The sequence below is a fragment of the Anabaena sp. FACHB-83 genome, from assembly GCF_014697485.1.
Lineage (GTDB): Bacteria > Cyanobacteriota > Cyanobacteriia > Cyanobacteriales > Nostocaceae > Nostoc_B.
Window position 1 is genome coordinate 1 of sequence record NZ_JACJRY010000014.1, and the last position, 57,671, is coordinate 57,671.

Sequence of the window (57,671 nt, forward strand, 5' to 3'; positions counted from 1 at the left end):
GGTAATAATGGTTCAATAATTAGCCACTCTTCATCTGTTAAACTGCTTAAATACATAAGTGACAAAACATACTGTTATTTTATCAGTATACTAGATCCCAAATGGGTTCTATATCTCTTTTTGATGTCCTTGGAAAGTTTGTAGTAGTTTACCGCTTAAATCCCAAAGTTTCACTGTTTTGTCATAACTAGCAGAAGCAATGGTTTTACCATCAGGACTAAATACTACGCTTATGACTAAACCGTCATGTCCTTTGAAGGTTCGTAGTTCCTTACCGCTTAAATCCCAAAGTTTTATATTACGATCCACACCTGATGAAGCAATCATTTTACCGTCGGGACTAAATGCAACACTTGTAACCTGGTCTTGATGTCCTTTAAAGGTTTGTAGTAGTTTACCGCTTAAATCCCAAAGTTTTATAGTGTTGTCCCAACTACCAGAAGCAATGGTTTTACCATCAGGGCTAAATGCAACACTAAAGACCGAATCTTGATGTCCTTTGAAGGTTTGCAGTAGTTTACCAGTTAAGTCCCAAAGTTTGATTGTTTTGTCCGAACTACCAGAAGCAATCGTTTTACCATCTGGACTAAACACCACTTTATTAATCCACACTTGGTGTGTCTGGAAGGTTTGCAGTAGCTTGCCGTTTAAATTCCAAAGTCTCACGGTACCGTCATAACTAGCAGCAGCAATGGTATTACCGTCTGGACTAAACGCTACGCTATAGACTGGATAGATATCTCCTTTGAAAGTTTGCAGTAGCTTGCCGTTTAAATCCCAAAGTTTCACGGTACTGTCATAACTAGCGGAAGCAATAGTTTTACCGTCGGGACTAAACACTACTCTATAGACATAATTTTCATGTCCTTTGAGGGTTTTTAATTCCTTAGTACTTAAATTCCACAGTGTCACATCATTGCCCCAATCAGCCGAAGCAATCGTTTTACCATCTGGACTAAAAGCTACACTTCTAAGTGCGGTGTTCTGTTTTTTAAAGGTTTGTAGTTCCTTACCGCTTAAATCCCAAAGTTTCACAGTATTGTCAAAACTACCAGAAGCAATAGTTTTACCATCTGGACTAAAGGCTACACTATTAATCTCAGCTTGGTGTCCTTTAAAGGTTCGTAGTTCTTTACCGTTTAAATCCCAAAGTTTGATTGTTTTGTCATCACTAGCAGAGGCAATGGTTTTACCATCTGGGCTAAAAGCAACACTGATAACAGAATCTTGATGTCCTATAAAAGTTTGCAGTAGCTTGCCTTTAAGATCCCAGATTTTAATTGTTTTGTCTCTACCAGCAGAAGCGAATGTCTTGCCATCGGGACTAAAAGCCATGCCATAGACTACACTGCCGTGTGTAAAATTATTGCGCTGCTTGATTCCATAAACTGCTTTTTGCAAAGCTACCATAGCTGGAATGTAGTTAATTTTTTGTTTTTTAAAGATTCTTCCAGCCTTAATTCCTTTTATCAGTGCTTCCAATTCTTGATGAGAATCAAACAGTACTAACGAAGATTGAGTAATAGCCTCCGCCTTAGCTATTTCGGCTTCTTGCTTTTGAGACCAAGCCACCAGTCCCAAACTAGCACTAATCATCACAGCCACAACTGCACCACCAGCCACCCCCCTGGCTGTTCTAATTTCTCGACGGCGATGGGCTTCTTTTTCCGCTTCTTGACGCTGGCGTAACTCTATACAAGCGTTAACATAGTTAGCCTCAAGTTGGTTGAGAAATCCGGTTTGTTTGGCTAAGACTTGAGCATCTTCTAATCTCCCGCCACGATGCACTAAATAATTATCATCTTTTTGTTGCTTGTCCCAATCTAACGCCGCTTGACGAATAGTTTCTCGTAGTTGCAAATTAGTGCGGTTTTCATCCAACCAATTCAGTAATCTTGGCCAGTAGCGAATTAATGCTTCGTGGGCTACTTCCACTTCTTCTTTACTTGTAGAACTATCAATACTAGTAACTACCAGTCTTGCACCTTCCCCAGCTAATCGATTAACTAGTTCTTTAATTGATGCTGCTGTACTACCCGTTGGAACTAACTCATCTAACCAAATCCTGCGTCTTGTATCGCGGCGGATGTCTCCTTGAATAACGCTGTCATCTAGACGGGTGAGGCGAATGAAAATATTTTTAACTTGTTCCTGTTCCGACAGTGATAGGGTATTGTAAACATCATCGGCAGTTTGAGCGATCGCCATTCTCACACCACCAATTGTTTCATACTCCCCCGACTGCAACCATCTACCATGTCGCCGCTTCCATAACTCTAGCAGCGCGTGTTGCAACAATGGCATTGCCCCCGGTTCACCTTGAACATCATCCAGAATGGTGTTACTCAACCCTGGTTCAAACCGCAAACCTACCTGTGCAGCTTGCATTTCCATCGCTTTTCGTAATTCCGCCCCATCCATTGGCGCAATCAATTTTTGTCGGGCTTCCATGAGTTCTTTCAACTCCCGGTAAGGGGCGCATTCTCCCCAAAAATCTGCCCGCATCGTAATTACAACTTTTTGCTGTTGAGTTAAGTTTAAAACTTGTGCGATAAATTCCCGACGTTCGGTTTCATCAGGACATAGGGTAAATAGTTCCTCAAACTGGTCAACGATTAAAATAGAAGTCTGCTTCAAAGTCGTCTCAGTGCTGACAGCAACACCACCCTTGGCTAATTCAATGGCGGTTTCTGGTTTTGTCACCCATTCATTTTCAATATCCAACAAACACAACGACTTACTTAAAGGTGCAGGTTGTTGATTTTCCCCGCCAGCCAATGTTGCTTGCAATTGCGCCATTGGGTTATTACTGGGTGTCATATATGACACAACTAAATTCGGCTGTTTTTCTTGTAATGCGGGAATCAGCCCTGCTAATACTACTGATGATTTCCCACTCCCAGAAGCACCTAACACCGCTAAAAAGTTATGTTCTGTCAGTTTTTCATTGAGTTGAATAATTAATTGTTCTCGCCCAAAGAAAAACTCGCGGTTTTCTTCGCGGAAAGGATACAAGCCCAAGAAAGGACAACAAGAATTATACGTGGGTGGTTGTTGACCTAAAGCCAAGGCGTTAAAACTCAGGTCAATGATTTCTTCGCAAAGGGTATTAACTGCTGTTAAAGCTTGTTCGCGTTCTTCACGGGCTGATTTGCTTAAGGCGTTGCTATCTGCACCTAAACTATTACCTAATTTCTGGGCTAGTTCTGCAAATCTTTGCCGTAGTGCTGGGGCGCGTTCTGACAATAATTGCTCAAACTGCTCTAAACCATACCCAATTTCGGTGTTAGTCAAGTCTCTATCTAGTTGGTCACTAAATAAGGGTCGTCCACCCAAGCGACTAAATAAGGCGGGGACAGTGACATCACCCCGTTCGGCGAGTCCAGCTAAGGCTTCGTGCAATGCTGAATCTACTTCCCCAGATTGGCGCAATTGTTCATAAAATTTTATACCTAATGCGAGGGCGGTTTTGACGGTGACTTTTTCTGTCATGGCGACAACTGCCGGCATTCCCAAATCTCGCACGAGTCTTTGTCCTAAACCGCCAAGCCCGACTTCAGCTTCTGCACTGGCGCTTTCGCAGGTAGAGAGACAAGTAAAGTGTGGTAATCCTTTGGCTCCTTTTAATGACCGTAATCTTTCAATTAAACGTGTTCCTGTGACTGGTTCTACTTGATTATTTTCCTTCGTCCAGTACAGGACTGTTTCGCCGTTCTCGATGACTCGACTATGACTGATGATGTGCAGTAAAGTATACTGCTTGGTTCTGTCGGTTAAGTGTTTACACAGTTCATCTAAGGTTGGTTCCCCAATTGCATCTGGGACTGTAGCTAAAACATCTGATGGTATTTCACCCAAAGCTTGACGCACGTATGAAACGGCGGCTTCAACATCAAAGGGTTCTAAACTAAACCGCCCAATTTGTTCGGGACTGGCGACTAAGATTAAGGCGCGTAAGTCTCTGCGACCAATGGGAGGAAAACGGCGGTCTGTAATTGCTGGAATATAAAAGGAAAATGGGGTGCGCTGTTCTAATGTTAGTAGCCGCCAACTGTCATCAATTTTGCCGCAGAGTCTTTCCCAACGTAAGGTTCTGAGTTCTGGGTCTGTGGCTTCGATAAATAATAATACTCGTAAGGCTGCGTCACAGTTGTGTAACGCCCGGATAAAGGCATCTCGAATTTCTTCTTTAAACAGTGCCTTTCCGAGAAATGTGCCGTATTCTAGGGGCTGTCCCAGTAAGCTGGTGAGTTTTTGTAAGTCTTCTGCTGTGAGTTCGAGGGTTCCTTCCGAACGCGATGATAGTAGTTCTCCCGGTCGGCTATGTTCTACTACTATCGGCCAGTGTTTGCCTAATTTGCGCTGGATATTAATCTCGAATGTGTTCATCTTTGATTGTGAGTAGATGCGGGTGATAGGCGACAGGTGATAGCGAACCCAACATTATCAAAACCTTCGTTGAGTGCTGCTATGGCTATATCCAACCTACGAATTTAACGTGGTGTGCAACTTTCTCTCAAACCTAACCCCTAACCCCTTCCCTCGTAGGGAAGGGGGGCAAGATTCAAAGCCTCTATCCTTGCAGGGGAGAGGTTTGGAGAGGGGTTTCAAGAATAAGTTGCACATCGCGTAATTTATTGTTAATCAACAATATTCTGTATTTGCCACATAATAACGGTATAAAAGCTAGATAAAGCTCAGTATTTCACCGTAAAAATCTGAGGATTGTGGCACGGATTTTTATCAACCTATAACCTGTAACCTATAACCTCTACCCTATTCCTCATCTCCTGTTGTATCAGTCGGTGATTTTTCGTTATCGCTAAGTTTCACCAAACTTTCTAAGCCATACCACAACAGCAAATACAAAGTGGTTGTTTTCCATCGCGCCAAGGGTGGTAGCACTCTTTTGAGAGCGATCGCCACAACAGTAAAAGGTATAATAACTCGTAAATCTACACTTTCTTTAGTAACTTTTTTAACTTGCTCATTTATTCCCAATAAGCTGGTAGCAAAACTTGGCGACTGGGGTTTTGCCTTGGGAATCTCAATAATAACAATGCCTTGAGCCTGTAATTTATCGATAATTTCTGCAAAATCAGTGTTTGCATCGGCAGCATAAAAAGTCACACTGCCTGTTTGAGAATTTACCTTTAACTGTTCAACCTGTGGGAAAAAGGTTTTGAGGTAATTAGCAGTCAACTGAATTTCTGCTTGTTCTAGATTTTGAGGAGAAATTCGCAGTCTTAGCCGTCCCGGAGTTTGACTAATAATTTGAATATATATAGGACTCATATTTGATTTGTGAAAAAAGCGACATACAGCGTTTTTCGGTTGAGTGCAGTATAAGTTGATAGGGAATAGAGACTAGAGGAATGTACCTCATGGAGATGAAAAACACTGTAATTAAAACATTATCTTTTCTGCTCCCTACTCCTACCCCAAGGTTACTATAGCAATCCTAAATGATCAGGACTTACGTAAGTGTCACAATTGGTGGTTGGTGCGTGACGCTATAAATCTGATGACTACGTTCAAATCTTCCCGTTGCGTCACACACCCTACAGAAAAAATATGCCAGTTGCGTAAGTCCTAATGATATACAAACATCTCTCTACCTTGTCTACCTTGTCCTCCTTGTCTCTTTTGTTCATTTCTCAAATAGGACTCCTATATCTTTGACTGTAACTTGTTACTAGTTTCTATTTTCCAGTTTTTACCGTACGACGATCGCGCAATTTTGGAGTTTGGTGAATATCAATCTGAGAGTCTGGAGAATTTAATTTTAAAACATGATCAACGGTTGATTGCTGTTTAGCGATCGCATCGATAAATAATTCTTCATATCTGGCAATTGCTTGTTCACAAGCATAATATTCAACCGCAAATTGTCTACCTTGCTGCCCTAAATGTTCTCTTAGCTGTGGTTGATGGTACAACTCTAAAATTTTATCGGCTAAGGCTTCTGGGGATTCTGGTTCGACAATGACACCGCCGCCGCTGTCTCGAATTGCTTGCGCCGCCGTACCTGTGGCTGGTACTGAACCCACAATTGGACGACCACTCGCCAACAACAAGGGAATTTTAGAAGGCATATTAAAGGAGATGACGTTGCGTTTTTGGACAATTAAGCCAATATCAGCCGCCGCTAACATTTGCGGGAGTTGTTCGCGCGGCTGTAGGGGTAAGAGTAAAACATTATCTGCGCCACAGGCTAAACAATATTGTTGTAATCTTCCCAGAGCGATCGCTTCTCCCGCAATCACAAAGGTAATTTCAGGAAGATGACGCAACCTAGCCGCCGCCGCCACTACTGTTTCTAAACCTTGAGTTAAAGCAATGTTCCCAGAATACATCACCACAAATTTTCCCTCTAATTGATGGGTGATTCTCCAGGGATTCTGATTTTGTGGTAAAGGATGAATAAAATTAACATTGACCCAGTTGGGAATACAAGTAATTTTTTGGGGAGATACGCCTTTATTTACTAAATTTTCTAAAAAACCATCAGCAATAACGCTGATGGTTTGAGCATTTTTGTAAGCAAATTTCTCTAAGAACTCACAAAATTTAATCATCCTTTTATTTGTCATTAACCCGACACGCACCGCCGCTTCTGGGAGAATATCTTGGACATTTAATACTACCGGGCAATTGTATATTTTTCCTAATAAAGCCGCAGGTAATGTCACTAATAAAGGCGGAATTGTCAGCAAAATTACATCCGGTCGTTTACCTCTCAAAGCTTGCGGTAAACTCGTCAAAATAAAACTTAATTCTAATAGTAATCTATCCAGCAAATTAGGTTTAGACTTGATTCGCAAGTAACTGCGTTGAACAGTGACACCATTAATTTTTTCTGTGATGTACCACTTACCCTGATAACCTGGATAAATTTCGCGTTGTGGATAATTTGGCATTCCTGTAATTACCCGCACCTCATGACCTTTTTTTACCAGTCCCTCTGCTAGTTCTGTCATTAAAGGTGCAATTCCAATTGGTTCTGGATGATAGTTATAGGAATAAATCAAAATCTGCATGAGTTATTGATAAGATTTTTGTAGTAATTAAGCTCAATTTAGGATAGGTTTCTAGCTGGTTTAAGAGTCAAATTAATAGGGAATTTAAATATTGCAGAATTGTAAAAATATATGTATAATCTGCACTCGATTCTATTGGGTATGGAAAATTATATCAATTTATACGAAATTAAAATACACTGATATACACATTAACTGAGGCAGGGGGCAGGGGGGACAAGGGAGACAAGGGAGATACGGACGCAATCTTTCTACCTTGTCTCCCCCCTCTACCTTGTCTACTCCTCACCCCTCTCAGCACTCAGCACTTTCAAGTCAGAAGGCAGTGCCGATAAAACTTAAACCTGGACGCTGTTTCTGATTTGCTGCAAAATCGCAGCTAAATCTTGAGAGATATCAATATAAACGGCTTCTTGAGGTGTGGGTGCTTCTAAGGTATCAAACTGGCTTTGTAAAAGATTGGCGTTCATAAAATGATTGTGGCGATCGCGCAATCTTTGGGCAATTAACTCATAACTGCCTGTGAGATACACTAGCTTTACCCGTGGATCATGATCCCCAAGAACATTACGATAACTGGCTTTGAGTGCCGAACAAGCCAAAATCACATTTTTCTCTGCTTGTAACCATTGAGCGATCGCAGTTTGTAATGATTGTAACCAAGGTTGGCGATCGGCATCTGTTAACGCTTCTCCTCGACTCATTTTGGTTTTCGCAGCAATTGAATGAAACCAGTCAGCATCGCAAAATTCCCATCCTGTTCCTGCTGCTAATGCTTGACCAATGGTGGTTTTACCAGCACCAGTCACTCCCATGATTAAAATTATCATTTGTAATTAGTAGGGTGTTGATTTTGAGTAATGAGTAAGGAGTAATGAGTGATGAGTAAATAGGACTTACGCGAAATTATGAAAAAACCTAGATGCGCTCTTCGGCTACTCTTACGATAACGCCTAACGGTAAACCCACAGAGTAAGATACAAAGTTATCAGAGCTTGAGAGATTTCTTACATACGTCTTAACTCATCACTCACTACTCATTACTCAATCTTCCATCCCTAAAAAGGTACAAAATCAACAGCCTATATTTACAGCGCAAGGGTGTAAGGGTATATATCCAAAACCCTTACACCCTATTTTCATCACCGTAACTCAGTTACAATCACCCAACTAGCTTTTCACTCAAATCCCACAGGCGTTCAGCTTTAGCATCATCCCGCGCTTGGGGAGAAACTGTCTGCACAAAAGATTTACCCTCTTTTTTCTGGCGATTTCCCCAACTCCAATAAGCACCAGATTGCTTATATTCTGGTTCAATCACCACGGCTGCAACCCGTTCTCCTGCCGTATCTTGAGAGACATATCCCCCGGTAATATATTTCTGGAACAAGGGGAAGAGTTTTTGGAACAAAGGATAGTGGTTACGGAATAGTGGTGTTTCAGCCACACATCCCGGATAGAGAGAGGTGAAGGTAATACCAGTTGATTCGTGATAGCGTCGATGCAGTTCGCGCATGGTTAACACGTTGCAAACTTTACTATCTTTGTAAGCTTTAACGGGTTCAAATTTCTTACCGTCAATCATCGAAATCGGTGCTTTAAAACCTGCGGCGAAGCCTTCTAAATCACCCAAGTCTGGACGTGGCGGAATTTTACCACCTAGTTCGTCTGGGTTGTGGGTAACAGTTCCCAAAATCACCATTCGCTTATCCGCAGCCGGAGATTTTTTCATATCTTCCAGCAAGAGTTTGCACAACAGAAAATGACCAAGGTGATTGGTGGTCATGGTTAATTCGTAGCCTTCGGGACTGCGTAATGGCTCTTTGATTAATGGCATATAAATCGCCGCATTCGCCACCACCGCATCTAAATATTTGCCACTGGCTCTAAAGTTGTTGACAAATTGGCGCACACTATCCAAAGAACCCAGGTCAATGTGCATAAGGGTATAGCTGTCCTTGGGTATGCCTACTTCTTGAGCAGCGTTTTCAGCCTTTGCCAAATCTCGGCAGGCCATGACAACGTGCCATCCTCTGCGAGCAAATGCTTTTGCAGCGTACAAACCTACCCCAGAGGACGCACCTGTGATTACAACCGTTGACTTACGATCCTGTGCCATTGCTATTCAGACTCTGTTATCGCCTTTTACTATCTTCTGGATTTTACATCACTCGGTTATACAGATTATCTATCAATTTTTGCTTAATAATTGTTAACAATTACAGAATTCAGAAGTCAGAATTCAGGAGTCAGAATTGACACTTCGACTAAGCTCGGTGCTGAATCAGTGAGGGAAAAAGACCACTATAGAACTGCTAGAAATAACCTCTAATAAAAAAATAATGGTGGGCAGAACCCACCACAAATCTCTATTTAATTTTTATTTTATAATAAACATTCTCTAGTTTGATGATGATTGATAAACATTTCCATGTCATATTCAATATTGTCTAAGACAATTGAAAAATTTGTTCTATCATATTCACCCTCACAAAAGGTTTCCATATATAAATTACTGCCTGAATTATCAATATATGCTTTCATAAACATAAATAATAAATTCAGTTCATTTACGTATTCTAAAAGATTATATCTATCTACATTCAGATTGCAAGAATAAAGAATTCTAATTAATACACCTCGATTTGGTACATTCTTAACTATTAAACCATGCTTTCTTGGGTGGCGACATAACAGTAATTCATCTTCTTCATCAACGTGATAACCATTGAATTCTAAATGATTGCGATATCTCACCAAGGGGTGAGCTAAATAATCACCGATGTTAATTTCTGACATGGGTATAAACCTCACAATGTGCTTAACCAATGATGTTGGTTAAAGTTAGTATTCCCACTTAGGGATAATTTATTAACTCTATCTTGAGATATATAGGAATCTGGTTTGATGGCTGAATCTGTTGCTGTAGAAAGGGAGTAGGAAAGAAGGCGTATATCAATGTAATGAACAGAGGCTAGAAAAAGAAAGTGATTAATCTCGCTTATACAGGACGTTACTAAAATCCGTCTAATTTTAAATAAGCAGTATGCTCAAAGTCAGAGCATACTGCCATAACAGAAGGTTAAAGGTAAAAATTCACAATGGATCAGAGTTGGAGAATCAGTACTATAAGAATATCTATCTAGTAGAGTACTGATTCATCAATGATTCGGAATGTTGACTATCACCATTACCTTCTGTGGTCAGAATCGCACCCGAAATCACCAATTTTTAGCCGGTATACCAAGCCGCACCAAGTCTACTTTGAGTAGCGACAGTAGATTCTGTAGCTTGTGTGCCATTCACTGTCCAAATCTTATCTGCACCAGAAGCTTGATCACGCCAGTAGACATCGGTTTTACCATCGCCATTGAAATCGCCAAAGGATGGTGTCAAGGATGCGCTGTTGCTGGGGAGGAAGGCTTCAGACTTAACGGCTGTACCATTCATTAACCAAGCTGTATTCTCACCAGTTGTTTTATTGCGCCAGAAGATATCGGTTTTGCCGTCACCGTCAAAATCAACAATGTTAGCTTGCCAAGAAGAATCGAGTGTCTTAGCTGCGGCTTCGGTGACGACGATACCGTTCATAGTCCAAATTTTGTTTTGACCACTGGAAGAGTTACGCCACAGAATATCAGTCTTTAAGTCGCCGTTGAAATCGCCGAGGATGGGAGTTAAAGCCGAAGATTGAGATTGTAGGTTAAACTTGCTGACTTGTGTGCCATTCATAAACCAAGCACTGTTAGCGCCAGTATTGGCATTGCGCCAGAAGATATCGCTTCTACCGTTACCGTCAAAATCAACAACGGTTGGAGTTAAACCAACTGCTGTGGTTTCTAGAACATTGGCACTGGAAACTCTTGTACCATCCATTGTCCAAAGGGCATTTTGGCCAGTTTGAGCATTATTCCAGAAGATATCTGTTTTGCGATCGCCATTGAAATCACCAATTAAGGGATTCAAGTTGGGATCTACTCTTTCTAAGGCGGCGGTACTAGCGACTCTTGTACCATCTATGAGGGCAACTCTGTTCTCCCCTGTCTTCATATTCCGCAACAGAAAGTCAGTTTTGCCATCATTATTAAAATCGGCAATTCTGTAAGTCCAAGAGTTAATGTCAAACTTACCCATAGAACCTTGGGAGAGAATTTGTCCACCATCCATGAGGCGTAGGACAATCTCACCTGTTTGAGCATTCACCCAGAGTTTATCAACTTTACCATCACCGTTAAAATCAGGTGCGATCGCTGCACTCTTTAGGTAAGGGTTGGGGTTAGGATTGGCGCTGGCTGTAACTTTTGATGTTGTATTTTGCTGTGTTGATAAAGAGCTTGTATCTAATGTTGACGCGGAACTACTGCCTAAAAAAGTTTTGCCAATTCCTTGATTGTTGTCGAGAACGTCTAACAAATCACTGGATTTTTTCAAAGAGTCAGAAAATGCTGTTACTTGTAATGCTGATGATTTTGAAGTTAAAGACATAGTGCGTTCTGATCACTGGTTGTCTTCAAAGTTTTAACTTAAAGCTCTTAGTCATTTCTGTATTTTAATAACAGTTATTATCTTTTTATGGTTTCACAGCTAAACATTTTGCTATTTAAAATATCAAGGTTTCTATACAAGTTATTTTATATAAGTTATTTTATTTATTTTTGCAAGTCGTAGATAATCAATCATCCAATTTGTCAGCGTATTTTATTTATGTCAGGCTTTAAATATATAAAATAAGTTTGTCATCTAATTATCAGCAGACAAAACTTAAAATGACCAAACAATACAAAAAACAAATGCTCCAAAAGTTCTGAATACAATAACTCACTACTCATTACTCATTACTTATTACTCATGCTGTACCTCACTTACTTCAAAAGTGCTGTATAAAGAGTGCTGAGGATGGGCTTTTGACTCAGCCTTCAATACTAGGTAAGGTAAAATAACACAGTATTTAACTGACAAATTGAAAAACTATGCAATTAGAATATCGGCAGCGTCGGGAGCAATTAATGGCAAAAATTGGCAATGGTACGGCGATTTTTCGCAGTGCGCCAATGGCAGTCATGCACAACGATGTCGAATATGCTTATCGTCAAGACAGTGATTTTTTCTACTTAACAGGCTTTAATGAAGCGCAAGCCGTGGCAGTGTTAACACCAAATCACCCCGAACATCGTTTTGTGTTGTTTGTCCAGCCAAAAGACCGAGAAAAAGAAGTTTGGTCTGGTTATCGCTGCGGGGTGGATGCAGCCAAAGAAATTTATGGCGCTGATGCAGCTTATCCTATCAATGAATTAGATGAGAAATTGCCCCAATATCTCGAAAAATCCGATCGCATTTATTATCACTTGGGGCGCGATCGCAAATTTAATGAAAAAGTTTTAGCACATTATCAAAGTTTACTGCGGACTTATCCCAAACGAGGTACAGGGCCAATTGCCATTGAAGATACCTGTACGGTGCTTCACAGTATGCGCCTAATTAAAACAGAAACCGAATTAGAAATGATGCGCCAAGCAGCTGCGATCGCTATTGAAGCACATAATCAAGCAATGGCGATTACCAAACCCGGACGTTATGAATACGAAATCCAAGCCGAAATCGAATGGCTGTTTCGCCACCGGGGTGCAATGGGGCCTGCTTATCCTTCAATTGTGGCTTCAGGGGTGAATGCTTGCGTCCTCCACTACATTGAAAATAATCGTCAGATGCAGGATGGCGAACTGCTATTAATTGATGCTGGCTGTGCCTACAATTATTACAACTCCGATATTACCCGGACATTTCCCGTGGGTGGTAAGTTTACGCCAGAACAAAAGACATTGTATGAAATTGTACTAGAAGCACAAAAACAAGCGATCGCCCAAGTCAAACCGGGTAACACCTTTAAAGCGGTTCACGATACTGCTGTGCGCGTCCTCACCGCAGGCTTAATTGACCTTGGCATTCTCCAGGGCGAACTTGACAAAATCATCGAAGAAGAAAAATACAAACCATATTATATGCACCGCACCAGCCATTGGTTAGGCTTAGATGTGCATGATGTTGGCGTTTACCAACATGGTGACGACAAACCGCAGATTTTACAACCCGGTCAAGTCCTCACAGTCGAACCAGGGCTATACATTGTTCCAGATACAAAACTAGCCGAAGACCAACCACAAACCCACCCACGTTGGATTGGTATTGGCATTCGCATCGAAGATGATGTACTCGTCACACCCACAGGCCATGAAGTATTAACTGCTGGAGTTCCCAAAGAAATCGATGAGATAGAACGAGTAGGCTAATGAAGGCAGGAAGTAAGAGGAAATACCCATAAATTCTGCCTTTTTGGTCAAAATTTTCCCTTACACCCATACACCCTCAAACCCCCACTCCCGACTCCCGATTCCCTACTCCCTTTTGTTCACACTTAAGATTTTCTAGGTAAGTTCAGCAGTTACACGGAAGCCATAAAAAATCAGATCAGTTATTCAGTGGATGATAGTCAGTACATCTAGCTAGAAAACAATGGTCAGTAATAGTTCTGTGCAGGGCGAAAAAACCCAACGGTTAGTAATGCGCCTGCCACGTACCTTAAGTTATCTAGAAACCTGGGGCTTTGGGCTGACGGGTCATGTAGGATGGATTGGCACTGCACCGGTTATCCATGCAGCATTAGGATCTAAAGCTGTTTTTGTGTGGGTGTTTGGGACAATTGTTTCCTGTATTTTGAACTTACAAATCCAAAGTTTAGGTAAACATTGGCTGGATGTAACCGGAGGGACACCTAATTATACGGCTCGGCTACTCAAAAACTATCCTCATTTGGGTCTTTATGTTGCTTTGGCTTATTATTTTAGCTGGGCAGCCGCACCCGCATTATACGCAATTATCCTGACAGACTTAGTTAAAGTTAATTTTCAACCTTTAGGTATTTCCTGTCCAGAAACTTTCTTAAAAATTACCTTCACAGCAATTCCCTTTATTGTGGCTTTTAGTGGGACTCGTGCTGTCGCCCTACTACACTTATTTTTTGTAATTCCGGCAATTTCGTTAGTACTTTTATTTTGTACTCAAGGTATATTTTGGTTAGTTTTATCTCAGGGAATTAATTTATTTCCACCTAGTACCCACAGCCTAACTTTTGCCGAATGGGCAAAGTGGTTTTTCCTAGCCAGTTATTCAGTTTACGCTTGTGAAACCACAACTGCTTTTGTTGCCGATAGCCGTTCTCCGCAAAAAACTTTGAATTTTTTAACCACAGCAACTTGGCTAATTCCCCCTGTTTTTCTTGGTGGTTCGTGGGTATTAATGTGTACCGTTACCAATACTAATCTTGGTGAAGATACATTCTTGAATTTATTAGCGGCATCACAACCTTTTTGGGGTTCATTTGCCCCTTTTTTAGTTACACTGCTAATTGCGTTTTCTTGTCTGCTAAGTTGTGCCACAGCCGTTACCAATTCTCCTCGGATTCTTTACCAACTGGCGTTGGATGGTCAGTTGTCGCCTGTGTTTACGGTAGTTTCCCGCCAAGGCATTTTGGGGCCAGCTATTTTTATTACTTTTTTACTCAGTTTGCTTTGTTTGAATCTAGGCAGTGTATCTCACTTGGTGACAGTGGCAGGTACATGCTATTTGTTAGCCATTATGGGGCTACATTTTGGCTTGTGGTTATGTCGCCATCAAGTAGAAGTTTTGTGGCCTTGGTGGTCATTGGGTTTTTTTTTGGTAGAAGCAGTAGTTTTAGTAGTTGGTGGATTAGCTTGGAGTTGGCAAGATTTATTAATTGGGATGATTATTCCTTTGGTGTTGATGATGGGAGATATGGGCTTGCGTCGCTGTAACTTTGCACCATTTCATCCCCAATGGTGGACAGAACGTTACACCGAAAAATTTACTAGTAATAACTCAGATTTTGTAGTACTTCAGGTAATTGTTTTAGTATCGCTGATTTGTGCTTCTGCTATTGGCAGTTGGATTTTGCGTGATTTATTAGGTGAATTTCATGACAACTCACGCAATGCTTTACTGGCTATTGTGTTGGTTATGCTTTCGTTTGTAGGGGTAGCGATCGCCTGCTGGACTACCCTACCACAAATTGCCGCCATTGATCAGGCACGGCAACAAGCCAAAAATCTCTTTATTACCACCCTCAATACTGTTCCCGATGTTGTTTTAGTTTTGGATGAACAAGGTACAATCATCCAGACCAATTTAGCAGCAGAAGAATTATTTCACATTAGTACTCAACAACTCATCGGACAGAGTTTAAATCTCTTCTTGATCAACCATCATGGTAAACCAGAGCAATGGTCGATGCGGAGTGAACAAACTCTCACCACCAAACATGGTTCATATATTGTAGAGTCTACTGTTTCCCAGCCTTCTAATTTGTCATTAGGACAATATGTTGTCATTTTGCGAGATATTACTCAACGCAAACTAGCCGAAGAAGAACTCAAACAATATCGTTGTCAGTTGGAACAGTTAGTCGCAGAACGTACCATTGAACTGATGAGAGTTAATCAACAGCTGCAACAAGATATTCTGGAACGACAAAGAACCCAAGAACTACTGCTGCACAACAGTTTACATGATGCCCTGACAGGATTACCCAACCAATCTTTGTTTATGGAGCGAGTTAAACTATCTCTAGAACGCAGCAAACAAAAGCTAGATTATGTATTTGCTGTTATTTTTTTAGATTTAGACCGCTTTAAGGTGATTAATGATAGTTTAGGGCATTTACTCGGCAATCAACTGTTAATTGCTATTTCCCATCGACTCCAGTCAATTTTACGCGCAGGCGATATGGTGGCGCGGTTTGGCGGTGATGAGTTCACAATTTTACTGGAAGAAATCGATGGTATCAACGGTGCAATTCAAGTCGCTGAACGCATTCAAACTTTACTGGCTTTACCTTTTCAATTAAATGAACATAAAGTCTTTACGAACGCAAGTATGGGGATTGCCTTAAGTAGCAATAATTATGAGCAAGCTGCACATATTCTGCGAGATGCTGATGTGGCGATGTATTCAGCAAAATCTAATGGTAAAGCGCGTTATGAAATTTTTCATCCCACTATGCACGAAAGTGCATCTCTGCTATTGCAGCTAGAAACGGCGATGCGTCATGCACTGATTCAGCAAGAAGAATTTCGCCTGCACTATCAGCCAATTGTGTCTCTAGTTACAGGTAGAATTGTTGGTTTTGAAGCCTTAATTAGATGGCATCATCCTGAAAGAGGGATTATTTCTCCAGAAGAATTTATTCCCTTAGCGGAAGAAACTGGAATGATTGCTTCTATTGGTCAATGGGTGCTTTATGAAGCTTGTCGCCAATTGCAAGTATGGCATCAACAATTTCCCGCTTGTGTACCTTTGACAATTAGCGTCAATTTTTCTGGCAAACAAGTTATGCAGCCAGATATTGTCAAACAAGTGCAACAAGTTCTGCACAATACAGGTTTAGAACCCAGTAGTTTGAAGTTAGAAATTACCGAAAGCTTGCTGATGGATAACTTTGAATTAGCCAACGCTATGCTTTCGCAATTAACTACCTTGAATATTGAGTTACACATGGATGATTTTGGTACAGGTTATTCATCCTTAAGTTATTTGCACCGCTTACCACTGAGAACGATTAAAATCGATCGCTCTTTTATTCGTAATATCGGTAGTCGGGGGGAAAATTTAGAAATTGTGCGAGCCATTATTACATTAGCCCACAGTTTAAATATGTCAGTCACCGCCGAAGGCATTGAAACAGTAGAACAATTAACCCAACTCAAAGCCTTAAAATGCGACCAAGGGCAAGGATATTTCTTCTTCCCAGCCTTGGAAGGTTCTGTAGTAGAAGGACTACTGCACAGTAATTTATCGGAGAAGAAGTTTTTTGAGGTGTAATATATTACTTATGAAAAAATTACACACTGGTTTAGCTTTTATCATTTGCTTGTTATGTCTGGGTGCTAACCAGCCTAAATCTGAGTCGCAATGGACACCGCAGATGGAGGCTGAGTTTAAAGAACGTTCTCAGCAAACAATTGCTAAATTTGCTGGTGAGAAATACGGTTCGACTGCCTTTGAGAATGAAAAAAAATCTTATCCAAAAGCGATGATGGACTTTTTAGCAGGTAATCGAGAAAAGGCGATCGCTTTTTTACAATCAGAAGACGCTGATCGTCAGCTTCATGCTCATACCTTGGGTATTGATTTTTACTCTAGCTTTACCCTCAAAGGCCAAGTCCGCAAATACTTTTACTTTGGCAAATATCTTGACCCAAGTTATCGTCAGCGAATGCGGAAAGCAATGGCAATTTTGACCGAAAAAGACCCACTGACACGCAAGTGGATCACTCCGCGCAAATTTTGGGTGAAATCATCTGATAACTGCAATACTTGGGTAGACTGCCGCAACACCGATAATCTAAAAGGAATGCGGAATGTCGCAGTTTATTTATTTGCCCAAGAAACAGGTAACGAAGCCACACGCAAAATATATAAAGAACGTATTCGGCGTGATATCCGCACTCTCTACCAAATTGGTCAAGGCGAATGGGACTCGGAAAACTACCTGGGACATACCATTACAGGCTATATTAACCTCTATGATTTTGCTCAAGATCCTGAAACCAAATCTCTGGCTAAATCTGCACTTGATTGGTTTTTTGCATCCGGCGCGTTGAAATATTGGCGCGGTGGCTTTGGTGGCCCCTCAAAGCGTGACAATAGCGGCGGTAACTGCGTTTGGTGTTCCTTAGCAACTCATGAATTAGGACTATATTTTGGTGATTCTCCCATCTCAGATCCCAACCCATCCCCAGACGAAGTACATCTCATTACCAGCAGTTACCGTCCCCCACCAGCAATTGTCGCCTTAGCAAAAAAGCAATTTCCCAAACCAGTGGAATTACTTAATTCCAAACCCACTTACGAAAACTGGAAACCGGGAAATGATGCTGCACCACAGTTTTATGAAACTCTTTATTTTGGTCAGACATTTCAATTAGGAACATTAGCCCAAGGTTCTGGCGGCGACTGGAACGGTTTTAAAATGATGGCGTTTAATTCTGGGCGGGGAGTAGATTATTTTATCGCTTCCACCGGCACAGACCCGACAAAAATTTCTACTGCTTCCCTTGGCGGAGAAAACATCGCTCAATATCGTAATTTGGTAATCTGGCTGAATCATCAACCCCAAGCACCATTTCAATTTTTTCTCCCTAAATCTGCCTTGGTAGAGAGCAGTAAGGGCATAACTTTTATTAAATACGAAAAAACATGGCTGGCATTAACACCAATTAATTTAGTGGTGGAAGGTGTAAATGCAACAGCAACTCAAACTATTCAAAAACAATATCCTGATGACCAAATTTTAACAGCAACAGGTAATGGTAAAAAATACACAGGCTTTGCCCTGGAAGTTGGTGAACCAGAAACCCACGGTAGCTGGGAGAAGTTTCAACAGTCTGTTATTTCTCAATCTTGCTTAAATCTACAGCAGCTAGATCAGGGAGAAGTGGAATATCAAGGTGTTTCTAGTAAGGTAAAAATGCAATATCAAGGTGTAAATTTACCGAAAGTTTGGCGCAATGGTAAACAACATAATTGGCGAGAACATTTTGCTGTTTATCAAAGTGCTGATGGTGTTAAAAGCCCAATTTATCAAGGATGGAAATCAGGTAAATTGACAATTAAAGCCGGGGGATATGAGTTTCAAAATCAAAGCAGGTGATATAGGAATCCGATGTGATTTCTGAATCTATTTGTGTGGTGCGCGAAGCGCAGCGCAAGCGCGATAGGCAGGGAGTAGGGAATGGGGAGTAGGGAGTAGGAAAGCAGCTTGATCTGAGTGTACTGATTTTTTTCATAAATCAAATATGAGTCCTATAAGTTACAGGTGATAGGTTACAGATTATAAATAGCTAAAAGACGCATTTCGACTTCTCCCCAAGGGAGACGCTACGCGAACGCTCAATGCTCGATAGGCTTCGGTTAGTGAGCTTTGCCGAAGTGTCGAAACCTTCCCCTTGTCTCCCTTCACTACTGCACCGTATAACCCCCATCTATCACCAGGGATGTTGCTGTAATATATGAGGCTTTATCAGAAGCAAGAAATAAAATAGCTTGAGCGACTTCTTGGGGTTGTCCTAAGCGTTTGACGGGAATTGTTGCAGCGAGTTGATGAATTGCTTCTTCTTTTGTCACACCTTGCCAATCAGCAAATTGTTGTATCTGTAATGTATCAATTACGCCTGGACAAACACAATTAACTCGAATATTTTCTGTTGCTAAATCATGAGCCAAACTGCGGGTTAATTGGACAACTGCGCCTTTGGTAGTGTTATACAATGCAAAATTGGGAAAGGCAATCAAAGCCGCTATGGATGCAACGTTGACAATTGCACCACCACCACGCTGACGTATATGGGGGATGGCATATTTAGCACAAAAAGCATAGCCTTTAACATTAGTTCCTAAGACTTTATCCCAATCAAAATTGCCAGCTTTTTCTAGAGAACCAATGGCTAAAATTCCCGCATTCGCAACTAAGATATCGATGCTGTACCATTGATTTACGACACTTTCAATCCAATGCTGCACCTGATTTTCATCACTCACATCGCAGTTGTGAAAAGTGGCTTCTCCACCACTATTTTTGATTTCTTCCAGCAGAGATAAACCACCAGTGGTATCAATATCAGCGATCGCTACTTTAGCACCCTCAGCCGCAAACAGTTTAGCCGTGGCTCGACCAATACCAGAACTACCCCCAGTCACTAAAGCAACTTTATTTGCTAATTCCATAAATTCTTAGTCCTTGTTGATATCAGGGTGTAGATGTTAGGACTTACGCATAAAAAGGATTTTGGTGAGGGTGTAGGGGTACAGGGGTGTATGTATCTAATACCCTTACTCACACATCCTTACACCCAATTTTCATAGACAATATTGATTGGTGCGTAAGTCCTGGATGTTTAAAATCCTCACACCCATTGTTAATGATCAGTTTTTCAGCAACCCCTGATTAAGAAAGTACTGGTTGTAGGTGTAAATATTCAGATTCTGGTAATAATCCTTCTTGTAAGACCAGTTCATTCACGAAAGTATCAATTTTGTGTCGGTCTATATTTTGCATGACAATCAGATGTGCCACATTATCCATAGTAGCCAATTGCCATTTTTTAATTAAAGGTTGGCTCGGCTTTTGAAACACAACAGTATTGGAGAATTTATTCAGCATACAGGGATATTCTCGCAATTTAAGTTGCTGGAATAAATATTGGGCGTTTTGAATACATGTTTTTGCTTCTTTGGCGAATCCTTCATAACCTCTGGTTTTCAGCGCATACCAAATAATTAGAGGCGTATGACCATTACGAGAACCAAGAATAGTGGTATCTTTAGAACCAAGATATTCAATCATAGTTTCTACTTTTTCTACCCACTTTTTCTTAGTTAAGACTACACCACAGGGTAGGGGCGAACCAATGAATTTACCAGAAATAGCGATACTATCTATTGGTCTTTGAAAGTTAATTTGGGGGGCATTCTCTAAAAATGGTAAAATCATCCCCGAAAGCGCGGCATCACAATGAATATAGTAATCTTTAATTTGATGCTGTTTGAGAATTTCTAGAACTTTATCTAGGTTATCAATTGCGCCTTTAACAGTAGTGCCAATATTCAAGTTAAGAATGACTGGGCGTTGGGAATTTTGTTGAATTGCCTGGGATAAATGTTGATAATTTATCTCGCCATTTGTTTGGGAATTAATTACTTGATGCTTTATCCCAAAAAGTCTAGCAGCTTTAGCAATAGAGTAATGAGAATCTTGAGATGAATAGAGAATGCCATCGGGATAAATTTCTCTTGCTAATAGCATTCCATATAAATTTCCCTCTGTTCCACCAGCAGTTACATAGCCCCAAGACTCATTTTCGGGAATTTTATATAGTTGGGAAAAAAATGATAGAACTTCTTGTTCAAATTTGCGGGAATGTAGACCAAAATCTGGCTCTACATAGGGGTCGCCGGCATTATTTAATAAAAAATTAAAGAACTTGGTTAGATAAGTGAAATCACAACTTAAATTATATGGATAACCTGCATGGAATTGCGTTTTCTGTTCTATTTGCTGCCAAAAAAGTGCTAACTCTTTGCTCACAGTATCTAACATATTTCTTGATTGTTTATATTTTTAGTTCACGCAAGTTTTACACTGAATCTCAAGTAGTGATTCAATATTTTCAGGTTTTCTTAATAACTATCTTATTGCAATTAAAGATTCTATAAAGCAGTGATTACACGGAGAAGATTTCCTGAAAATATTTGGATTAATCATGTTTGACCTAATATATATATTCGCATTATCTCCTAACGGCAAAAGTAGGAGTTTCGCTCAGGAATAATATCAAGATTTAACGGAATTTCTATAAGAAGTTTCACCGAATTATTCAACTACGCCTGCGGAAGATTCAGCATAATTACAGACAAATTTCAGTTAATACTTAGAAGGAAATACGATGTTGCTAAATATACCTGATTTACGGGATATCGAAAAATTACGGACAGTTTTCGCTAAGTTCTAGGTGATTAGCGATCGCACCTAGTTAAATATATGGAAAAGGCTCAGGGTATGAGAGATGATTTATGAAGTGAACTTTAAATTATCTTGATGTAGCAACACTTAACGCACTCACTCTCTTGAGTTCCCAAATTCTCGCATAGCCGTAAAATACCCTTGTGTATTGAGCATTGATCCTCGAAGCGAGGATGACATAGAATCAAAGGCTATGCAGTAATTTTAAACCCTTGCTCTTGCTGCGTGATATTGCGTGATATATCGATATTACCAGCCACAATGGAAGAAACCAGCGTGATCATAGCAAGCGATCGCTAACAGAAAATCTTTGTGCGTAAATGCTAATTTGCTCAAACCCCGGCGGTTGAGTCGGGGTTTTGGTTTCAGGTTATGCGATGAAAATTTGACGAATTAATATACTCATCACTTCCCCAGCGTTGGCTGTGGGTAGTAATGGACTCCAGTCGCCGACACTTGCATAACCAATTGCTTGCAAACGGTAAATTGAACTAGTCACCGCTTTAGGCGAACCAATCAATAAATGTTTAACTGGTTCTCTGGTAGGAAATACCGCAGATTGCTTGAGTGTGGGAATCTCAAAACCTGTGCTTGGTAAATACTGTTGGGTAAAATTTTGTACTTGTGTAATCATGGTATTTGAATCCTGTTGTGGGTTTCAAGAAAGGCGATCGCAGACTCTTGCCGGAGGGCGATCGCCTTTCTCATGCTTTTATATTAGAGTATAAATTTATACAAGTCAACTACTAATTAAAAAATATTTGCAATCAAAAATATCCCCGAATTTTTAGAAAATTCGGGGATATGATTTTTTTGTGAAATGTATAATGTTTTCATTAATAGGACTTACGCAAAAAAACGAAAAAATAAGGTTTTAGTAAAGGGTGCAGGGGTATGAGAGTGTAAGTATTCAAAACCCTTTCACCCCCGCACCCAATCCCCACAGACAATTGTGGTGCGTAAGTCCTGATTACCTCACAGTTTGCCACAGCGATCGCATAAGTTTTTTGGTTCTTCAGTTTTCACTGTCCAACTCTGTCAACTTAAGTTGCTGGATATTTTCTGCGGACAGACCTGTTACTTTGATGACTACTTCATCAGCTACTCCTTCCCGTAGAAGATTAAGGGCTACAAGGCGAACACCTTCTTCAATACCTTCAACTCGACCTTCAGCCCGACCTTCAGCTCGACCTTCAGCCCGACCTTCATTCATAAGTGCTTGATAAGTTACTGACTCTTGCATAAGTTCTCTCCGCAGCAACTGTTGAATAATATCTTGATTTAATACTAACCCAGCGAGAATAAACGCCGATGCAGCTATATTACTTTGTGTTCGTTGGTCGTCGATTTGGGAAATTTGTTGGGCGACTTGTCGCAGTGTTTCAGTACGATTCTCAGTTTGGCTTAAAACTGCAAAAGGAAGTAACCCTGGAGATTGGAAAAAATTATCTGTCGATTGTTCCCAAAGGCGAATCACCTGAAAACGATGGAAAGTATCTTCTAGGGTAAATGTTGTTTGCTGCACTAGTTCAGAATTGGTTTGTTGCAGGTAAATAACAACCTGAAGCATTCGTTTGTGGGGAAAACGTCGATATACCCGCAGTCGATAATCAATCATCCGAAAGGGGATCTCAATTTTGGGCTGAGTCTGAAATTCTATGTGCAGTACAAGTTCGTCTGACTGAAGTAATATCAGCGCATCAGCACGAATTGGTTCTAAAGACAGTTCAGAAGGACTTAATTTAGTTAGGGTGATGGGTTTACCTAAAAGCCAGGTAGCAAAATCACTGGCAAAGTTTTCTACGAGAAATTTACAGATGTTATCAAACATAAGAAAACTTTACCAAGTAATGATCGTGCGATCGCTACCTCCAATTAAGTAAGCCAAACACTGGACATCACATAGAACTAGAGGTTATGACATAGAGGTCTTATTTGGGACTCGGTATGCACTACCTCAACGATTTAACTTTTCAGCTATTTTGGCATTTGCCAATGAATGCAATGGTGTTGGCGCAGCAAATTAGTGACCCAAATCTCATGGGTCAGGTGCAGAAAGCTTGGAATCACTTTATACAAACAGGTCAAGTCTGGGCTTTACTGATTGGTTTGGTGATTGGTTGGCTATTTCGCAATCTTACCAGCTACGGTTGACACAGACAGGGGGTTGGTAGTACGGATTAGAGTATTTGCCTACTTCCAATTCCCCTTTGTTTTATGACGCAACAACAAACCTGGAGTCAGCGATTTGAATCAGCCCTGCATCCTGCGATCGCTCGTTTTAATGCCAGCATTAATTTTGATATTGAATTAATCGAATACGACCTGACTGGTTCTCAAGCTCATGCCAAAATGTTGGCGCATACGGGGATAATTTCTGCTGAAGAAGGCGAACAACTCGTTACAGGTTTGGAACAAATTCGCCAGGAATATCGCCAAGGCCAGTTTCAGCCAGGAATTGACGCTGAAGATGTGCATTTTGCTGTAGAACGACGACTTACAGAAATTGTCGGCGATGTAGGGAAAAAGTTACACACGGCGCGATCTCGTAATGACCAAGTAGGTACAGATACTCGGCTTTATCTCCGTGACCAAATTCAGCAAATTCGCACTCAACTGCGAGAATTTCAACGAGTTTTATTAGATATAGCCGAAAATAACGTGGAAACTCTCATCCCTGGCTATACTCACCTCCAACGCGCCCAGCCTTTAAGTTTAGCCCATCACTTATTGGCTTACTTTGAAATGACACAGCGCGACTGGGAACGTTTGGGTGATGTTTATCGCCGCGTGAATATTTCGCCTTTGGGTTGCGGTGCTTTGGCGGGAACAACTTTCCCCATTGATCGCCACTACAGCGCCCAACTACTCAATTTTGATCATGTTTATGCTAACAGCTTGGATGGCGTGAGCGATCGCGATTTTGCGATCGAATTTCTGTGTGCGGCTAGTTTGATTATGGTTCACCTCAGCCGCCTTTCAGAAGAAGTGATTCTCTGGGCTTCGGAAGAATTTCGCTTTATCACCCTTAAAGATAGCTGTGCTACTGGTTCTAGCATTATGCCCCAAAAGAAAAACCCCGATGTCCCAGAACTAGTACGCGGTAAAACTGGGCGTGTTTTTGGTCATCTCCAGGCGATGTTAGTCATAATGAAGGGCTTACCTTTAGCCTATAACAAAGACTTGCAAGAAGACAAAGAAGGTTTATTTGATGGCGTGAATACCGTCAAAGCCTGTTTAGAAGCAATGACAATTTTGCTACGGGAAGGCTTGGAATTTCGTAGCCAGCGTTTAAACACAGCCGTCGCAGAAGACTTTTCTAATGCTACCGATGTCGCAGATTATCTCGCTGCTAGGGGTGTTCCCTTCCGAGAAGCTTATAATCTCGTGGGCAAGGTAGTGAAAACTAGTATTGCTGCGGGTAAACTTTTAAAAGATTTAACCTTAGAAGAATGGCAACAAATACATCCGACATTTGCGGCTGATATTTATGATGCGATCGCCCCACGCACAGTTGTCGCCGCCCGTAATAGTTATGGTGGCACAGGTTTTGCCCAAGTCACCAAAGCAATCGATCATGCTCGCAACCAAATCAGGGAATAGGTGATAGGTTACAGGTTACAGGGTTAAATCTTGTACTGCCTTCACATAGCAGGAGGCAGAAGATAGGAGAAAAAGTCTTATTTTTCCTGCCATTCAAGCTTTTAAGTTGTCCTAATGTATCTCAATACGGTTCAGATAAGAAAACTCAATGACAGCAAAACCAACAAATATAGGACTTACGCAAAAAAACGAAAAAATAAGGTTTTAGAACAGGGTGCAGGGGTATGAGAGTGTAACCTGGATTTCTCTCTTGTGAGAAATCCAGGGGTGTGGGAGGGGTGGGAAGGGTGGGAAGTGTGGGAGGATGGTGAAAAAATCTTTCCCCCCACACTCCCCTCTCTCTCCACACCCGCTACCTATACGTGAGAAATTCGGGTGTAAGGGTGTAAGTATCCAAAACCCTTACACCCCATACCCTTTCACCCTCACACCCAATCCCCACAGAAAATTTTGATGCGTAAGTCCTGAAATAATGACTCAACAAAAAACGAAAAAATGATTTTGGAGGGGGTTTGGGGGACGCAACCGTCCCCCAATCGGGGGTGTGGGGGAGAATCCCCCAAATCTTACTCATTGTCTGAATAGGTAGAGCAGAAATTGGGAAATCAACTCTCATCACCTTAACTGAACCGTATTGTAATATATCTAACTATCGCTATACTTCAAAAAAATAAGAGCGTACATCTGTACGCCCTTAAAATTAAAATCACTTCAAGAATCAGAGACTAAACTGGCGGCTTACTCAGCGTCAATTGCTGCTGCACCCTCATCTTCCTCACTCTTAGGTGATCTTTGCTGGAATCTTCTTTGCATTCTTCCCGTTGTAGTCCGTTTACGAAACTTTCTGGCGTATGCCTGGTTCCGTAGCGCCTTTTCTTTTTTCGGGTTACGGCGCTTTGCCATGTTCACCTCATTTAATAAACAACAAAAAAAGATAAACTAGGCATCTCTTAGGCATTATCAGCTACTAAGGCTGATGCTATTGATATGATTTTCCCCTAGTTTAGCAGTTTAACTACTTTATTTGAACAGCATACAATTTTATCGCATTAATTTTAATCATGTCAATATAATTTTCCACGGAATCATAATCACACTATCTTGCAGAAAATTCAAATATTTAATTAGAATTAACCGATTGAATTGTAATTTTGACAAACAGATTACTCAATTCTGGTTTGCTGCCATCTTGATTGTAGGCAGGGATAAACTTATCGTTGCTGAAAAGTTCGTTAATTGCTTGTTGGTAGAGATTTTTTTCGGCTTGGAGTGTGGCGGGTTGTATCTCTAAGACTCTAGCTTCTTGAAAGTTACCATTTTGATCAATTACCAAGCTGGCTAAAAGTTCTGCTGGTGCAAGTCCCTGTTCGCCATTCAGAGAATTTACGGGTAATGTTTTGATACTGCTTCCCTGGTATTGAGCCAGAACATCAGGTAAATCTTGGCTGAGTTGACGCATTTCCTGATCAGCTAAAGGCACTATTTTAACCGTTGAGCCAACTTGTGGAGAGGTTTGAGAATTTGTGCTGGCAGGAGAAGGAGAAGTCTGGGGATTTCTCGGAGTTGGGGTGTCAGAAGTTGTACCTGTAGGATTTGGCGTAGGCGGATTTTTCTTGGTTCCTGTAGGGGAATTTGTTGCTTGATCAGTAGGAAGACTGTTGGGTAATGGCGTTCCTGTTCCCAGAACGATTTTTTGGCGACGATTCCAAGGAAGATTACCCACAGGAACAGTCGGTGTCGGTTTAGGCTGTGGCGGAGATTTAGTTAAATCAGGTGTAAAACTGGGTTTTGGTGTGGGTTTTGGCTGGGAAACTGATTTTTTGACTGATGGTTTAGGTTTAGTGTTTTTTGGCGAAACCGCAGGTTCTTTTTGCTTCAAAATGCTGGGATTTGCATCTTGATTTCTGGGTGTAGTTTTTGCTGTTTCAGTTCTGGCTACAGATTTTGGTGATGAATTATTAGGTTTGGGTGAGACTGTCGTCTTAGGTAATGTTGATTTAGCTGTGGGAGAAATTTCCACAACCTCGATAGGAACAATAGCTTGGCTTGGCGCTGGAAACCACACTCCCAAAGCATTAGACGATCGCATCAGCCAGAAAACCAACAAATGTAGGGAAACTGAACTCACAGCGACAAATATCCATAAACTGGGAGGATCGCTATGTCGTCGCCAAATTTTGGGCGGAACAGGAGTTTTGTCTGCAATAGGCGTTTTCATATCACCAAAGCCAAATATAATCCAAAGTCTTTAGCAAAGCTTAAGGACTCCGTTTGGATCTTAGCGATTAACTACTAAATCTGGCGAAACTGCAAAAGTCAGGACAGTTTCATCAACTCCTTTGAGTTTTAATGGGCTACCTTTGGTAATTTCTTCATCCTGTAAGTAATCTGCCACAGCCGCCGAAACCAAAATCGTACCGGGAACCGCAGCAGCTTGCAACCGGGCGGCAATATTGACACTTGGCCCAATGGCAGTATAGTCAGCGCGTTCAGCACTACCAAACATCCCTACAACGGCTGTACCTTGGTGAATTCCGCAGCGAAACTGTACGCTAGAACGTCCATCGCTTTCAAATACACCTTGGTCTCGCCAACGCTGGTTTAATTGTCCTAGTGAACGGTGCATTCCTCTGGCAGTGTTGATCGCACGACGTACCTGTTCATTCGGGGTGAGTTCTTCTGGCGCTCCATACAACGCCAAAATTGCATCTCCCATGAATTTATCAACAGTGCCGCCATTGTCAAACACAACTTTGGTCATACATTCTAAATATTCATTCAGTAATTCTGCCACCCGTCGAGACCTGAGAGTGTTAGCTAACTGAGTAAACCCTACAATGTCACTAAACAAAACTGTAATCAACCTTGGTTCAGGGCGTAAATCTAAAGTTAAATCCCCGGCGGCGGCTTTCTGCACCAATACACTGGGTAGAAATCGCTTGAGAACTGATTCTGTCAGATAAGTATTCAGTTCCAAAACCCGTCGTTCATTTTCCTTCAAAGCCAAGAGATTTCTGACTTCTGCCAGCAATTCTCTATCGTTAAATGGTTTGGCTAAATAAGCATCTGCCCCATGTTCTGTGCTTTCAATGCGAGTTTCTTCGTCTACTTTGGCGGTGAGCAAAATGATCGGAATTCCTTTTAATTTCTCATCAGAGCGAATCATCCGAATCATTTCTAGCCCTGTCACCAAAGGCATCATCAAGTCTGTGACAATTAAGCTGGGGACAATTTCTTGAACTACACCAAACCCTTCATAACCATTACGTGCTGTGTGGACTTGATAGCCGTTGCGGCGAATAATATCAGATACGTAAGTTCGTAAATCTGGGTTATCGTCAACAACTAAAATCGAGTGACGGCTATTCTGCTGTGTGCTGGAGTCTGCCGCCGTTGGATAGTGATTGACTGCTGAATCCTGATTTAGTGGCACAGAAGATACATCTTTTGTGATGTTTTCCGACCTTTCAGTCGTTGCTTCTATCAGTTCCAAATCAGCTAATTCTACAGTGGCCCGGCTGGTATTTAATTCAGCTGGTGTTTCTAATACTTGATTGATGGGTAAGTGTTCATGGCCAGTCAGCAACCACAATGTAAAGGTCGTTCCTTCACCGTAAACTGAATCTACAGTGATTTTACCGCCATGCAGTTCTACCAATTCTTTGACTAAGGCCAAACCCAGTCCACTACCTTCATAGGAACGGTTTTCTGAGCCTTCAGCTTGGCGGAATCGCTCAAATAACATCGGAATCTGCTCTTGAATAATGCCAATTCCGGTATCTTTGACTTGGAGAATGCAGTATTCGTTGTGGTGTTGGAGTGTAACGCTGATTGTGCCATCTTCAGGTGTAAACTTCATGGCATTTGACAGCAGGTTGTAAACCACTTTGTCAAATTTTTCCATATCTAAGTAAACCTTGGGACAGGCATCAAAATCAGTGGCGAGATGCAGTTGTTTTTTCTCGCAGTAGGGACGAAATGACTCGACAATTTGGCTAACAAATTCGACTAAATCACAAGGACGAAAACTCGGTTGCATTCGGCCTGCGTCTAAGCGTTGTAAATCGAGTAATTGGTTGACGAGTCGCAGCAAACGGCGAGAGTTTCGTAGGGCGATCGCACTTTGGGCATGAGATAATCCTTCACCAGATGCCACTGCCGATTCTAATGGCCCTTGAATTAAGGTAATTGGGGTGCGGAATTCGTGGGAGATGTTTTGGAAAAACTCGGTTTTTTGTTTATCTAATTCCAATAAACGCTCGGCTTGTTCACGGGTTTTCTGATACAGGCGTGATTGTTGTACGGCGATCGCGGCTTGGGCTGCTACCGCTTTAGCCAGTTCAATATCAGAGGATACCCATTGCCGGATTTTTCGCCCTTCTCGTAAGGTAATACTACCAATACATTTGCCATCCGCTAACAAAGGCACAACCATCAGCGATCGGGCTGGCTTTTTCACAGGTAAGTCCAAACCCTTTAGTTCTAAGGGACTGACACTTATATCAGAAATTACTACTGGCTCCTGTGTCCGCAAAATTTCTTGCAACAAAGGATTATCTTTAATAGGAGCTTTCGTTGAGTAAGGGAAATTTTGAGATATTAAGTCAAGATTAATATTTAAATTAGTATTTTGCCCTGGTTTAAGTATATGGTCAGGATGTTGAAAAACATCATATAATCCCACACACTGAACAGCTTCATCTTCCTCTGTCCATAAAGACAGCGCACAGCCATCAACTTGTAAGGCTTGCCCTAATTGATGGGTAATTGCAGCAAAAATATCTTGTGGATCTAAGCTAGAGCGAATTGCGGTTGTAACTGTATTAATCAGTGCTTCTCGTTTCGCTAAAGCACGTACTTGTTCATAAGCATAGGCTTGAGATAAAGCCAGAGCCGCCTGATCTGCCACCATTGTCACTAGCTGAATTTCTTCACTCCCCCAAAGGCGGGACTCGTGACACTGATGCAGTGCTAATACTGCTAACAATTCTTGTTGACAGATCAACGGTACAACTAAGCTAGAACAAATATTCGCCGTAGCAAAAGCTTGTCCTCTTTGTTTTAGTTCAGGCGCGTTTCCTTGAATTCGCTCATCTGTCGCTACATCGTGAATTACCTGAACTTCACGGGTTTCCCAAACTGTTTGCGCCAATAAAGCAGCAGAAGCCGAGAAGGATATGGCTGTTGTCTCTTGAGAAATTTCTGCGCCTGTTTCTGTTTGCGTCTGGGACAGTTTTTGGTAGATAAATCCTTCTTCTGCTAACTGTTCATCTTGAAAAGAACGTAACAGGCAAACATCTACTTCTAACATGTGACCGACGGTATCGACAATTGCTTGCAAAATTTGCCGATAGTCTAACGCACTGCGAATTGTATTAGTAACTGTATTCAGCAGCGATTCTTGACGCAATGTGCGGGTGAGTTCGCGGGTACGAGCTTTTAAAACATTGTGGGTGTCTAAGGCTTGGCGTACTACTGCTTTGAGTTCTTCCGCTTCCCAGGGTTTGGTGACATATTTGAATACCTTACCAGCGTTGATGGCTTCTACTAAGTCTTCGACATCAGTGTAGCCAGTCAAAATAATCCGAATAATATCTGGATATTGAGTTGCTGTCAGGCTCAAAAATTCCGTACCACTCATAATTGGCATTCGTTGATCGGAGATAATCACTGCGACTTCTCCTTCTTCTGCCAGCAGGTCTAGTGCCGCCGGGCCAGAGGTTGCCCGCAACACTTTATAATCACGATAAAAAGTACGGTAAAGCAAATCTAGGTTGTCTGGTTCGTCATCAACAACCAAAATTTTCGGCTTACTGTTTACTTGAGATTTCATGCACCGCTTTCCTGCTGCAACAGCAGTTGAATAAAGAATAATCTGCTCAGGAGGTAATTTTTCTGAATCAGGTAAGAGCAGAGCATTTTGCCCAATCGGGTTTTTTGGCTACACAAATGCTGGGTGTAAGAGTATCTACTCACAGTAATTAGCCTCAATCGGTGGTAATTTTTGCCACTGTCTCTGATACAGCACAGTTTTTGGGATGGTTGGTTTTTGTACTACAGAGTAGATGCTTGCTTTTCAAGTCTGGTTTCACCTCCTGTGAAAACTTGTGCGGATGACATACAACATTCAGGTCTGCTGGAAAAGCTAACTGAAGCTGCATATTAAGTTTGCCCTTTGTCGTCGTTGTAATAACATTTGCAAGTAAATTTTATTTATTTTGTTCATAGGAGAGTGAGCTAGGTCACAACGATGAGTGTTAAAGGCAAAGTATACTATTAGACTTATTACTTGTTCTAATTTAGCAATCATAACCACCAGTGAGAAAAGTGACATGGGGCTGTCACAGATTAATGCTGCTTTAACTATTACAGCATGTACTTAGTTTATCTAGGCGATCGCTAAAAAATAACTGCTTTATTATCCCAAAAATATTTCAGATATTTTTTCAGTATAAATACGGTAGTCATCTATATTTTTAGCTAGATTACTATATAGCTTTTTAGTTTTATAAGATAAAAACAATTCTTCATCCTAAGTTTTACAGATGTTGTCTACAAAGTATCTACAACCTGTGGTGGGAGTGAGGAATCAGAATACTATTTCTGAAAGCAACTTAGTATCATCCTCAGAAGTGGTCGAAAAGCTGTCTAAAATTCAGTGGTGGGTCTTTTTCCTCTAATGATTGATTCTGACTCCTGAATTTTTCAATGGTTGTGACAATTGATGTTCTTGTTGCCCAAAATGATGCTAAGTATGTTATTTACTTACAGAAGAACCTCTGCTACCGAGATAATTTCCTGATATGCAAGTAAATAAAACAATTGTATTGAAGGTAGCAAACGGTGTTTTAGAATATTTGAGAAAATTTTTGTAAAATACAATTAACTAATAATAAACTAGCCTTGACATCCTGGTTTTTTGACTCATCTCACGAACAACCATTGACATCAGCCGCAGAACAAGCTGGTCAACAATTCCAAATTCGTGCAGCTACAGCTACTGATTTAACAGCTATTTCTCAGATTATTGCAGAAAGCTTTCACTCCCAAACTGGTTTCTGGGGATGGGCTTTTCCGTTGTTACGCCTGGGTATCTATGAAGACTTCAGAAATCGTTTATCCTCAGCTGCACCCCATCATACTTGTTTAGTTGCTGTTCACACCACTGTTAGTGGTGCTAATAACCTAGTGGGAACTGTAGAGTTGGGAGTGCGTTTCCCTGACTCATGGAAGAAAAATGGCAAAAGTTTTCTTTATTTGTCTAATTTGGCTGTTGACCAGAAATATCGGCGGCATGGTGTCGCCTCAAAGCTACTGCTAAGTTGCGAAAAACTTTGCGAGGAATGGGGTTTTCAAGATTTATATCTCCATGTTTTAGAAGATAACCATCAGGCACGGCAGTTATATTTCAAGTTAGGTTACAAGATATGTAAAGTAGAGTCCAATTGGAATTTTTTCTTTTTCCAGCAATCTCGTCAAATCTTATTGCATAAACGCTTACTACCAAATTCAGAGTGCTGACTCCTGGATTTTGAACCAGAAATTGCCGTGAATATATTTTAGGTGATGGTAGAAAGATGTAGCGATCGCAGTTGGAACTTATATTTAGATTCTTCTATCAGAATTAACACTTAAGATTTTTAACCTATGTTTTAAGTCTAAGTTAGTTTTTGATGGACAAAACTGTATAATCACTCATTAAAATAAATGAATCTGAATCGTAGACTGTAGGTAAAGTTATTTTTCTATGAGTTTCCCTAAAATATATCTTTTAGATATTAAGATTTTTATTTAATTTTTGAAAAAACATTACACAAAAAAATCCTGTTTAATGCACACAACTCTCTGTCTGTAAGGATAATGGCAAAAAATAAAACAAATTATTATAGTAATTAATAATTTGTTTTATCTCCAGTAGTTGTAGAAACGGTAAATAGAAAATCAAGCCTAGATTTACTTGCTATTCTGAGAGAAAATGCTTTATATTTTCAACGGCTCTCAAATAACGACTTAATGCCTTATTTCATCAACGTCTAATCTAAATTTTTTAATATATAATATCCAATATGTGGAAGCCATCGGTAAAATTACGCTAAATAAAATATTCCTCATAATAACTTTGTATTCATTTTATTCATCTTTATAAAAACTTTAATTTTTTGAGAGTTTAGTTGGCAGACAAATTCAGCTATATCTCATAAAATATGGTTACATAACTACAGAGTGAAATCTGATTCATCTTTGTTATTAATTTTGAACAAAAAGTTCTCGATAGTTAAGATAACCAAAAAAACTAATTTGATTTAAAACCAAGTTACTGCTTGACGTGCATCGAACTACCAAATTATTCCAAAGTTATAGAAAACATGGATAGCGAACAACCAACGCGCTATCAAACCGCTATGGTATCAACTTATTACCCTGAAACCAGTTTTCTGAACCATCTTGTTATGTCAGATGGAACTGAGCAATCTTGCGGCTCGGATACTTTAAACCTTCTACATAGCGGGAAAGTTTTGATTGTCAATAGTCGCAAGCGGAATGGGTTAATACTTTTTAAACGCTACCATGCAGAATTTGCTGGCCCAGGCGCAGCAGTTGGTGGAGAATATGATAGTGATTGCCAGATGGTTCTGCCTATCGGCAATTTATCTTTGTTAGATACCGAATCTTATGAGGAACGCCAGAAAGCTTACTTAATTCGGCGACAATGGATTCGCTTAATCAAGCAAATTACCGAAAATCCTGCGCCGCAACAGCGAGTCCAAAAGATTTTAGATCAGTTTGACCAATATTTTCCAGCAGAAATAGTGGCTGATTTACCAGATGCAGCCTTTGCGCTTTTAGTGGGTGTATTTCCTCAAACTGTGAGGATGGTACGTCGTTTTGGTAGTGACGTTGATGGCAGATTCAATTACTAGCTCCAGCGTTACAATTTACTATGGCAGCTTGTAGTCTTTCCCAGGTACGGGAATTTTCGGCGGGAGTCCCAATTGTGATTCGTAATCCCTCACTCAGTAGTCTAACAAGAGTTCCAGAGTTGCTGAGTTGTTGGTGTAAATTTTGTAGGGTAAGATTTTGGGTGGTGGAACCATTAGGTTTGAGACGTACATAAAGAAAGTTAGCTGCACTATCTGATACTTGCAAGTCAGGATGTTGTGCCAAAACTGCTGTCAACTTGTGACGCTCATTGAGAGTTTGTGTAACTGAACTCAGTAAGAGTTGACGATTTTGTAAAGCTACTAACGCGGCGGCTAGTGAAAAGCTTGGTAGATTATAAGGCAAGCGGACTTTCTCTAAAATGGCGATCGCTTCTGGATGAGCAATACAATAACCCACACGCAAGGCAGCTAAACGGAAAGCTTTAGAAAAAGTTCGTAGTATTATCCAATTCGGACGCTGCGTTAATTCACCCACTAAAGTATTTTGGCTAAACTCAAAGTAAGCTTCATCGATTACTACTAAAATTTCCTCTGGTAAACTTTTTAGCCATGCTAATTCTGCCGCAGTGAGTGGATTAGCGGTGGGAGAATTGGGATGTACAACAAAAACTACCCGAATAGGTGGATTTTGGGTTTGGATAATGGCTGTTTGTGCGGCTTTGAGGTCAATTTCAAAGTTTGTTTCATCTCTGCCGACTGACACCACTTTGATACCCAAGGTTTGGGCTAAAATGCCGTACATCGAAAAAGTGGGATTGGCAACTAAGATGGAACCTTCTCCGCCCAGACAGGTGGCGATTAATAAAGAGCGAATGAGTTCATCGGAACCATTACCCACAGAAATATTAGCCCCAGTCAACGGTGATGAGACAAGATTAGCTGATTCATTGACATATTCTGCGATCGCATCTTTGAGTGACTCATGGCCGCCATCAGGATAGCGATTAGTTTCGATAACTTGTTGATATGTCCAGGCTAATTTTTCTTTGAGTTCAGGGGGCAAATCATCAGGACTTTCATTGGTATCCAGTCGATCAAACTGGGTGGCGACTGGTTCTGCTGTATTGCTGCTAGGGTGAGGTTTGTAAGCTGTAAATTGGGCTAAATCTGACCGAATAAAAGGAAGCATAATTTTAGTCGATAGTCATTTGTGTTCTTATGACTAAGAGAGTGCTTGTTGGTAGGTTTCATATTTTACCGTTTTACGGTAACTGACAAAAGAGGCGAATTGCTTGCCAAATTTCGGCTGTGACATTACCTAAAGCATGATCACTCTCAAGTTCTATTAACTTTACCCAAGGGCGTGAGTTTGCAAAGTTACGACTGGCTGTAATTGGAATCACCTCATCTTGTTTACCGTGCAGAATCAGCGTTGGCACTAGACGCTGTAAGATATCCTCTTGGTATTGCTGGGCATCTGTCACGAAATCGTAACTTAGAGGCAGCGATCGCGCTTCCCCATAGTGGTAAATCATGAGATATTTTTCTTGTTGCCAACGCTTCATTGCTTCATCTCCTAGCTTCGGCAACCAATGAGATAAAAAGCCAAAAGCAGGTGCTAACAAAATTAAGCGTTGCACTTGCTTGTGTTGTTGTGCCAAATGAGCAGACACCAAACCACCCAAACTAGAACCGATTAATGTAACTGCTTCAGAATTATCCAAGAGTGCTGCTACTTGATTGATTTGGCGGGTAATTGTCAACTGAGAAAAATTGCCAGCATTAAGATCAGGAATATTTAGCTGTATTGGAATTGTTTGAAAGCGATCGCTCATCGCCTGGGCTTTAGCAGATTTAGGGCTAGAAGCAAACCCATGAAGGTAAATGTATTGCAAGACTGTAGTTATTGAAATTAAAAGGAACAGGGAAAAGTGCAGACTTACGAAGAGGGTTAAAACCTTTCCAAAGCGATCGTCTTAACCCTGCGCGAACTTGTATTATTTATAACCATTCAAAGGTTTAAGGTGGGGGGAAATCTCCTTCTAGTGGTCTCCCTCCAGAATGACCACCACCAGTATCATCACCGCCGGGATTACCACCTGGGTTTCCATCGGGGTTGCCGGGATTACCGCCTGGGTTGCCACCTGGGTTGCCGGGATTACCGCCTGGGTTGCCACCGGGATTACCCCCTGGATTACCGCCTGGGTTTCCGCCTGGGTTGCCACCTGGATTACCCCCTGGATTACCGCCTGGGTTTCCGCCTGGGTTGCCACCTGGATTACCGCCTGGATTGCCACCTGGGTTGCCACCTGGGTTGCCACCTGGGTTGCCACCTGGGTTTCCGCTTGGATTACCACCTGGGTTGCCACCTGGGTTGCCACCTGGATTACCGCCTGGGTTACCACCTGGGTTGCCACCTGGGTTGCCACCTGGATTACCGCCTGGGTTGCCACCTGGGTTGCCACCTGGGTTGCCACCTGGGTTGCCACCTGGGTTGCCACCTGGGTTGCCACCTGGGTTTCCGCTTGGATTACCACTGTGATCATCACCAGGGTTGCCACTGTGATTACCACCTGGATTACCACTGTGATCATCACCAGGGTTACCACTGTGATTACCACCTGGATTACCACTGTGATTACCACCTGGATTACCACTGTGATCATCACCAGGGTTGCCACTGTGATCATCACCAGGGTTGCCACTGTGATCATCACCAGGGTTGCCACTGTGATTACCACTGTGATCATCCCCAGTGTTACCGCCAGTGTTACCGCCAGTGTTACCACCAGTGTTACCGCCAGTGTTACCACCAGTGTTGCCACCAGTATTGCCACCAGTGTTGCCGCCAGTGTTACCGCCAGTATTGCCGCCAGTGTTGCCACCAGTATTGCCGCCAGTGTTGCCACCAGTATTGCCACCAGTGTTGCCACCAGTATTGCCACCAGTGTTGCCACCAGTATTGCCGCCGGGATTACCAGGATTATCAATATTACTTGGCAGACTTATTTCATTGTTGCTGGTATTGCGCGTAGTGTCTGATATTACTTCTCCAGTATTGACAAAAGAATCTACTGAAGAATTATCTGACTCCTGATTTTGGTCAGATGAGTTAGAAGAGTTATTACCAGATAACTCCATAAAAGATGGATTTTCAATGACTCCTTGACCGACTAGAGGCATTTGTGTTGCTAATGCTGCGATAATTTCAGATTGAACACTAGCGATCGCTGGGTCAGGGTTAGCTGTACTATTTTGCTTGGTTAAATCTAATCCTTCTACTAAATCACTGGTTTCATAAAAAGTTTTCAGATCAAAATCATATAAGCCCCGGAATTCACCTTTCACGATGACCATCAGTTGTCCTGCTGCTAACACCTGATTTTGAGAGGCTGCTTGATTAAATACTTCAATGCCGCTATTTGTCAGCGCCCCAACAATTGTGGTGTCTGTTTGTTTGTCATAGCGGACAAATAATGCTGAACCACGAATAGCAGCGGCCGCGCTTGGTGTTTGTATGCGTGTCTGTCCTTTTCCTGGTGGAATCAGTAACAGTACTGTCCCGTTGGACAGCCGAAAATTTCTAGTTTTGGGTAGGAATTGAAATACTGCTCTTTCTCCAACCCTTGCTAGGGAACCATCGTTAAAACGTAAATCAGCCAAAGATGCTCTACCTGTTGACAAACCATCACCAGGAGTTATTGGATCTAATTTACGTGCTGGGCGCTTTTTATGATTCTGCGGCAGTAATTGTACTAAATTTCGCAGATTTTGAATCTCGGCGCGAGTCAGAGGAGTAGACGCGATCGCCGATAAAGGCATCATGTTCACGCCCCACACACTCATTATCAATAAGGCAACAAATTTCAAAGACATCGCTTGAATGCTAGATAAATTACCTAAGACCACACCAACTGAGATAGATTTTGAGATATTAGATTTACTTATTGGTTTGTGCGTTTTATCACTAAATTTTTTTGTATTCATTGAAAATTTTAGCGAAATTTTGTTATAAATCAAGGTAATAAAAATTATCAAAAAATATTAAAATCAAATAATTAATTTTTAGAAGGTAATAATCGTTGTCTTTTGATAATCAGACTGAATGGTGAATTCTGTTGTCTATAAAATATAAATGTTAATGCAATCCCAGGGCTGGACAAAACTGTTATTTGCAACTTTATTAGCTGTGATTAGTGGCAATAAGTGTTGTATGGGGGTAGATGTAGTATTGGCTGGTAACTCAAAAAACTCTGGTGAGCAACACAAAGCAAACATAAAATATGCTACAGATAGCCAGCCAGGTTATCAGTTTTACCAGAGTAGCCAGTTTCAGGCAAGTAATTTTGATTTAGAGCGATCGCCACTACTAAATTTTAATTCAGCAGCAAATATCCTTATATCTCAATCTAACCCTGAAGCAAAACCTGATACTGAATCCTTACCTCAAACGCCAAATCCACCTAGCAATCCTCCACCTTCCAATGAACCACCACAGCTAGAAGCACAGCCTAGAGAGTTTCCCCAATCTTCACCCACGATTATTGAAGAACTCTTAGATAAACCCGCAGTCAATAGAACTGAGCAGTTAGAGAGACTCAGAAGAATTTTGCAACTAAGACAAAAACCCAAACCCCAAACAGATAATCTGCGAGAATTAGAACTAAGAGTTAGACAAAGACCTTTACCCCAACAACAGCCAACATCTAATGCTAATAGTCTTCGGGAACTGGAGTTAAGGGTAAGACCAAGACCTGTACCACAAACAAAACCACCTGTAGCCAAGTTTAAACCAATAGGTTCCCTACAAGCTAATGTTGGTTACTTTCAGACAAATAACATCTTTGCTTCTGAGTTTTTCCCTAGAGAAGATGGCTTAATCTTTTATGGTCTGAGTCTGGCTTCAGCTTATTTTCCTTTAGGTGCTAAAACTTATATTAATGGTTCAATCAATGGAAATTTAATTCGCTACATTGATCAATCAAGGTTTAACTATAATCAAATCAATTTTAATGTTGGGATTTATCAACAACTCTCTCCTCGGATGTATGCCGAGTTAGATTTTAATAACCAACAGTTTTTTTATGCTAAGAGCGTTGGCAGGTTTCAAGCAGGCGATCGCTTTTTAGATGAAAATTCAGTCAGGGTATCTTTAGGCAGAAGAGATCCTCTGAATCCTAGATTAAACCTAGATAGTTTTTATGAATTTAGTGCCAATTTTTCTGAACCCAATAACCGTAGTCGGCTAATTAATAATTTTTGGTTATCTCTGAGTTATGCTTTACAAGAGCCGCTACAAGTTGGAATTAACTATCAATTAACCCTTGCTGATTTTACACAGCGACAACGCAACGACAATTATCACCGCTTGTTTGGCCATGTAATTTACCGAGTATCAAACTCTAGTAATTTAAATGTGCAGAGTGGTTTTAGCTTTGGGGATTCTACAGATAGAAATATTAATTTTGACAACTGGTTTTTGAGTGTTTATTACAATTTGAGAATTGGTGAATTTTAATATGGGAATCCAAAACTATTCCCTATCCCCTACCTCCACCAAATAACTTTTTCAGAAAATTCTACATATAACTAATCCAATCACTCCAGCTACCTGCATACAATTTCCCTGTGTGAATGCCTGCTAATTCTAAAGAAAGCAAATTCACGCAAGCTGTGACACCAGAACCACAGTAGACTAAAATTTCTTGGGCTGTAGAAATATTTTCCCATCTTTGACGCTGCTGTAGTTGGGAAAGTAGATAACCAGATGAGTCTGTAACTTCTTGCCAAGGATAGTTAACTGCGCCAGGAATATGTCCAGCTATTTTATCAATGGGTTCTCGTTCACCACGATAGCGATCGCCTTCTCTAGAATCAACTAAAATAACTTCTGGTAAGTCTTTACGGCTTTTCACAACTTCTACATCTACTACCAATTCGGTTTGAATTTGTGGAATGAAATTACCTGTCCGGGGTTCTGGAATCACATCTGTAATGGGGTATCCAGCTTTTTGCCATGCAGTATAACCCCCATCCATAACGACTACTTGTTCATGTCCGAGATAACGCAGTAACCACCACAAACGAGAAGCAAAAGCCAAGCGAGAGTCATCATAAGCGACTACCAAAGTTTCTTGGGAATTAATTCCCATTGCTGATAACTTCTTCGCTAAATTATTAGTATCAGGTAAAGGATGTCTACCGCCATGTTTACCTACAGGACTAGAAAGATCCTGATTTAAATCTAAATAATATGCTCCTGGAATATGACTGGTTTGATATTGTTTGCATCCCAATTCTGGATCAGCTAAAGAAAAACGACAATCAACAATGATAATTTGTGGATCATTGAGATGATTAAGCAGCCAATCTGGAGAAACAAAAATTTGAGTATTAAGCATAAATATAAGAACTCGATTTTATTGTTGAAATTATTTGTAAAGGTTGGGAGTGGGGAGTTGGGAATGGGGAATAGGCAAGGGCATTTTTTTGTGTCCTATATTTTTCTCCAAATCAAATACGAATCCTTTGCAAGAATTTATAATAGTGCGAAAATAAGTGTTACAACTTATTAATAATAATGGATAGTGATGTAATTATAAATAATCAACATTTTTGAACTATTGACTATCAAATAAAGTGGAAAAGTCGAATGGTAGAATTTGAGAATTTCATACCACAAGCAACAGCAGATGGTTCGTTTACTTTTTTCTCCTCAGAGTTTAACGAATCATTTCACAGTCATTTTGGTGCAAAACAAGAAAGTTATTTTAAGTTTGTTGAACCAACTCAACTGGCTCAAGCAGCGCAAAAACCAGTTGTGCGGTTATTAGATGTTTGTTATGGTCTAGGATACAACACTGCGGCAGCTTTACAGACAATCTGGAGAGTAAATCCTAGTTGTTATGTGGAATTAATTGGTTTAGAACTGAATCCGGCTGTACCGCAAGCTGCGATCGCCAATCATTTATTTGAGCAGTGGGACTATGAATATACACCAATTTTGACCCAACTAGCTTTTGAGGGGCAAGTTAACACAGAACACCTGCAAGCAAAGTTACTCATTGGTGATGCGAGAATTTCAATTCAAGCAGTTAATCAAGCAGGGTTTTATGCAGATGCTATTTTTTTAGACCCCTTTTCACCGCCTCAGTGTCCTCAACTATGGACTGTAGAATTTATGCAGCAAATTTCAGTGTGTTTACATAAAAATGGCTGGCTGGCAACTTATTCTTGTGCGGCATCTGTACGGACAGCCATGAAATTAGCGGGTTTAAACATAGGTTCTACGCCACCAGTCGGCAGGCGATCGCCTGGTACAGTGGCGGTATATCCTCATAATCAGTATTTGAGCAACTTACTGCCGCCTCTTTCCCTAGAAGAACAAGAACATTTGTTAACTCGTGCTGCAATTCCTTACCGCGATCCAAAATTGAGTGATTCTGCCGATGTCATTATTATGCGGCGACAACAAGAACAACAAGCTTGTTCATTAGAACCTACTTCCCGTTGGCGCAAACGTTGGTTCATGAAAAACCAAACAGCCGACTCCTAGAACTTAAGCACTGACAGCGATAATACAATATGCTTGGGAACTTTCTGGTCTTGAGATTTGATGATTTACCATAAGTCAGTGATTGCACTTGCTCCAGCACAATTATCCCAGTTTCTAGAACGACATATTTTCGTTATGCACAAAATAGTTATTTTGTACAGTGCATAAGTCCTAATATATTCCTAATTCAAATCATACCCATTAGGCGAGACAACAACTAAAAATATATATATGGACGTTTTACTGCCAGCTAGTGTTTCATCAACCCTGAAATTCCTGAAACACTGCGTTGCTAATTCTTAGATGTTGAAATCTACAGTCTTTCATACGCGATGCTTTTAAAATTGTTCTATTTTTCCATGTATGGGTTACGTCAGTTAACCTCAGAGCCAACTATTTATTGAATATGATGATTATCAAAAAATTCTCGCAAGAAGTCCATCTTTTTTTGAAATTTTCCTAAAAAATCAAAATAAAAATAGAATTTTTCAGACAAATTATAACAGCAAAACATCATGACTGTAGCTCTACTGAAATCTGAAAAAATCTCCGTAAAAAACCTGATTTAATATCTGCATGAATTTATGATACTAGAATGAGTACTTAGGATGTTTATGGCAAATTTCCCTTAGTAAAATTATATTTTTATAAAGAAAATATTCTTGACATGATAAAAACAAGCAGATTCAAAATCGGTACGCAAGCTTGTCAAAACCCAAATAGGAGTAAGGTAGCAAAGCTAAATTTTATTTTTGTAGACGGAAACTGTTAATTTAAGAAAAATGGGGTGCTTTCGTGATTTACTGGAGTGCTAATTCCACCAACTCTAATCAACAAAGTCATAGTGGAACAAATACCAAAAAAAAATTACATACGGAAAATGCAAATCCTGAGCTAGAATGGCGAGATTTAGGGGAATATCCACTAAACTTATCCCAGCAAGAAGTAATGATTGAACAGGGACAAACCGAGTCTTCCTGGAGCAAATCTGAGATTAATTCTGGCTACAATTCATTATTATCTAGAAATCCACAAGCCAAAGGCTCCAAAGTGAATTGCTTCTTTGATACTGAAGCACCAAAAATTTTAGTAGTTGACGACCATGCTGCAAGTCGAATGACAGCTGCGGCTTTGTTGGCAATGGAAGGTTATGAAGTAATTGAAGCAGACAGTGGTGCTGCTGCTGTAATGTTAGTAACACATAAACAACCTGATTTAGTTTTACTAGATGTGATGATGCCCGGTATGGATGGGTTTGAGGTATGTCAATTACTCAAACAAGACGAACATACAAGGCTGATTCCAGTCATATTTATTACAGCATTAAATGATCGGCGATCGCGCATTCGTGGTATTGAAGTGGGCGCTGATGATTTCCTCACCAAACCTTTTGACAGGGTGGAATTAGCAGCCCGTGTGAAGTCTTTAGTTAGACAAAAGCGGTTAAACGAAGATTTAGACCATGCTGAACAAGTCTTATTTTCCATTGCGAGAGCCATTGAAAGCCGAGACCCCAATACCGGAGATCACTGTGAACGCCTCGTCAAGCTAGGACAAGCTTTTGGTGAATACTTAAATCTTTCTCGTTCTCAACTGCGGGATTTGATGTGGGGTGGTTATCTTCACGATATAGGTAAAGTTGGCATTCCCGATGCAGTGCTACTCAAGAATGAGCAACTCACCTTAGAAGATTGGGAAATGATGCAGCAGCATGTTTTAATTGGGGAAAGAATTTGTCAACCCCTGCGTAGTATGCAGGGTGTAATTCCGATTATTCGCCATCATCATGAGCGTTGGAATGGTTCGGGTTATCCTGATGGACTCAAAGGTCATGAAATTCCTTTCCTCGCCCAAGTGTTTCAATTGATTGATATTTATGATGCTTTAACTAGCGAAAGACCTTACAAAAGAGCCTTTACGCCAGAGGAAGCTTTATCAGTAATGCGAGAAGAAACAGAAGCAGGTTGGCGCAACCCCGAACTCATGGAACGGTTTACTGATTTTATTCACACTTACAAGCGGTGATGATGTTTTAGCTCTCAATTATCAGTGGGAGTAGAAAGTAGAACTAAAAGCTACCTTCATCGAAGGCTAGTGCAACTTGCTTTATACCTCCTGCTATACTACCCTTTGGGAACGTCAAGGGCGAACACGCTTCATACTTTTGATTATGGTAGTTGTAGCAATTCTAGCGGCGGGACGCGGCACAAGGATGAAATCAAGCTTACCCAAAGTTTTACATTCTTTGGGTGGGCGATCGCTAGTAGAAAAAGTTTTGGAAAGTGTAGAACCACTTTCACCTACAAGGCGCATCGTGATTGTAGGCTATCAAGCCTCAGAAGTAAAAGCTGCTATCCAGTCAAGCTTGAGCTTAGAGTTTGTGGAACAGACTATACAACTGGGAACAGGTCACGCCATCCAGCAATTACTCCCCCATCTTGAGGGCTACACTGGAGATTTATTAGTCCTGAATGGTGATGTTCCACTGTTACGCACCGAAACCATAAAACAGCTATTGCTCACTCACCAACAAAATCAAAACGCTGCTACTATTTTGACTGCACATTTATCCAACCCTAAAGGTTATGGGCGAGTTTTTTGCAATGGTGAAAACATCGTTCAACAAATGGTTGAAGATAAAGATTGTACCCCTGCTCAAAGAGAAAATCGCCGAGTTAACGCCGGGATTTACTGCTTTCGTTGGCCGGACTTAGCTCAAGTTTTACCCCATTTAGAAGCCAACAACGCCCAAAAAGAATATTACCTCACCGATGCTGTTACCCAAGTTGGGAAAGTGATGGCGGTGGATGTCACAGATGAGCAAGAAATTTTGGGGATTAACGATCGCCTACAATTAGCTACAGCCTACGAAATTTTACAAAGGCGGATCAAAGAAAAGTGGATGACCGCAGGTGTGACGCTCATCGACCCCAACAGCATCACCATTGACGACACTGTAGAATTACAAGCCGATGTGATTATTGAGCCGCAAACTCACCTGCGGGGAAATACCATAATTAAAACTGGTAGCCGCATTGGGCCGGGAAGTTTGATTGAAAATAGCCAAATCGGTGAAAACGTCAGCATTCAATATTCTGTAGTCACAGATAGTATTGTCCAAGCCGGAACTCGAATTGGCCCTTACTCTCATTTACGTGGTAATACTGAGGTGGCTGAAAATTGTCGTATCGGTAACTTTGTTGAGTTGAAAAATACACAACTAGGTGAAAAAACTAATGTAGCCCATCTATCTTATTTGGGCGATTCTACTGCGGGTACTCAAGTCAACATTGGCGCAGGTACAATTACCGCTAATTATGATGGTGTCAAAAAACACAGAACCAAAATCGGCGATCGCACTAAAACAGGTTCTAATAGCGTCTTAGTTGCACCAGTGACTTTGGGTGATGATGTCTATGTCGCCGCAGGTTCCACAGTTACTGAAGATGTCCCCAACGATAGTTTAGTGATTGCTCGTAGCCGTCAGGTAGTCAAACAAGGTTGGCGGAAGAAAAGTGCTGAGTGCTGAGTGCTGAGTGCTGAGTAGGAAAAGTTGTGAGCTATAAAGGCTGTATCAACTTATCTAACTACAACTCTAAAACTGACTCAGCACTTTCAACTCAGCGAGAAGTTGCGTGCGGGGGTTTCCCCCGTTGAGCAAACTTCGGTGACTCAGCACTAGGAAATACAGCCGACTTGCGTACCATCAGCCATTTCTAAAGTGTCGCCAATTTTTTCACCGTTGTGATAGGCGGCAAGTAAAACTTGGCTAGTTTTACCCCAGGCGATCGCACCACTAGCATCTAAAGCGATCGCTCCTAAGTCTCTTTGATGTTCGTGGGCTTCAGCAAAAGAGCGTTGCATGGAATCTTTGAGGGTCATCCCATCAGTTACCCGCACCACAATTCTGGGTGCTAAACATTCATCGATAATATCTTCGCCAATGCCAGTACAGCTAACAGCCGCATGACCAGTTGCATAATTCCCCGCCGGCATAGCTGAATCACTGACTCGACCAATGCGTTCAAAGCCTTTACCCCCGGTGGATGTGCCGACTGCTAGTCCACCATGAGCATCTAAAGCAACTACGCCAATTGTGCCACGTCCGGCATTGCTGGTTTCTAATAACTCTGGCTCTGCTACCACCCCAGCCATTGTTCTTTTAAAATTATCTTGCCGTTCTTGAATCCATTCTTGTAAGCGTAAGTCAGTTAAAGCATTGTAACTGGGGACTTGTAACTCGCGGGCTAATTCCGCCGAACCGTAATCTGAAAGTACGCGGTCAGGGGAATTTTGTAAAAAATAGGCTAACTCAATGGGGTTTTTCACCCGTGAAACATTAATCACACCGCTAAACCGCCCGGAGATTCCATCCATTAAGGCAGCACTCATCCGAATTTGACCATCAGATTGCAATACCGAACCAGTACCCGCATTAAATCGGGGGTCATCTTCTAATAATTGGCAACCCCGCAGTACTGCGGCAGCAGCGTTTGTGCCTGATAATAACAAAGCATAAACATCTTCAATGACTGCATGGAGCGATCGACGTACAGCCTCTAATCCTCCTTTGCCGTGGAGAGAACTACCAGCCCCTCCATGAATAATTAATTTTGGTTGCACCTTTACCTGCATGTATAATTTTTTGCGCTATTTGCGTCTGAGTTCAAGTTGATTTTACACTTCACACTTCATATTTCATACTTCATAATTCACCCTTTACTCTGTTTTTGCTTCAGAACGGCGACGGCGGCAACGTTCTGAGCAATATTTCACTTCATCCCAGCAATCTTGCCACTTTTTTCGCCAAGTGAAGGGACGTTGACATACAGGGCAGATTTTTGTAGGTAGGTCAGATTTAGAACGATAGCGCCCCATATAAATACTGTAAAAATATTAAGTTGATTTCTGAGAGAGACGAAAAATAATTATAACCAGTTTGTGAAAAAGGCGGGAGGCGGGAGGTGATGTTGCTGTGTGGATAAAAGAGACGTGGGGGACAAGGTGGACAAGGGAGACAAGGGAGAGAGATGTTTATACAATCAATTAAGCCATGATTGGTTGGCAAATGGGAATGGTGATGACAAACTCTGTTCCTTGTCCTGGTTGGGAGTAACACTCCAATTTGCCTGCGTGTTTTTCCGTAATGATTTGATAACTAATTGACATGCCCATCCCAGTTCCTTTACCAACGGGCTTGGTGGTGAAGAAGGGATTGAAAATTTGTTTTTGAATTTGTTCAGACATACCCATTCCATTGTCAGCGATCGCAATTGTTACCCAGTTAGCATCAATCACCGCAGTCCGAATTGTAATTGTTGGTAGTTCATCTTTCCTCGTTCCCATTTCTAAAGCATCAATGGCATTTGTGAGAATATTCATCAACACCTGATTAAGTTGTCCGGCGTAGCATTCTACTAAAGGTAAAGAACCATAATCTCTAATCACTTGAATTTCAGGAAACTGTGGCTTTTCCTTGAGACGATGTTGCAAAATCATTAAAGTACTATCTATACCTTCGTGAATATCGACTTCTTTAAATTCGGCTTCATCCATACGTGAAAAGTTACGTAGAGATAAGACAATCTGACGGATGCGTTGAGTGCCGATTTTCATAGATTGCAAAATTTTGGGTAAGTCTTGCTGAATGTAATCTAAGTCAATTTCCTCCGACAAAGTTTCAAATTCTGGCAGATTCATCGCTTGGTATAAATTAATTACCTGCAATAAATCTTCAGTATGTTCCTCTAAATGGGTGAGATTACCGTGAATAAAATTTACAGGATTGTTGATTTCATGAGCAACTCCCGCAACTAATTGTCCCAAGCTAGACATTTTTTCCGCTTGAACCATTTGTGCTTGGGTGCGTTGCAGTTCTTTTAGAGTTTGGGCTAAATCTTCGGCTTGTTGTCGCAGTTGGGCTTCGATTTGCAGGCGATCGCGAATATCACGGGCGATGGTTGATAAAAATTCTATTTCTCCCTGTTCATTTTTATGGGCAATCATTACCTGAGAAATGGGAACTTCTTCGCCACTCCGACTAAGTAACTTAGACTCTCCCGACCAGATACCCTTCTGAAGTAGAGTTGGTAGGCTTTCTTTCTGAAATTTGTCTAACATCGAGGGTTCTACAAACTCGCTGATATGGAACTTATCAGTTTCGGAAGCGGGAATACCTAACATTTTCTGCCCTGCTTGGTTGAGATAGCGATTATTTCCGTTGACATCAGCTATACCAATAATGTCTGTGGTTGCTTCCAGAATTGCGGTTAATCTGCGTTGTTCTTTTTCGGCTTGTTTACGCTGGCTAATATCACGCACTACCGAAAGTGCATGAGGTTTGCCATTGTAGTTCAAGAGTTTACCTGTAACTTCGATATCAAAACAAGTACCATCTTTGCGGATATCTACCGCCTGAGTGTGAAATTCGCCTCCCATTTTAATGACATTGATAAACTCCCCAAACTTCTCAAAACAACTGGGATGAACAAAGTCGATAGGGTCTAAGTAGAAAAATTCTTCTTGAGTGTAACCGTGTATCTGACAGAAAGCCGGATTAGCAGCGACAATTTTACCAGTATCTAAATCAAGAACACTAAGGCCATCACTAACAGCCTCAAAAATACTGCGATACTGGGCTTCTTGTTCACGTAATGCAGCTTCAGTTTTTTTGCGATCGCTAATATCTCTAGCAATCCAAACTACACTGTTTTCATCCATCACGGAAACGCTACCCTCAAACCAAACTTCTTGATCACCAATGGGCAAGCTGTATTCGATTTTGGTATTTTTCTTTGTTTTAAGTACCTGTTGAATACATGCTACGAAACTGTCAGCTAGTTGAGCCGGTAAAATTTCATAGGCAGTTTTACCGATAACTTCTGTTGGTGGTTTATACAGTAATGGCGCACAACTAGGAGCAATTGTTAAGTATCTGCACTCGCTATCAACAACAATAATTACATCTTCGATAGCGTTAAACAATGCGAGTAATTCGGCTTGATCAGCTTTGAGTTTTATTTCGGCTTGCTGGTAATTTTCTAAAAGTTTTTTTGTATCTTGCAGTTCCTTTTCTAATTGAGTAATTCTGGTGTGTGATTCACTAGTCAATTTTGCTAACTGTTGTTGTAAATCAGCATTTTGTTGACGCAGTAAAGTAATTTCTTTTTGCATGGGTATATTATTCATATTTATTGGCTAATTGGAATTAAAATCACAAATTCTGTACCTTGCCCTGGTGAGGAATTACATTCAATAGAACCGCCATGTTTTTCGACAATAATCTGACGAGCGATCGCCAGTCCTAAACCTGTGCCTTTACCTACACTTTTGGTAGTAAATAAGTTGTCAAATATTTTTCGTCTGACTTCTTCATTCATCCCAATTCCGTTATCAGCAATTTTAATTTCGACATATCGATTTATCAGAGATGTTTGAATTGAAATCTGATGTCTAATTCCCTGATGTTTATCAATTTTTACTTCTTCTAAAGCATCAATGGCGTTTGCCAGAATATTCATAAATACCTGATTTAACTGCCCAGGAAAGCAATCAATAGCAGGTATATTGCCATAATCGGTGATAACTTCTATAGCTGGACGTTTTTCGTTAGCTTTGAGACGATGCCGCAGAATTAAGATTGTGCTGTCAATACCTTCATGGATATTAAAACTGACTTTATAATTTTGATCAGCACGAGAGAAAGTGCGAAGACTAGTGCTGATATTTTTTAGGCGATCGCAAGCTACAATCATCGAATTAATTACCTTGGGTAAGTCTTCTAAACTGTAATCTAAATCAATTTCTTCAGCATGTTCTTGGATTTCTTCACTGGGGTTTGGTAAACTTGCTTGATAAAGCCGTAAATGTTCAAAAATCTCCACAATTGTGGGTTGAGTTTGTTTTAAACTAGCAGCAATAAAACCTAAAGGATTATTCATTTCATGGGCAACGCCGGCGACCAAATTACCCAAAGCCGACATTTTTTCGCTTTGCACCATTTGTAATTGAGCTTGTTGTAAATTCTGCAATGCTGCTTCTAATGCTTCGGATTTTTGTTTAACGGCTGCTTCAGCTTGTTTGCGTTCGCTAATATTTCTACTAAAGGCAAAGTTATATGCTTTGCCATTAAATTCTACATAGTCAACAGTAACTTCCACAGGAAAAATATGGCCATCTTTGTGTCGATGATAAGATTCAAATACACAAAAACCTTTCTGAGATAATGATTGCCAATGTTCTTCCCAGAATTCTTGCGGGAAACCTGCATCAAAATCAAAAATATTTTTCCCAATAATCTCGTCTTGTCGATATCCCAAATCTTTACAAGCTGCATCATTTACATAAAAAATGCTGGCATCTTCTTCAATCCACCAGATACCAATAGATGCCCGATCAATTGAGAATTGTTTGAGTAAAGAATCTTGGAGTGCTTGCTGTGCTTTTTGGAAAAGTTGGGCATTTTCTAGAGATATTGCTGCTTGGGAAGCCAGAAGTTTAATAACTTGTACACGTTCTTGTGTGAATACCCCAGCAGTTAATTTATTTTCTAAATAAAGCAAACCAACTAAATGGCCTTGATTCACTATCGGCATACACAACACGCTCTGGGGTTGATGTTGCAGCATATATTCCCCTATTACCCCTGGTATATCTGTTTGGCAATTTTCAATCACCAGTGTTTTTTGGGTATTCTTAACATAATGGATAATTCTTTTGGGAATATCTGGGCAAGTTTCGAGTAATTGTGGTTCCAGAATAGTGTTTAATTTTTCATTCTCAATCACAGTAATGGCTTGTACTTGCCAAGTATGATTTTGAGGAAGTAACAATATAGCTTTTTTTGCACCAGAGTTTTCCAAAATAATTTTTAGTAAATTGGCAATTAGTTCATTTAATTCTAAATAACTGGAAATTGCTTGCGCCGCTTTGATTACAGAAGTCAGATCCAGAATTTCAGAATAACTGGTGCTATTGCTGCTAGAAGTACGAGTTGATAAAGTAACGTTATGGGGAGCAATATTTTCTAAGAAGTTGAAGTCATTTTTTTGTTGTTGCAAAATTAAATGCAACAGTTGGGGATAGTGTTTTTCTAAGTCGGTGACTTTGGCTTTTGCACCCCAGCGAGCATAACAGTAGTATGCTTCTTGCATATAACCTGCGGCAATTTTCTCTTTACCCCAGTTGAGGTAAAATTTAGCTGCGAGTTCGTTAGCTAAAGCTTCTTCTTGGATGTAACCGTTAGTTTTAGCTCCTGCAATAGCGCGATCGTAAAAATCTCCAGCTTCGTAGAATTTGCCGAATATCCGATGTTTTTCCGCTTCGATTAAATCAACTTTATGCTGATGATTCATGGGTGCGTGATGCGCCCAATGTTGAAGTTTAGTTTGATTTTCGGCTACACGTTCTAAAGTGATTAATTTTTCATCTATCTGTGCCAAAGCCAGCAGAGAATCATAAAAATAAAACACTGGTTCACTGACTAATCCTGCACCAGCCATGAAATAGCGTTTGACTTCAATTGCATAATTTTCGGCTGATTCTATTTCTGCAAACCAGAAACAAAGCATTAGCTTATATAAAGAGAAAATATATAATCCGTAACCATCATTCGCAGATTGCAACAAGGAAATAAATTCATCTTCTTGTAAGGCTTCTCCAGATAAAATTGTCGGGTTCTCCGTGAAGCCAAGTAAATTTAAAATTGCTTGCCAATAAATGCGGCAATAATTGGCGGTGGTTAATTGGTTAAGCTGCATCAACCCATTGCTGTAAGCGCGAGTTTCTTGTTCCAAATTAATTAAAGACTGACTGCAACAAAAAGCATAAAAGCAAAAATTGTGGGCGTTATGTCCAGCAAATTCTAATTCACCAACTTCTAGTGCTATGCTATAGCCTTCTTGCAATAGTGGTAGGCTTTCTTGGATGTGAGATTTGCGTTGGCGAATATACAGTCCTAAGAGGAGACATACTTGCGGTTTAGCTGCTTTCGCATCTAATTTGGTGGTGAGTTGGAGTGCTAACTGCTCAAACTCTATTGCTGTATCGACATCTTGCAAAAAATTACAAAGTACACTATGGGAGCAATAAATATAACCTGTAGCGGGTGTGTTTCCATACTGAATAGATGTTTTGACTGATAAAGAAACCAGTAAGGGAAACAAAGGAGAACCAGCAAGGTAAGCCACAGACATAATGCTACTAGCGATTTGCACAATTGCCAGTTTTGTGGCATCTGTCATTAAGGGGAGATGAACTAAATCTGCAATTTTTCTGTCGCCAATTAGTTGGTTAATTTCTTGGATTTCTTGTTGAATATCGGCTGGTGTGGGTGTGTCTTTTAAGGTTACGCCCAGTTGTTGCAAAATTGTTTGAGCGATCGCAATGGCTGCGCTAAATTTATTCTGGGAGACAAGAGACTGAATTTTAATCCGGTAAACCTGTATTTTTTCCGGTAAGGATTTTGCCTGCTGAATCACTTGATTCACAAACAGTTCCATAGTGAAAAAATCACCGCAAAGCATAGCTAACTCAGCAGCTAATTCATGAAAAGCCAGAGAGATGTCATATTGCAGTTGCCAAGCTTGGGGACATAACAAAGATAATCCCACAGTGACATACTCCCGCGCCGCTTGATAAGCAGTGGCGGCTTTAGCTTTGCGACAAGCCATCAAATTAAGTTGGGCAAGTTCCTCTTTTTCAGTGACTTGGGTAATTAAATCTACACCCTGATTTAATTGATTCACAATTTCAAAGATTCGCCCTTCCCTCGCGCTGGGAGAAACTTTTTGTAACAGTAGTTTGCCAATGCGGTAATGAGTTTTTTGTTTTTGTTCTAAAGGAATTAATGAATAAGCTGCTTGTTGAATGCGGTCGTGTAAAAATCGATATTGGACTGATATTTGATGATTTTGATGGTCATGGTTGATGATGACTTCATCATTCACATCTCTTTGATAAAACTTATAAATATTATTTGTCGGTAAAATTAACCCTTCCTGTAATGCTTTCCATAAATCTGCCGCCACTTCAATTTCTGATGTCTCCGCCACAATGGCTAAGGTTGTCAAATCAAATTGATTGCCAATATACGCGGCTAACTGTAATACATATTGCGTTGCTAATGGCAATCTTTGTAACTGAAATGTCATGAAGGTGACTACATCATTTGTCACTGCTTGTTGACTAACTTTTGTGATGTCGCATTCCCAACAGCCCAAGTCATAGTTAAATTGAATCAGTTGATCTTGATGCAGGGCTTTGAGAAACTGTGTTGTAAAAAAGGGATTGCCGTGGGTTTTTTGAGATATTAGTTGTGACAGAGGCCAAGCTAAATTTTCGGGACATTTTAAGGTATCGGCTACTAATTGATTAACTTGTTCTTGGCTGAGGGGTAATAAGTGTAATTGATGAATTGTTGTGTGGTTTTTTTCAAGTTCAGCCAAAGTTAACATTAATGGATGTATGGGACTGACTTCATGGTCTCGATAAGCACCAATTAATAATAAATGGGTGGTGTCAGTCATTAATAGCTGCATTAATTTGAATGATGCGATATCAGCCCATTGCAAATCATCGAGGAATAATACTAAGGGATGTTCGTTAGTTGTAAAGACTTTGATGAATTTTTGCCAGATGAAATAAAATCGATTTTCGGCGCTTATACCTGAGAGTTCTGGGACTGGTGGTTGTTTACCGAGAATTTGTTCTAGTTCGGGAATGACATTAATGATGACTTGTCCACTGTCGCCAATGGCTGCTAAGATTTTGCTTTGCCATTGCTGAATTTGGGCATCGCTTTCTGTTAATAATTGCCCGATTAAATCGCGGAATGCTTGGACGAAGGCACTAAAGGGGATGTTGCGATTAAATTGGTCAAATTTACCTTTAATGAAATAACCATGTTGTTTGACGATGGGTTTATGTACTTCGTTGACGACGGCTGTTTTGCCAATTCCCGAAAAGCCGGAAACTAACATGATTTCTGTGGCGCTTTGACTGACTCTTGTAAATGCTTGTAAGAGGGTATCTATTTCGGCTTCTCTGCCATAGAGTTGATCAGGGATGAGGAAGCGATCGCACAAGTCCCTCTGTCCAATGATAAAATTCTCTATCTCACCTGTTTCTTTGAGTTGACGCAAGCATTTTTCTAAATCATATTTCAATCCCAAGGTGCTTTGATATCTGTCTTCGGCATTTTTCGCCATTAGTTTGCTGACGATTTGTGAGAGTACAGGCGGAATTTTCGGGTTAAGTTGGTTGGCTTGTGGGGGTTGTTTGGCAATGTGAGAATGTACCAATTCCATCGCATCATAAGATTGAAATGGTAATTGTCCCGTAAGCAATTCGTAAAATGTTATACCTAAAGAATAGAAATCAGTGCGGTAGTCAATACCCCGATTCATTCTTCCTGTTTGTTCTGGGGAAATGTAGGCGAGGGTTCCTTCTAAGACATTGGGGTTAACTAGAGTTTGGCTTTCTCTTGGGAGTAATGTTGCTATGCTAAAGTCGATTAGTTTTACTTGTTTGCTTTCGGGATTTATTAAAATATTGCTGGGTTTAATGTCTTTATGGATGATACGATCGCGGTATAGTATTTCCAAGGCGTTGCATAAGGCGATCGCAATTTCCAAAAATTCCTGTAAAGATTGGGAATTTTCCCCAATTCCCGACTCCCAATGCTTGATTCCCCATTCTTTTAGGGAAATCCCTCCAAAGTCTTCCATTACCAACACATAGCCATTTTGGTAAGTTTCCAGGCTATAGGTTTGGATAATTAATGGCGAGTTGAGATTTTTGGCGATGGTGTATTGATTGCGAAATTGTACCAGTTCCTCAAAACTGGGGTAAGGATTTTTCAGCAGTTTGATGACTACTTGTAATGAGTCAGCTTCTCGATATCCTCGATACACCAAGGTTCTGGAACCGTTGTAGAGTTCTTCTGTAACCTGATATCCAGGTATGCTGACCATTGTGTTAACCATACTGCCAAATCCTGATGAGTCACAGCCTTATCTTGCCCAATTTTTCTCAGCCACGTTAAATTTATGATAAAAATGAGCAAAAATTTATAACGGCACTTGAATGATAAATTCTGTTCCTACACCTAGAGTTGAGTGACAACTTAAGGTTCCACCGTGGGTTTCTGCGACAATTTGACGCGCAATAGCCAATCCTAAACCAGTACCTTTACCCACAGCCTTAGTAGTAAACAAATGGTCAAATATTTTTTGCTGAATTTCTTCGCTCATACCTTGACCATTATCAGCAATAGAGATTTTTGCATATTTATCTACAATTGCGGTAGTAATTGTAATCTGGTTAGGATGAGCTTGAATTTCTGCAAAGCTTTTACCAATACTTGCTTCTTCTAAAGCATCAATAGCATTAGCCAAGATATTCATAAACACCTGATTTAATTGCCCAGGGAAACAATTGACTAAAGGTAAATTAGCGTAATTAGTGATAACTTCAATGGCGGGACGTTTTTCGTTAGCTTTGAGGCGATGCTTGAGAATTAAAATGGTACTATCAATACCTTCATGTAAATTAAACTGTACTTTAGAATCTTGATCAGCGCGAGAAAATGTCCGCAAGCTAGTACTAATATTTTTTAATCTGTCGCACGCCATAACCATTGCATCGATTGTTTTTGGTAAGTCTATTAACAGATAATCCAAGTCAATTTCTTCAGCGTGGTCTTGAATTTCCTCACCCGGATTTTCTAACACGTCTTGATAGAGTTTGAGATGTTCCGTCAAATCAGCGACATTCGGTTTAGTGTGTTGGAGACTCACTGAAATAAAGCCCAGAGGATTATTCATTTCATGGGCAACTCCCGCCACTAAATTACCCAACGCAGACATTTTCTCACTTTGGATTATTTGTAATTGGGCTTGTTGTAAATCTTGTAATGCTTGTTGAGATTTTTGATAAAGTCGGGCATTTTCTAATGAGATGGCGGCTTGAGTGCAAAGTAAATTTAAGATTTCTACGCGATCGCTAGTAAATGCCCCCGTCACTAAATTATTTTCAAGATATAAAATACCGATTAACTTGCCTTGCTGTAAAATCGGGCTGCACAAGATACTTTGAGGTTGCTGACGGACAATATACGAGTCGTTAGCTAGGCTAAGATCAGTTGTCGCATCCACCAAAACAACCATTTGCTGACTGTGCTTGACTTTATAAATTAATTTCAAAGGAATATCCTGGCTGTCCTCAATAGCAAGATTCTGCAATAAAGTTGGCTGATTTCCTTCTGTAATTGAGCCTGCAATCACCAAGGAATTATCTTGCAATAGTATTAACACACATTTATCAGCCCCAGCATTCTTCACAACAATAGCCAGCAATGTTGACAGCAGTTTTTCTAGTTCAATTTCACTAGCCAGAGTTTGGTAAGCAGTAAGAATCGCTCTTAAATCCAGGCTATCGGAAATACTGCTGCTAGAAGTAGGGGAACTGGTGGATGTGAAAGTTGCTGAAGCTAGGATAGTTTCGTTAGTTGTCACAGTCGCACGAGTTGATTGTAATATCGGTGCAAGTAATTCGGCATAGTGTTGTTCTAAGTCAGCAATTTTGGCTTTTGCACCCCAACGAGCATAAGCATAGTAGGCTTGAATCATGTATTCCTCAGCTATGCGCGGTTTACCCCAATCAAGATAAAATTTGGCTGCTAGTTCATTAGCCAGTGCTTCTTCAGCAAGATATTCGTGAGCTTGAGCCGAAGCAATGGCTTTGTCGTATAGTTCACTGGCTGCTACTTTCTCTCCTAAAACACGACATTTTTCTGCTTCTAATAAGTCAAATTTATGTTGGTGATTCATTGGCGCATGATAAGCCCATTGCTGTAACTGAGTTTGGTTTTGCGCCACTCGTTCTAATACAGTTGCAACTTCGCTACAATCTAGGCTGAATTGGGCTAAAGCCACTAAAGAATCATATAGATAAAAAGCAGGTAAAGTAGCCGATCCTGATGCAGCAATTAAATATTTTCGGCACTCAAAAGCATAACTATTAGCTTGTTCAAGTTCTGCAAACAAATAGCATAGTTGCAATTTATATAAGTAGAAAATATAAAAACCAGAAAAATCATTTGCTGAACGCAATCGGGAAAGACATTCTGCTTCTTGCAGGGCTGAACCAGACAAAATAGTAGGATTTCCCGTACAACCTAGTAAATTTAAAGCAGCTTGCCAATAAATGCTACAGTAACTTGCTGATGACATCTGTTTGATCTGGAGCAAACTATTGTAGTAATTACCCATCTCTTGTTCCACACTTACCAAAGGTTGACCAGACCAAAACGAATGTAAGCAAAAATTGTGAACACTAGCGCCTGCAAAGACTAAGTTGCCAACTTCTAAAGCAGTTGTGTAGCTTTCCTGCAACAAAGGTAAGGTTTCCTTGAGGTGAGATTTTTGATGCAGGATAAAACTTGCCAACACCATTAATATTTCTGGTTTACTAGCTTTAGCATCAAGTTTTAAAACCACATCCCATGCTAATTGAGCAAACTGGACAGCTAAATCTACATCTTGCAGCAGCTGGCAAATAATCACGCTATGAGAAACATAACCATAAGCAGAAGCAGGAACATGACCATATCGCAGAGATAATTTAACGGATAAAGCAGTCAGTAATGGCAGTATAGGAGAGGCAGAAACATAAGCTGCTGGTAAGATACTGCGAATAGACTCCACAATGGCAATAGTATTAGCATCTGTCATCACAGGTAAATGAACAAAATCTGCAACTCTTTTGTTAACCAGTAATTCGCTAATTTCTTGCATTGACTCTTGAATATCTGTTGGTGTCGGTATTTCTGGCAGCGTTACACCCAACTTTTGTAAAAGTTTTCTTCCAGTTTCCACAGATTCGATTTGTTTATTCTGTAAATGATTAGCTTCAATTTTCAAGCAGTAAACATTTATCTGTTCTAATAAAGATTGTGCTTGGGCAATTACAATATCAATGAAAAGTTCCATAGTATCAAAATC

Annotated in this window: 34 protein-coding genes (1 of these 34 running past the window's edge); 11 read left to right on the forward strand and 23 right to left on the reverse strand. The window is 40.6% G+C overall.

The window, feature by feature from the left end:
- Positions 1-108 precede the first annotated feature (108 nt).
- The 7 genes from H6G79_RS36825 to H6G79_RS17750 form a co-directional block, all read right to left on the reverse strand.
- Complete coding sequence (locus H6G79_RS36825; protein ID WP_242048435.1) at positions 109-4,389, reverse strand: eIF2A-related protein; 4,281 nt, start codon at positions 4,387-4,389, stop codon at positions 109-111.
- A gap of 387 nt (positions 4,390-4,776) precedes the next feature.
- Entirely contained in the window at positions 4,777-5,295 is a 519-nt protein-coding gene (locus tag H6G79_RS17725; protein ID WP_190590861.1) for a hypothetical protein, read from the reverse strand.
- A 407-nt stretch (positions 5,296-5,702) separates the two neighbouring features.
- Positions 5,703-7,040: a glycosyltransferase family 4 protein gene (locus H6G79_RS17730; RefSeq protein ID WP_190590860.1), complete on the reverse strand. Its 1,338-nt coding sequence runs from the start codon at positions 7,038-7,040 to the stop codon at positions 5,703-5,705.
- A 338-nt stretch (positions 7,041-7,378) separates the two neighbouring features.
- The gene (locus H6G79_RS17735; RefSeq protein ID WP_190590859.1) at positions 7,379-7,870 is read right to left on the reverse strand and encodes a gluconokinase; all 492 of its coding nucleotides are present in this window, start codon (positions 7,868-7,870) and stop codon (positions 7,379-7,381) included.
- Positions 7,871-8,202: 332 nt separating this feature from the next.
- A complete protein-coding gene (locus tag H6G79_RS17740; protein WP_190590858.1) occupies positions 8,203-9,159 on the reverse strand; it encodes a protochlorophyllide reductase in 957 nt (318 codons plus the stop codon).
- Positions 9,160-9,425: 266 nt separating this feature from the next.
- Positions 9,426-9,839, reverse strand: a complete 414-nt coding sequence (locus H6G79_RS17745; protein ID WP_190590857.1) for a DNA mismatch repair protein — start codon at positions 9,837-9,839, stop codon at positions 9,426-9,428.
- Between the two features lie 432 nt (positions 9,840-10,271).
- On the reverse strand, positions 10,272-11,525 hold the full coding sequence (locus H6G79_RS17750) for a VCBS repeat-containing protein (RefSeq protein WP_190590855.1): 1,254 nt from the start codon (positions 11,523-11,525) through the stop codon (positions 10,272-10,274).
- A gap of 485 nt (positions 11,526-12,010) precedes the next feature.
- Between H6G79_RS17750 and H6G79_RS17755 the strand changes: the two genes are divergently transcribed.
- From H6G79_RS17755 to H6G79_RS17765, 3 genes are all read left to right on the forward strand, one after another.
- Positions 12,011-13,327: an aminopeptidase P N-terminal domain-containing protein gene (locus H6G79_RS17755; RefSeq protein WP_190590853.1), complete on the forward strand. Its 1,317-nt coding sequence runs from the start codon at positions 12,011-12,013 to the stop codon at positions 13,325-13,327.
- Positions 13,328-13,550: 223 nt separating this feature from the next.
- Positions 13,551-16,931, forward strand: a complete 3,381-nt coding sequence (locus tag H6G79_RS17760; protein ID WP_190590852.1) for an EAL domain-containing protein — start codon at positions 13,551-13,553, stop codon at positions 16,929-16,931.
- Between the two features lie 103 nt (positions 16,932-17,034).
- On the forward strand, positions 17,035-18,762 hold the full coding sequence (locus H6G79_RS17765; protein WP_190590870.1) for a hypothetical protein: 1,728 nt from the start codon (positions 17,035-17,037) through the stop codon (positions 18,760-18,762).
- A gap of 308 nt (positions 18,763-19,070) precedes the next feature.
- Here H6G79_RS17765 and H6G79_RS17770 read toward each other — a convergent pair whose 3' ends face one another.
- From H6G79_RS17770 to H6G79_RS17785, 4 genes are all read right to left on the reverse strand, one after another.
- Positions 19,071-19,835, reverse strand: coding sequence for an SDR family NAD(P)-dependent oxidoreductase (locus H6G79_RS17770; protein ID WP_190590850.1), 765 nt, complete (start codon positions 19,833-19,835; stop codon positions 19,071-19,073).
- Positions 19,836-20,055: 220 nt separating this feature from the next.
- A complete protein-coding gene (locus H6G79_RS17775; RefSeq protein WP_190590848.1) occupies positions 20,056-21,207 on the reverse strand; it encodes a histidine decarboxylase in 1,152 nt (383 codons plus the stop codon).
- Between the two features lie 793 nt (positions 21,208-22,000).
- Positions 22,001-22,264: a hypothetical protein gene (locus H6G79_RS17780; protein ID WP_190590847.1), complete on the reverse strand. Its 264-nt coding sequence runs from the start codon at positions 22,262-22,264 to the stop codon at positions 22,001-22,003.
- A 381-nt stretch (positions 22,265-22,645) separates the two neighbouring features.
- A complete protein-coding gene (locus H6G79_RS17785; protein ID WP_190590846.1) occupies positions 22,646-23,461 on the reverse strand; it encodes an Rpn family recombination-promoting nuclease/putative transposase in 816 nt (271 codons plus the stop codon).
- 116 nt (positions 23,462-23,577) lie between these two features.
- Here H6G79_RS17785 and H6G79_RS17790 point away from each other — a divergent pair, with 116 nt between their 5' ends.
- Both H6G79_RS17790 and argH read left to right on the forward strand, forming a co-directional pair.
- Positions 23,578-23,784 carry a hypothetical protein gene (locus H6G79_RS17790; RefSeq protein ID WP_190590845.1) on the forward strand — a complete coding sequence of 69 codons (207 nt, stop codon included), beginning with the start codon at positions 23,578-23,580 and terminating at the stop codon, positions 23,782-23,784.
- Positions 23,785-23,847: 63 nt separating this feature from the next.
- Positions 23,848-25,233, forward strand: a complete 1,386-nt coding sequence (gene argH, locus H6G79_RS17795; RefSeq protein ID WP_190590844.1) for an argininosuccinate lyase — start codon at positions 23,848-23,850, stop codon at positions 25,231-25,233.
- 738 nt (positions 25,234-25,971) lie between these two features.
- Here the strand turns inward: argH and H6G79_RS17800 are convergent.
- The 3 genes from H6G79_RS17800 to H6G79_RS17810 form a co-directional block, all read right to left on the reverse strand.
- The gene (locus tag H6G79_RS17800) at positions 25,972-26,136 is read right to left on the reverse strand and encodes a hypothetical protein (RefSeq protein ID WP_190671295.1); all 165 of its coding nucleotides are present in this window, start codon (positions 26,134-26,136) and stop codon (positions 25,972-25,974) included.
- Positions 26,137-26,353: 217 nt separating this feature from the next.
- Positions 26,354-27,451: a hypothetical protein gene (locus H6G79_RS17805; protein ID WP_190590843.1), complete on the reverse strand. Its 1,098-nt coding sequence runs from the start codon at positions 27,449-27,451 to the stop codon at positions 26,354-26,356.
- 60 nt (positions 27,452-27,511) lie between these two features.
- Positions 27,512-31,066: a response regulator gene (locus H6G79_RS17810; protein WP_190590842.1), complete on the reverse strand. Its 3,555-nt coding sequence runs from the start codon at positions 31,064-31,066 to the stop codon at positions 27,512-27,514.
- A 1,070-nt stretch (positions 31,067-32,136) separates the two neighbouring features.
- On the opposite strand from H6G79_RS17810, the gene H6G79_RS17815 reads away from it, so the two are divergent.
- Positions 32,137-32,754 (forward strand): GNAT family N-acetyltransferase, encoded by a 618-nt coding sequence (locus H6G79_RS17815; protein ID WP_190590840.1) that lies wholly within the window; start codon positions 32,137-32,139, stop codon positions 32,752-32,754.
- Between the two features lie 845 nt (positions 32,755-33,599).
- Positions 33,600-34,154 carry a hypothetical protein gene (locus tag H6G79_RS17820; RefSeq protein WP_190590838.1) on the forward strand — a complete coding sequence of 185 codons (555 nt, stop codon included), beginning with the start codon at positions 33,600-33,602 and terminating at the stop codon, positions 34,152-34,154.
- Here H6G79_RS17820 and H6G79_RS17825 read toward each other — a convergent pair.
- The 3 genes from H6G79_RS17825 to H6G79_RS17835 form a co-directional block, all read right to left on the reverse strand.
- Positions 34,144-35,304 carry a histidinol-phosphate transaminase gene (locus tag H6G79_RS17825; RefSeq protein ID WP_190590836.1) on the reverse strand — a complete coding sequence of 387 codons (1,161 nt, stop codon included), beginning with the start codon at positions 35,302-35,304 and terminating at the stop codon, positions 34,144-34,146. The genes H6G79_RS17820 and H6G79_RS17825 overlap by 11 nt on opposite strands.
- A 73-nt stretch (positions 35,305-35,377) precedes the next feature.
- Positions 35,378-36,010 carry a YqiA/YcfP family alpha/beta fold hydrolase gene (locus H6G79_RS17830; RefSeq protein ID WP_190590834.1) on the reverse strand — a complete coding sequence of 211 codons (633 nt, stop codon included), beginning with the start codon at positions 36,008-36,010 and terminating at the stop codon, positions 35,378-35,380.
- A 124-nt stretch (positions 36,011-36,134) separates the two neighbouring features.
- Entirely contained in the window at positions 36,135-38,102 is a 1,968-nt protein-coding gene (locus H6G79_RS17835) for a FecR family protein (protein ID WP_242048436.1), read from the reverse strand.
- Between the two features lie 148 nt (positions 38,103-38,250).
- Between H6G79_RS17835 and H6G79_RS17840 the strand changes: the two genes are divergently transcribed.
- Positions 38,251-39,633 carry a hypothetical protein gene (locus tag H6G79_RS17840; RefSeq protein ID WP_190590832.1) on the forward strand — a complete coding sequence of 461 codons (1,383 nt, stop codon included), beginning with the start codon at positions 38,251-38,253 and terminating at the stop codon, positions 39,631-39,633.
- Positions 39,634-39,694: 61 nt separating this feature from the next.
- Here H6G79_RS17840 and H6G79_RS17845 read toward each other — a convergent pair whose 3' ends face one another.
- Positions 39,695-40,516, reverse strand: coding sequence for a sulfurtransferase (locus H6G79_RS17845; RefSeq protein WP_190590830.1), 822 nt, complete (start codon positions 40,514-40,516; stop codon positions 39,695-39,697).
- A gap of 251 nt (positions 40,517-40,767) precedes the next feature.
- On the opposite strand from H6G79_RS17845, the gene H6G79_RS17850 reads away from it, so the two are divergent.
- From H6G79_RS17850 to glmU, 3 genes are all read left to right on the forward strand, one after another.
- Positions 40,768-41,670, forward strand: a complete 903-nt coding sequence (locus tag H6G79_RS17850) for a tRNA (5-methylaminomethyl-2-thiouridine)(34)-methyltransferase MnmD (protein WP_190590828.1) — start codon at positions 40,768-40,770, stop codon at positions 41,668-41,670.
- Between the two features lie 795 nt (positions 41,671-42,465).
- Positions 42,466-43,695: an HD domain-containing phosphohydrolase gene (locus H6G79_RS17855; RefSeq protein WP_190590826.1), complete on the forward strand. Its 1,230-nt coding sequence runs from the start codon at positions 42,466-42,468 to the stop codon at positions 43,693-43,695.
- A 145-nt stretch (positions 43,696-43,840) separates the two neighbouring features.
- Positions 43,841-45,199, forward strand: a complete 1,359-nt coding sequence (glmU, locus tag H6G79_RS17860) for a bifunctional UDP-N-acetylglucosamine diphosphorylase/glucosamine-1-phosphate N-acetyltransferase GlmU (protein ID WP_190590825.1) — start codon at positions 43,841-43,843, stop codon at positions 45,197-45,199.
- 149 nt (positions 45,200-45,348) lie between these two features.
- Here the strand turns inward: glmU and H6G79_RS17865 are convergent, their stop codons facing one another.
- From H6G79_RS17865 to H6G79_RS17885, 5 genes are all read right to left on the reverse strand, one after another.
- Complete coding sequence (locus H6G79_RS17865; RefSeq protein WP_190590823.1) at positions 45,349-46,305, reverse strand: isoaspartyl peptidase/L-asparaginase; 957 nt, start codon at positions 46,303-46,305, stop codon at positions 45,349-45,351.
- A gap of 84 nt (positions 46,306-46,389) precedes the next feature.
- Positions 46,390-46,548 (reverse strand): DUF2256 domain-containing protein, encoded by a 159-nt coding sequence (locus H6G79_RS17870; RefSeq protein ID WP_083468775.1) that lies wholly within the window; start codon positions 46,546-46,548, stop codon positions 46,390-46,392.
- A 168-nt stretch (positions 46,549-46,716) separates the two neighbouring features.
- On the reverse strand, positions 46,717-48,858 hold the full coding sequence (locus tag H6G79_RS17875) for a PAS domain S-box protein (protein ID WP_190590821.1): 2,142 nt from the start codon (positions 48,856-48,858) through the stop codon (positions 46,717-46,719).
- A gap of 2 nt (positions 48,859-48,860) precedes the next feature.
- Complete coding sequence (locus H6G79_RS17880) at positions 48,861-54,653, reverse strand: ATP-binding sensor histidine kinase (RefSeq protein WP_190590820.1); 5,793 nt, start codon at positions 54,651-54,653, stop codon at positions 48,861-48,863.
- Between the two features lie 84 nt (positions 54,654-54,737).
- Positions 54,738-57,671, reverse strand: partial view of an ATP-binding sensor histidine kinase gene (locus tag H6G79_RS17885; protein WP_191049364.1) — the 3' portion only. The gene runs 2,514 nt beyond the window's last position; the window shows 2,934 of its 5,448 coding nt (coding positions 2,515-5,448); its start codon lies off the right edge, out of view — the gene reads right to left on this strand; the stop codon is at positions 54,738-54,740.

What these genes read in the sequence shown, in the direction of transcription:
- H6G79_RS17805 (WP_190590843.1), bottom strand. Translation starts at nt 27,451, where the DNA reads ATGAAAACGCCTATTGCAGACAAAACTCCTGTTCCGCCCAAAATTTGG.
- H6G79_RS17750 (WP_190590855.1), bottom strand. Translation starts at nt 11,525, where the DNA reads ATGTCTTTAACTTCAAAATCATCAGCATTACAAGTAACAGCATTTTCT.
- H6G79_RS17820 (WP_190590838.1), top strand. Translation starts at nt 33,600, where the DNA reads ATGGATAGCGAACAACCAACGCGCTATCAAACCGCTATGGTATCAACT.
- H6G79_RS17775 (WP_190590848.1), bottom strand. Translation starts at nt 21,207, where the DNA reads ATGTTAGATACTGTGAGCAAAGAGTTAGCACTTTTTTGGCAGCAAATA.
- H6G79_RS17735 (WP_190590859.1), bottom strand. Translation starts at nt 7,870, where the DNA reads ATGATAATTTTAATCATGGGAGTGACTGGTGCTGGTAAAACCACCATT.
- H6G79_RS17880 (WP_190590820.1), bottom strand. Translation starts at nt 54,653, where the DNA reads ATGGTTAACACAATGGTCAGCATACCTGGATATCAGGTTACAGAAGAA.
- H6G79_RS17810 (WP_190590842.1), bottom strand. Translation starts at nt 31,066, where the DNA reads ATGAAATCTCAAGTAAACAGTAAGCCGAAAATTTTGGTTGTTGATGAC.
- H6G79_RS17770 (WP_190590850.1), bottom strand. Translation starts at nt 19,835, where the DNA reads ATGGAATTAGCAAATAAAGTTGCTTTAGTGACTGGGGGTAGTTCTGGT.
- H6G79_RS17740 (WP_190590858.1), bottom strand. Translation starts at nt 9,159, where the DNA reads ATGGCACAGGATCGTAAGTCAACGGTTGTAATCACAGGTGCGTCCTCT.
- H6G79_RS36825 (WP_242048435.1), bottom strand. Translation starts at nt 4,389, where the DNA reads ATGAACACATTCGAGATTAATATCCAGCGCAAATTAGGCAAACACTGG.
- H6G79_RS17825 (WP_190590836.1), bottom strand. Translation starts at nt 35,304, where the DNA reads ATGCTTCCTTTTATTCGGTCAGATTTAGCCCAATTTACAGCTTACAAA.
- H6G79_RS17870 (WP_083468775.1), bottom strand. Translation starts at nt 46,548, where the DNA reads ATGGGGCGCTATCGTTCTAAATCTGACCTACCTACAAAAATCTGCCCT.
- argH (WP_190590844.1), top strand. Translation starts at nt 23,848, where the DNA reads ATGACGCAACAACAAACCTGGAGTCAGCGATTTGAATCAGCCCTGCAT.
- H6G79_RS17765 (WP_190590870.1), top strand. Translation starts at nt 17,035, where the DNA reads ATGGAGGCTGAGTTTAAAGAACGTTCTCAGCAAACAATTGCTAAATTT.
- H6G79_RS17725 (WP_190590861.1), bottom strand. Translation starts at nt 5,295, where the DNA reads ATGAGTCCTATATATATTCAAATTATTAGTCAAACTCCGGGACGGCTA.
- H6G79_RS17850 (WP_190590828.1), top strand. Translation starts at nt 40,768, where the DNA reads ATGGTAGAATTTGAGAATTTCATACCACAAGCAACAGCAGATGGTTCG.
- H6G79_RS17745 (WP_190590857.1), bottom strand. Translation starts at nt 9,839, where the DNA reads ATGTCAGAAATTAACATCGGTGATTATTTAGCTCACCCCTTGGTGAGA.
- H6G79_RS17785 (WP_190590846.1), bottom strand. Translation starts at nt 23,461, where the DNA reads ATGTTTGATAACATCTGTAAATTTCTCGTAGAAAACTTTGCCAGTGAT.
- H6G79_RS17730 (WP_190590860.1), bottom strand. Translation starts at nt 7,040, where the DNA reads ATGCAGATTTTGATTTATTCCTATAACTATCATCCAGAACCAATTGGA.
- H6G79_RS17780 (WP_190590847.1), bottom strand. Translation starts at nt 22,264, where the DNA reads ATGATTACACAAGTACAAAATTTTACCCAACAGTATTTACCAAGCACA.
- H6G79_RS17800 (WP_190671295.1), bottom strand. Translation starts at nt 26,136, where the DNA reads ATGGCAAAGCGCCGTAACCCGAAAAAAGAAAAGGCGCTACGGAACCAG.
- H6G79_RS17755 (WP_190590853.1), top strand. Translation starts at nt 12,011, where the DNA reads ATGCAATTAGAATATCGGCAGCGTCGGGAGCAATTAATGGCAAAAATT.
- H6G79_RS17790 (WP_190590845.1), top strand. Translation starts at nt 23,578, where the DNA reads ATGCACTACCTCAACGATTTAACTTTTCAGCTATTTTGGCATTTGCCA.
- glmU (WP_190590825.1), top strand. Translation starts at nt 43,841, where the DNA reads ATGGTAGTTGTAGCAATTCTAGCGGCGGGACGCGGCACAAGGATGAAA.
- H6G79_RS17835 (WP_242048436.1), bottom strand. Translation starts at nt 38,102, where the DNA reads ATGAATACAAAAAAATTTAGTGATAAAACGCACAAACCAATAAGTAAA.
- H6G79_RS17760 (WP_190590852.1), top strand. Translation starts at nt 13,551, where the DNA reads ATGGTCAGTAATAGTTCTGTGCAGGGCGAAAAAACCCAACGGTTAGTA.
- H6G79_RS17875 (WP_190590821.1), bottom strand. Translation starts at nt 48,858, where the DNA reads ATGAATAATATACCCATGCAAAAAGAAATTACTTTACTGCGTCAACAA.
- H6G79_RS17865 (WP_190590823.1), bottom strand. Translation starts at nt 46,305, where the DNA reads ATGCAGGTAAAGGTGCAACCAAAATTAATTATTCATGGAGGGGCTGGT.
- H6G79_RS17840 (WP_190590832.1), top strand. Translation starts at nt 38,251, where the DNA reads ATGTTAATGCAATCCCAGGGCTGGACAAAACTGTTATTTGCAACTTTA.
- H6G79_RS17845 (WP_190590830.1), bottom strand. Translation starts at nt 40,516, where the DNA reads ATGCTTAATACTCAAATTTTTGTTTCTCCAGATTGGCTGCTTAATCAT.